48 protein-coding genes are annotated in these 48,372 nt (G+C 75.2%); 34 read left to right on the top strand and 14 right to left on the bottom strand.

Translation table 11 applies throughout. The features are described 5' to 3' along the window. Positions 1 to 142: 142 nt before the first annotated feature. Genes grpE through ACI79O_RS19430 form a run of 4 tightly spaced genes read left to right on the top strand, consistent with a single transcriptional unit; the run spans position 143 to position 2,983 of the window. The gene (gene grpE / locus ACI79O_RS19445) at positions 143 to 727 is read left to right on the top strand and encodes a nucleotide exchange factor GrpE (RefSeq protein ID WP_456878071.1); all 585 of its coding nucleotides are present in this window, start codon (positions 143 to 145) and stop codon (positions 725 to 727) included. A gap of 44 nt (positions 728 to 771) precedes the next feature. Next, positions 772 to 1,995 (top strand): molecular chaperone DnaJ, encoded by a 1,224-nt coding sequence (gene dnaJ / locus ACI79O_RS19440; protein ID WP_456893485.1) that lies wholly within the window; start codon positions 772 to 774, stop codon positions 1,993 to 1,995. Further along, on the top strand, positions 1,992 to 2,465 hold the full coding sequence (locus ACI79O_RS19435) for a heat shock protein transcriptional repressor HspR (protein ID WP_456893487.1): 474 nt from the start codon (positions 1,992 to 1,994) through the stop codon (positions 2,463 to 2,465). The genes dnaJ and ACI79O_RS19435 overlap by 4 nt, the downstream gene beginning before the upstream one ends. Continuing rightward, on the top strand, positions 2,462 to 2,983 hold the full coding sequence (locus ACI79O_RS19430; RefSeq protein ID WP_456893489.1) for a MarR family winged helix-turn-helix transcriptional regulator: 522 nt from the start codon (positions 2,462 to 2,464) through the stop codon (positions 2,981 to 2,983). The genes ACI79O_RS19435 and ACI79O_RS19430 overlap by 4 nt, the downstream gene beginning before the upstream one ends. Before the next feature lie 68 nt (positions 2,984 to 3,051). Here ACI79O_RS19430 and ACI79O_RS19425 read toward each other — a convergent pair whose 3' ends face one another. Then, entirely contained in the window at positions 3,052 to 3,492 is a 441-nt protein-coding gene (locus ACI79O_RS19425) for an OsmC family peroxiredoxin (protein ID WP_456893249.1), read from the bottom strand. 92 nt (positions 3,493 to 3,584) lie between these two features. Then, positions 3,585 to 4,058, bottom strand: a complete 474-nt coding sequence (locus ACI79O_RS19420; protein ID WP_456893251.1) for a MarR family winged helix-turn-helix transcriptional regulator — start codon at positions 4,056 to 4,058, stop codon at positions 3,585 to 3,587. A gap of 189 nt (positions 4,059 to 4,247) precedes the next feature. Here ACI79O_RS19420 and clpB point away from each other — a divergent pair, with 189 nt between their 5' ends. The 9 genes from clpB (at position 4,248) to ACI79O_RS19375 (ending at position 14,332) form a co-directional block, all read left to right on the top strand. Next, positions 4,248 to 6,845 carry an ATP-dependent chaperone ClpB gene (clpB, locus tag ACI79O_RS19415; RefSeq protein WP_456893253.1) on the top strand — a complete coding sequence of 866 codons (2,598 nt, stop codon included), beginning with the start codon at positions 4,248 to 4,250 and terminating at the stop codon, positions 6,843 to 6,845. A 139-nt stretch (positions 6,846 to 6,984) separates the two neighbouring features. Continuing rightward, positions 6,985 to 7,638 (top strand): hypothetical protein, encoded by a 654-nt coding sequence (locus ACI79O_RS19410; RefSeq protein ID WP_456893255.1) that lies wholly within the window; start codon positions 6,985 to 6,987, stop codon positions 7,636 to 7,638. Positions 7,639 to 7,806: 168 nt separating this feature from the next. Next, positions 7,807 to 9,459, top strand: coding sequence for a molybdopterin-dependent oxidoreductase (locus ACI79O_RS19405; RefSeq protein WP_456893257.1), 1,653 nt, complete (start codon positions 7,807 to 7,809; stop codon positions 9,457 to 9,459). 170 nt (positions 9,460 to 9,629) lie between these two features. Beyond that, positions 9,630 to 10,319 carry a fasciclin domain-containing protein gene (locus ACI79O_RS19400; RefSeq protein ID WP_456893259.1) on the top strand — a complete coding sequence of 230 codons (690 nt, stop codon included), beginning with the start codon at positions 9,630 to 9,632 and terminating at the stop codon, positions 10,317 to 10,319. Between the two features lie 84 nt (positions 10,320 to 10,403). Continuing rightward, positions 10,404 to 10,958 carry an orotate phosphoribosyltransferase gene (pyrE, locus tag ACI79O_RS19395; RefSeq protein ID WP_456893261.1) on the top strand — a complete coding sequence of 185 codons (555 nt, stop codon included), beginning with the start codon at positions 10,404 to 10,406 and terminating at the stop codon, positions 10,956 to 10,958. Positions 10,959 to 11,124: 166 nt separating this feature from the next. Continuing rightward, positions 11,125 to 12,519 carry an FAD-binding oxidoreductase gene (locus tag ACI79O_RS19390; protein ID WP_456893263.1) on the top strand — a complete coding sequence of 465 codons (1,395 nt, stop codon included), beginning with the start codon at positions 11,125 to 11,127 and terminating at the stop codon, positions 12,517 to 12,519. Positions 12,520 to 12,600: 81 nt separating this feature from the next. Then, positions 12,601 to 13,635: a class II fructose-bisphosphate aldolase gene (fbaA, locus tag ACI79O_RS19385; protein WP_456893265.1), complete on the top strand. Its 1,035-nt coding sequence runs from the start codon at positions 12,601 to 12,603 to the stop codon at positions 13,633 to 13,635. Between the two features lie 2 nt (positions 13,636 to 13,637). Continuing rightward, entirely contained in the window at positions 13,638 to 14,045 is a 408-nt protein-coding gene (locus ACI79O_RS19380; protein ID WP_456893267.1) for a DUF3151 domain-containing protein, read from the top strand. A gap of 143 nt (positions 14,046 to 14,188) precedes the next feature. Further along, the gene (locus ACI79O_RS19375) at positions 14,189 to 14,332 is read left to right on the top strand and encodes a GPGG-motif small membrane protein (protein ID WP_456877858.1); all 144 of its coding nucleotides are present in this window, start codon (positions 14,189 to 14,191) and stop codon (positions 14,330 to 14,332) included. Between the two features lie 27 nt (positions 14,333 to 14,359). Here ACI79O_RS19375 and ACI79O_RS19370 read toward each other — a convergent pair whose 3' ends face one another. The 3 genes from ACI79O_RS19370 to ACI79O_RS19360 form a co-directional block, all read right to left on the bottom strand. After that, complete coding sequence (locus tag ACI79O_RS19370; protein WP_456893269.1) at positions 14,360 to 15,160, bottom strand: ATP-binding cassette domain-containing protein; 801 nt, start codon at positions 15,158 to 15,160, stop codon at positions 14,360 to 14,362. Further along, on the bottom strand, positions 15,157 to 16,203 hold the full coding sequence (locus ACI79O_RS19365; protein WP_456893271.1) for an ABC transporter permease: 1,047 nt from the start codon (positions 16,201 to 16,203) through the stop codon (positions 15,157 to 15,159). The genes ACI79O_RS19370 and ACI79O_RS19365 overlap by 4 nt, the downstream gene beginning before the upstream one ends. A 100-nt stretch (positions 16,204 to 16,303) precedes the next feature. Continuing rightward, positions 16,304 to 16,918, bottom strand: coding sequence for a hypothetical protein (locus ACI79O_RS19360; RefSeq protein WP_456893273.1), 615 nt, complete (start codon positions 16,916 to 16,918; stop codon positions 16,304 to 16,306). 66 nt (positions 16,919 to 16,984) lie between these two features. Between ACI79O_RS19360 and ACI79O_RS19355 the strand changes: the two genes are divergently transcribed. Beyond that, complete coding sequence (locus tag ACI79O_RS19355) at positions 16,985 to 18,274, top strand: adenylosuccinate synthase (protein ID WP_456893275.1); 1,290 nt, start codon at positions 16,985 to 16,987, stop codon at positions 18,272 to 18,274. A 132-nt stretch (positions 18,275 to 18,406) separates the two neighbouring features. Here ACI79O_RS19355 and ACI79O_RS19350 read toward each other — a convergent pair whose 3' ends face one another. Then, complete coding sequence (locus tag ACI79O_RS19350; RefSeq protein ID WP_456914949.1) at positions 18,407 to 19,381, bottom strand: glycerophosphodiester phosphodiesterase family protein; 975 nt, start codon at positions 19,379 to 19,381, stop codon at positions 18,407 to 18,409. Between the two features lie 165 nt (positions 19,382 to 19,546). Here ACI79O_RS19350 and rsgA point away from each other — a divergent pair, with 165 nt between their 5' ends. Both rsgA and purD read left to right on the top strand, forming a co-directional pair. Further along, entirely contained in the window at positions 19,547 to 20,578 is a 1,032-nt protein-coding gene (gene rsgA / locus ACI79O_RS19345) for a ribosome small subunit-dependent GTPase A (protein WP_456914948.1), read from the top strand. A gap of 25 nt (positions 20,579 to 20,603) precedes the next feature. Continuing rightward, on the top strand, positions 20,604 to 21,860 hold the full coding sequence (gene purD / locus ACI79O_RS19340) for a phosphoribosylamine--glycine ligase (protein WP_456914947.1): 1,257 nt from the start codon (positions 20,604 to 20,606) through the stop codon (positions 21,858 to 21,860). Between the two features lie 118 nt (positions 21,861 to 21,978). Here purD and ACI79O_RS19335 read toward each other — a convergent pair whose 3' ends face one another. Further along, entirely contained in the window at positions 21,979 to 23,418 is a 1,440-nt protein-coding gene (locus tag ACI79O_RS19335) for an AI-2E family transporter (protein WP_456892780.1), read from the bottom strand. Positions 23,419 to 23,521: 103 nt separating this feature from the next. Here ACI79O_RS19335 and purB point away from each other — a divergent pair, with 103 nt between their 5' ends. The 8 genes from purB (at position 23,522) to ACI79O_RS19295 (ending at position 31,207) form a co-directional block, all read left to right on the top strand. Next, positions 23,522 to 24,829 (top strand): adenylosuccinate lyase, encoded by a 1,308-nt coding sequence (gene purB / locus ACI79O_RS19330; RefSeq protein ID WP_456892782.1) that lies wholly within the window; start codon positions 23,522 to 23,524, stop codon positions 24,827 to 24,829. Continuing rightward, positions 24,826 to 25,689 (top strand): phosphoribosylaminoimidazolesuccinocarboxamide synthase, encoded by an 864-nt coding sequence (locus tag ACI79O_RS19325; RefSeq protein ID WP_456892784.1) that lies wholly within the window; start codon positions 24,826 to 24,828, stop codon positions 25,687 to 25,689. The genes purB and ACI79O_RS19325 overlap by 4 nt, the downstream gene beginning before the upstream one ends. A gap of 1 nt (position 25,690) precedes the next feature. After that, complete coding sequence (locus ACI79O_RS19320; protein ID WP_456914946.1) at positions 25,691 to 26,455, top strand: alpha/beta fold hydrolase; 765 nt, start codon at positions 25,691 to 25,693, stop codon at positions 26,453 to 26,455. Between the two features lie 129 nt (positions 26,456 to 26,584). Then, positions 26,585 to 27,463: a DUF559 domain-containing protein gene (locus tag ACI79O_RS19315; protein ID WP_456892787.1), complete on the top strand. Its 879-nt coding sequence runs from the start codon at positions 26,585 to 26,587 to the stop codon at positions 27,461 to 27,463. 90 nt (positions 27,464 to 27,553) lie between these two features. Then, positions 27,554 to 27,793, top strand: a complete 240-nt coding sequence (gene purS / locus ACI79O_RS19310) for a phosphoribosylformylglycinamidine synthase subunit PurS (protein WP_456892788.1) — start codon at positions 27,554 to 27,556, stop codon at positions 27,791 to 27,793. 11 nt (positions 27,794 to 27,804) lie between these two features. After that, on the top strand, positions 27,805 to 28,476 hold the full coding sequence (gene purQ / locus ACI79O_RS19305) for a phosphoribosylformylglycinamidine synthase subunit PurQ (RefSeq protein WP_456873791.1): 672 nt from the start codon (positions 27,805 to 27,807) through the stop codon (positions 28,474 to 28,476). After that, positions 28,473 to 30,818, top strand: a complete 2,346-nt coding sequence (purL, locus tag ACI79O_RS19300) for a phosphoribosylformylglycinamidine synthase subunit PurL (protein WP_456892790.1) — start codon at positions 28,473 to 28,475, stop codon at positions 30,816 to 30,818. Before purQ ends, purL begins: the two co-directional genes overlap by 4 nt. Further along, entirely contained in the window at positions 30,818 to 31,207 is a 390-nt protein-coding gene (locus ACI79O_RS19295) for a sterol carrier family protein (RefSeq protein ID WP_456892792.1), read from the top strand. Before purL ends, ACI79O_RS19295 begins: the two co-directional genes overlap by 1 nt. 34 nt (positions 31,208 to 31,241) lie before the next feature. Here ACI79O_RS19295 and ACI79O_RS19290 read toward each other — a convergent pair whose 3' ends face one another. Further along, positions 31,242 to 31,400 (bottom strand): MFS transporter small subunit, encoded by a 159-nt coding sequence (locus ACI79O_RS19290; RefSeq protein ID WP_456873794.1) that lies wholly within the window; start codon positions 31,398 to 31,400, stop codon positions 31,242 to 31,244. Continuing rightward, positions 31,397 to 32,815, bottom strand: coding sequence for an L-lactate MFS transporter (locus ACI79O_RS19285; protein WP_456892794.1), 1,419 nt, complete (start codon positions 32,813 to 32,815; stop codon positions 31,397 to 31,399). The genes ACI79O_RS19290 and ACI79O_RS19285 overlap by 4 nt, the downstream gene beginning before the upstream one ends. A 144-nt stretch (positions 32,816 to 32,959) precedes the next feature. Here ACI79O_RS19285 and ACI79O_RS19280 point away from each other — a divergent pair, with 144 nt between their 5' ends. Both ACI79O_RS19280 and ACI79O_RS19275 read left to right on the top strand, forming a co-directional pair. Next, positions 32,960 to 34,045, top strand: a complete 1,086-nt coding sequence (locus ACI79O_RS19280) for an S-(hydroxymethyl)mycothiol dehydrogenase (protein ID WP_456914945.1) — start codon at positions 32,960 to 32,962, stop codon at positions 34,043 to 34,045. Then, a complete protein-coding gene (locus ACI79O_RS19275) occupies positions 34,045 to 34,653 on the top strand; it encodes an MBL fold metallo-hydrolase (RefSeq protein ID WP_456914944.1) in 609 nt (202 codons plus the stop codon). The genes ACI79O_RS19280 and ACI79O_RS19275 overlap by 1 nt, the downstream gene beginning before the upstream one ends. An 18-nt stretch (positions 34,654 to 34,671) precedes the next feature. Here ACI79O_RS19275 and ACI79O_RS19270 read toward each other — a convergent pair whose 3' ends face one another. After that, positions 34,672 to 34,995, bottom strand: a complete 324-nt coding sequence (locus tag ACI79O_RS19270; protein ID WP_456914943.1) for a hypothetical protein — start codon at positions 34,993 to 34,995, stop codon at positions 34,672 to 34,674. A gap of 170 nt (positions 34,996 to 35,165) precedes the next feature. Between ACI79O_RS19270 and purF the strand changes: the two genes are divergently transcribed. Together purF and purM are read left to right on the top strand one after the other, a co-directional pair. Next, complete coding sequence (gene purF / locus ACI79O_RS19265; protein ID WP_456873799.1) at positions 35,166 to 36,698, top strand: amidophosphoribosyltransferase; 1,533 nt, start codon at positions 35,166 to 35,168, stop codon at positions 36,696 to 36,698. Beyond that, positions 36,695 to 37,747: a phosphoribosylformylglycinamidine cyclo-ligase gene (gene purM / locus ACI79O_RS19260; RefSeq protein ID WP_456914942.1), complete on the top strand. Its 1,053-nt coding sequence runs from the start codon at positions 36,695 to 36,697 to the stop codon at positions 37,745 to 37,747. The genes purF and purM overlap by 4 nt, the downstream gene beginning before the upstream one ends. An 89-nt stretch (positions 37,748 to 37,836) precedes the next feature. Here purM and ACI79O_RS19255 read toward each other — a convergent pair whose 3' ends face one another. Both ACI79O_RS19255 and ACI79O_RS19250 read right to left on the bottom strand, forming a co-directional pair. After that, positions 37,837 to 38,055 carry a DUF3073 domain-containing protein gene (locus ACI79O_RS19255; protein WP_456873801.1) on the bottom strand — a complete coding sequence of 73 codons (219 nt, stop codon included), beginning with the start codon at positions 38,053 to 38,055 and terminating at the stop codon, positions 37,837 to 37,839. 195 nt (positions 38,056 to 38,250) lie between these two features. Then, positions 38,251 to 39,315: a Glu/Leu/Phe/Val family dehydrogenase gene (locus ACI79O_RS19250; protein ID WP_456892802.1), complete on the bottom strand. Its 1,065-nt coding sequence runs from the start codon at positions 39,313 to 39,315 to the stop codon at positions 38,251 to 38,253. A gap of 220 nt (positions 39,316 to 39,535) precedes the next feature. On the opposite strand from ACI79O_RS19250, the gene ACI79O_RS19245 reads away from it, so the two are divergent. Then, positions 39,536 to 40,921 carry a M23 family metallopeptidase gene (locus tag ACI79O_RS19245; protein ID WP_456892804.1) on the top strand — a complete coding sequence of 462 codons (1,386 nt, stop codon included), beginning with the start codon at positions 39,536 to 39,538 and terminating at the stop codon, positions 40,919 to 40,921. A gap of 83 nt (positions 40,922 to 41,004) precedes the next feature. Here the strand turns inward: ACI79O_RS19245 and ACI79O_RS19240 are convergent, their stop codons facing one another. Then, entirely contained in the window at positions 41,005 to 41,550 is a 546-nt protein-coding gene (locus ACI79O_RS19240) for a hypothetical protein (RefSeq protein ID WP_456873804.1), read from the bottom strand. 59 nt (positions 41,551 to 41,609) lie between these two features. On the opposite strand from ACI79O_RS19240, the gene ACI79O_RS19235 reads away from it, so the two are divergent. The 5 genes from ACI79O_RS19235 to ACI79O_RS19215 all read left to right on the top strand — a co-directional run bounded on the left by ACI79O_RS19235 (position 41,610) and on the right by ACI79O_RS19215 (position 47,892). Then, complete coding sequence (locus ACI79O_RS19235; protein ID WP_456914941.1) at positions 41,610 to 42,476, top strand: MBL fold metallo-hydrolase; 867 nt, start codon at positions 41,610 to 41,612, stop codon at positions 42,474 to 42,476. Continuing rightward, positions 42,473 to 43,783 (top strand): class I adenylate-forming enzyme family protein, encoded by a 1,311-nt coding sequence (locus ACI79O_RS19230; protein WP_456892808.1) that lies wholly within the window; start codon positions 42,473 to 42,475, stop codon positions 43,781 to 43,783. The genes ACI79O_RS19235 and ACI79O_RS19230 overlap by 4 nt, the downstream gene beginning before the upstream one ends. Beyond that, positions 43,780 to 45,309, top strand: a complete 1,530-nt coding sequence (mftG, locus tag ACI79O_RS19225) for a mycofactocin dehydrogenase MftG (RefSeq protein ID WP_456914940.1) — start codon at positions 43,780 to 43,782, stop codon at positions 45,307 to 45,309. Before ACI79O_RS19230 ends, mftG begins: the two co-directional genes overlap by 4 nt. 97 nt (positions 45,310 to 45,406) lie before the next feature. After that, positions 45,407 to 46,384 (top strand): phosphotriesterase family protein, encoded by a 978-nt coding sequence (locus ACI79O_RS19220; protein ID WP_456914950.1) that lies wholly within the window; start codon positions 45,407 to 45,409, stop codon positions 46,382 to 46,384. Next, entirely contained in the window at positions 46,384 to 47,892 is a 1,509-nt protein-coding gene (locus tag ACI79O_RS19215) for a class I adenylate-forming enzyme family protein (RefSeq protein WP_456892812.1), read from the top strand. Before ACI79O_RS19220 ends, ACI79O_RS19215 begins: the two co-directional genes overlap by 1 nt. A gap of 66 nt (positions 47,893 to 47,958) precedes the next feature. Here the strand turns inward: ACI79O_RS19215 and ACI79O_RS19210 are convergent, their stop codons facing one another. Further along, positions 47,959 to 48,159, bottom strand: a complete 201-nt coding sequence (locus ACI79O_RS19210) for a hypothetical protein (protein ID WP_456892814.1) — start codon at positions 48,157 to 48,159, stop codon at positions 47,959 to 47,961. Positions 48,160 to 48,372: the final 213 nt, after the last annotated feature.

The raw sequence follows: 48,372 nt of genomic DNA, 5'->3' as shown, positions 1-48,372 counted from the left end.
GGTGTTTTGGTTTGTGTTTGTTTTTTTTTTTTTGGTGGGGGGGCGAGGGCGGGGGGGGGGGGGGGGGCCCCCCCCCCCCCCCCCCCCCCCCCCCCCCCCCCCCCCACCGGGCCCGCCCACCCACGCATCGCCAGGGGAGCGCATGAGCGAGAACGAGACGGCCACCGGGGTCCCGGTGCAGGAGGTCGCGGCCGGCACCACGGCCGGCGACAGGGTCGGCGACGGCGACCTGTCGCGGCAGCTGGCCGAGCGGACCGAGGACCTGCAGCGGGTCACGGCCGAGTACGCCAACTACCGGCGGCGGGTCGACCGCGACCGCGCGCTGGTGGTCGACCAGGCGGCCGAGCGGTTCGCCGCCCAGCTGTTCCCGATCGTCGACGACATCGAGCGGGCCCGGGACCACGGCGACCTGACCGGCGCCTTCAAGGTCGTGGCCGACCGCGTCCTGGGGCTGCTCGACGGCCTGGGCGTCGAGGCCTTCGGCGTCGCCGGCGACCCGTTCGACCCGGCGCTGCACGAGGCCGTCCTGCACGACACGTCCGACGACGTGAGCGTGCCGACGGCGACGACGGTCCTGCGGCAGGGTTTCCGCCGCGGCGACCGGGTGCTGCGCACGGCGATGGTCGCGGTGAGCGACCCGTCCGGCGCCGCGGCCGCTCCCGCGGACCCGGCCACCGTGGACGCGGCCGCCGACGGTGCGCCGGGGGAGACCCCGGCCGCCGGGTGAGGGCTGCCGGCCGGTAGCGGAGACGCGAGGAGAGGAGGCGCCCGATGAGCACTCGGGACTTCATCGAGAAGGACTACTACAAGGCGCTGGGCGTCTCCCAGAACGCCGACGCCGCGGAGATCAAGAAGGCCTACCGGAAGCTGGCCCGCGACCTGCACCCGGACAAGAACCCCGGCAACGCCGACGCCGAGGCCCGGTTCAAGGACGTCTCCGAGGCCTACGACGTGCTCTCCGACCCCAAGCGGCGGAGCGAGTACGACGAGGCCCGGCGGTTGTTCGGGTCCGGCGGTGCCGGTGCCCGGGCCGGCTTCCCCGGTGGCTTCCCCGGCGCCGGAGGCGGCCAGCCCTTCGACCTCGGCGACCTGTTCGGGGCCGCGGGCAACGCCGGGCGGGCCGGGGCCGGAGGGCTCGGCGACCTGTTCGGCAACCTCTTCGGCGGCGGCGGGACGGCGGCCGGCTCGGCCCGGGCGCGCTCGCAGGCGGCGTCCGGGCCGGCCCGCGGCCAGGACGTCGAGACCGAGGCGACGCTGTCGTTCGACGAGGCCGTCCTCGGCGTGACCGTGCCGCTGCGGATGCAGAGCCCGGGCACCTGCCCCACCTGCGCCGGCAGCGGCGCGAAGCCGGGTACCAGCCCGCACACCTGCGAGGTCTGCGGCGGCGCCGGCGTCACCAGCCGCAGCCAGGGCGCGTTCGCCTTCTCCGAGCCGTGCCGGAACTGCCGCGGCACCGGCCAGGTGGTCGATGACCCGTGCCCCACCTGCGCGGGCAACGGCGTCACCACCCAGACCCGCACGATCACCGTGCGGATCCCGGCCGGCGTCCGGGACGGTCAGCGCATCCGGCTCGCCGGCAAGGGCGCACCCGGACGGCGCGGCGGCCCGGCCGGCGACCTGTTCGTCGTGGTGCACGTCAGCGAGCACGAGCTGTTCGGCCGGAAGGGCGACGACCTCACCCTGACCGTGCCGATCACCTTCCCCGAGGCGGTGCTCGGTACGACGCTCACCGTGCCCACCCTGGAGGGCAACGTCACCCTCAAGGTGCCCGCCGGCACCGCGAGCGGGCGCACGCTGCGGGTCCGGGGCCGGGGCGTCCCGGGGCGCGGCCGGTCCGGTGACCTGCTGGTCACCGTCGAGGTGGCCGTGCCGCAGCGGCTCTCGGGCGAGGCCGAGCGGGCGGTGAAGACCCTCGACGCCGAGCTCGGCGACCCGCGCCCGCAGATCACCGCGGCCGCGCAGGCCCGCAGTGCCGAGCGGGGGAGCACCCGGTGAGCGCGCCGCACGCCGAGGAGCGCGAGCGCCGCGACGGCGCCCGCGCCGTCGCCGACGACGCGCCGGTCTTCGTGATCTCCGTGGCCGCCCAGCTGGCCGGCATGCACGCCCAGACGCTGCGCCAGTACGACCGGCTGGGTCTGGTGACCCCCGGCCGCACGCCCGGCGGCGGGCGGCGCTACAGCCCCCGCGACGTCGCGCTGCTGCGGGAGGTCCAGCGCCTGTCCCAGGAGGACGGCGTCAACCTCGCCGGCATCAAGCGGATCATCGACCTGGAGTCCCAGGTCGAGGCCCTGCAGCAGCGGGTGCACGAGCTGATCGGCGAGCTCGAGGAGGCCGAGCGCCGCCGGGCGGCCGCCGAGGCCGCGGTGCACGGTTCCTTCGCCGGCTCCTACACCCGGGCCGACCTCGTCCCGATCCGGCAGGCCACCTCCGCGCTGGTCGTCTGGCGGCCCCGGGAGACCCGGTGAGCGGGAACCCCGCGCGGGGCGCCGTCGTCGAGGGGGACGTGGGCGACACCGGCGCGGCGCAGCACGAGTCCTTCGTGCGGCTGGAACGCGAGATCGGCCTGCTCCTGCGCCGCTCCCGCGCCATCTCCGCCCGGCTGGCCCGCGAGCTGCACTCCGACCTGGACGGCGCGGCCTACGGCCTGCTGGCCCTGCTCGCCGACACCGGCCCGCTGCGCGCGAGCGACCTGGTCGCCCGGCTCGGCCTGGACAAGAGCACGGTGAGCCGGCAGGTGGCGTCGCTGGTGGCGCTCGGGATGGTCGACCGCGAGCCCGACCCGGGCGACGGCCGGGCCCAGGTGCTGCGCCCGTCGGCCGAGGGCGCCGAGCGGCTGTCCCGCATCCGCGATGCGCGCCGCGCGCGCTGGGAGGCCGACCTCTCCGGCTGGCCCGCCGACGACGTCGCCACCCTCGCCGAGCTGCTGGCCCGGCTCAACCGGCTGGGCGAGGCCCGCGAGGAGCAGAGCGCGACCGGCCTCTGACCCCGGCCCGACGACCCGCCCGACGGCGCCCGGACCACACGGTCCGGGCGCCGTCGGCTCGGTGCAGCTCAGGACTCCAGCGCGGCGTCCAGGGTGATCTCGTCGACGCCCGCGAGGGCCTTGCTCACCGGGCAGCCGACCTTGGCCGCCTGGGCCGCATTCTCGAAGCCGTCGGCGTCGAGGCCGTCGACCTCACCGCGGACGGTCAGCGCGATCCGCGTGATGTGCGGCGCGCCGTCCTTCTGGCCCAGCGTCACGTCGGCGCTGATCTCCAGGGACTGCGGGGTGCCCCCCGCCTTGCCGATCTCGTTGGACAGCGCCATCGCGAAGCAGGCCGAGTGCGCCGCGGCGACGAGCTCCTCCGGGCTGGTCGTGCCGCCGGCGTCGTCGGCCGCGCGCTTGGGGAAGTTGACCTCGAAGGTGCCGACCTTCGAACTGGACAGCTCGACCTGACCCGAGCCCTGCTGGAGGGTGCCGTTCCAGGCGGTGCGTGCGGTACGGGTGGGCATGACGGCCTTCCGGGACGGGGGTGCCGGCGGCTCTGGCCGGCGTCGGACCCAGCGCCCCTACCCCGGCGGACGGCGAGCGACCCGCCGGACCGTCAGCTCCCGCGGGGCGCCTCGGTGACCCGGCTGGTGAGCACGTTGAGCGTCTGCTTGAGGTCGGAGAACTGGTCGGCGTCGAGCCGGAGCGCGCAGATCATGTCCTGCGAGATGGCGTACGCCCGGTCGCGCAGCGCCCGGCCGGCGTCGGTGAGGGCGATGGCCACCGAGCGCTCGTCCTCCACGCGACGGTGACGGGTGACCAGGCCGGCCGCGGTCAGCCGCTTGAGCAGCGGGGACAGCGTGCCGCTGTCGAGAGCCAGCCGCTGGCCGAGCTGGCCGACGGTCTGCTGGTCCTCCTCCCAGAGCAGCATCATGACCAGGTACTGCGGATAGGTGAGGCCGAGTTCCTCGAGCATCGGCCGGTACCGGGCCGTCATCGCTCGCGACGCCGCGTAGAGCGCGAAGCACAGCTGGTCGTCCAGAGCGACGCTCGGGGACGGGAGGCGGTCCCCCACGCTCGTCTGTTCCATGCTCCGAGTGTAGGGACACATAGGTCGCGCGGCATGAGGTTGTGACCGGTCCGCGGCTCTCCGGCACGACGACCCGGACACCGGACTTGAGCGGAACAGACTCAACCTCTCGGCCGTTGCACAGCTCGACACGCCGATCCGCCGGGAGCCGTCCCGGCGACTCCGCCGAGAGGACGATCCGCAGCCACCATGGAGAGCAAGCTGACCACCCGTTCGCAGGAGGCGTTCGCGGCCGCCCAGCGGCTGGCGGTCGACCGCGGGCAGGCCGCCCTCGAGCCCCTGCACCTGCTCGTCGCCCTGCTGCAGCAGACCGACGGCATCGCCGGCCCCCTGCTGTCCGCGGTCGGGGCCGACCCGTCCGAGGTGCGCGCCAAGGCCGAGGCCGCGCTGCGCCGCTTGCCGAGTGTCAGCGGCGCCACCGTCGCGGCTCCCTCGCCCTCGCGCGAGCTGCTGCGGGTGGTCAACGCCGCGGGGGAGCAGGCCAGCGCGCTGGGCGACGAGTACGTCTCCACCGAGCACCTGCTGGTCGGCCTGGCCGGCTCCGAGGGCGAGGCCGGATCGGTGCTCACCAGCGCCGGTGCCACCCGCGACGCGTTGCTGGCGGCGTTCCGGACCGTCCGCGGCAACCGCAAGGTCACCACCGCCGACCCGGAGAGCACGTTCCAGGCGCTGGAGAAGTACGCCGTCGACCTCACCGAGCGCGCGCGGGACGGCAAGATCGACCCGGTCATCGGCCGTGACACCGAGATCCGCCGTGTCGTCCAGGTGCTCTCGCGGCGCACCAAGAACAACCCGGTCCTCATCGGCGAGCCCGGCGTCGGCAAGACCGCGATCGTCGAGGGCCTGGCCCAGCGGATCGTGGCCGGCGACGTCCCGGAGAGCCTCAAGGGCAAGCGGCTGATGGCGCTGGACCTGGCCAGCATGGTCGCCGGCGCCAAGTACCGCGGCGAGTTCGAGGAGCGGCTCAAGGCCGTCCTGCACGAGATCGCCGAGTCCGAGGGCGAGGTCGTCACCTTCATCGACGAGCTGCACACCATCGTCGGCGCCGGGGCCACCGGCGACTCGGCCATGGACGCCGGCAACATGATCAAGCCGATGCTCGCCCGCGGTGAGCTGCGCATGGTCGGCGCCACGACCCTCGACGAGTACCGCGAGCACATCGAGAAGGACCCCGCCCTGGAGCGCCGCTTCCAGCAGGTGTTCGTCGGCGAACCCTCGGTCGAGGACACCATCGGCATCCTGCGCGGCCTCAAGGAGCGCTACGAGGTCCACCACGGTGTGCGCATCACCGACGGCGCGATCGTCGCCGCCGCCACGTTGTCGGACCGGTATGTCACGGCCCGCTTCCTGCCGGACAAGGCCATCGACCTGGTCGACGAGGCCGCCAGCCGGCTGCGCATGGAGATCGACAGCCGGCCGGTCGAGGTCGACGAGGTCGAGCGCGCCGTGCGCCGCATGGAGATCGAGGAGATGGCGCTGGCCAAGGAGGAGGACCCCTCCTCGCAGGACCGGCTGGCCGCCCTCCGGGCCGACCTGGCCGACCGGCGCCAGCAGCTCGACGAGCTGACCGCCCGGTGGCAGCAGGACAAGTCGGCGATCGAGCGGATCCAGCGGATCAAGGAGGAGCTGGAGACGGTCCGCACCGAGGCCGAGCGCGCCGAGCGCGACGGCGCCCTCGCCCGCGCCGCGGAGCTGCGCTACGGCCGGCTGCCGGAGCTGGAGCGCTCGCTGGCCGCGGCCGAGGAGTCGGTGCAGACCGGTGAGTCGATGCTCAAGGAGGAGGTCGGCCCCGACGACATCGCCGAGGTCGTGCAGGCCTGGACCGGCATCCCCGCCGGCCGGCTGCTCGAGGGCGAGACGGCGAAGCTGCTGCGGATGGAGGAGGAGCTCGGCCGGCGGGTCGTCGGTCAGCCCGACGCCGTCCGGGCGGTGTCCGACGCCGTCCGCCGCGCCCGGTCGGGCATCGCCGACCCCGACCGGCCCACCGGGTCCTTCCTCTTCCTCGGTCCCACCGGCGTCGGCAAGACCGAGCTGGCCAAGGCGCTGGCGGAGTTCCTGTTCGACGACGAGCGGGCGATGGTCCGCATCGACATGAGCGAGTACTCCGAGAAGCACTCGGTGGCCCGGCTCGTCGGTGCCCCTCCGGGCTACGTCGGCTACGAGGCCGGCGGCCAGCTCACCGAGGCGGTCCGGCGGCGGCCCTACACCGTCGTGCTGCTCGACGAGGTCGAGAAGGCCCACCCCGACGTCTTCGACGTGCTGCTGCAGGTGCTCGACGACGGCCGGCTCACCGACGGGCAGGGGCGGACGGTCGACTTCCGCAACACCATCCTGATCCTGACGTCGAACCTCGGCTCCCAGGTCATCGCCGACCAGTCGCTGCCCGAGGAGGCGCGGCGCGCGGCGGTCATGGACGTCGTCCGGTCGCACTTCAAGCCGGAGTTCCTCAACCGCCTCGACGACGTCGTGGTGTTCCGGGCGCTGGGCAGCGAGGAGCTGGCCGGGATCGTCGACATCCAGGTGGGCGTGCTCGCCCGCCGGCTGGCTGCGCGCCGGCTGACGCTGACCGTCACCGACGCCGCCCGCGAGTGGCTGGCGCTCAACGGGTTCGACCCCGTCTACGGCGCCCGCCCGCTGCGGCGGCTGGTGCAGTCGGCGATCGGTGACCCGCTGGCCCGGGCGCTGCTGTCCGGCGAGATCCGCGACGGCGACGGCGTCGTCGTCGACTGGGCGGTCGACCTGGCCGGGGCCGAGGCCGACACCGGGCTGACCGTCGCCCGCGCCTGACGACGGACGGAGCCGTGTCACCGGGCCCGCCGTCCTCCCTCCGGGGAGGGCGGCGGGCCTGTCGCGTCCCGGGTGCTGGTCCGGCGTCGGCCGGTCGACCATCATGCCGCGAGCACCGACACAGAGGAGACGCACCGCGATGACCGCAGGACAGGGCCCGGGACCGCAGGGCTGGGAGCCACCCCCGGGCCAGCCGCCGCACGGCCAGACCCCCTACGGCCAGACTCCCTACGGCCAGGCGCCGTACGGGCAGGATCCCTACGGCGGCTACGGCTCGGCACCGGCCGCGCCGGACTCGTGGGGCGCCCCGGCGCCGGTCGAGCGACCCCAGGCGGTCAAGCTGGGCATCGGCGCGTGGCTGACCAGCACCCTGCTGGGCGTCCTCGGCGCGATCGTGACCTTCGCCCAGTTCGACCAGCTCGTCGACCAGGCCCTGATCGACCAGGGGCTCGACCCGGCCGACTACAGCGACCTCGGCGACGCCACCACCGCCGGGGTGGTGACCCTCGGCATCGTCTTCACGCTGGTCTTCGTGGGGCTGCAGCTGCTGTTCATCTGGTTCGCCTGGCAGGGCCGCAACTGGGCCCGGATCGTGCTGTGGGTCCTCGGCGGGCTCGCAGTCCTCTCGGGCCTGGTCGGGCTGGCCGGCGGGGCGGTCGGCACCAGCGGCCTGCTCACCACGCTGTCGCTGATCCAGACCGTGCTCATCGTCGTGGGGATCGTCGCGCTGGCGGCCAGGCCGGCCAACGAGTGGTACCGCTACCGCCGCTGGGCCCGCGCGAGCGGCCGCTGACCTCCGGCGCCGGGCCCGTCCGCTCCCCCGGCCGGGGAGCGGACGGGTCCGGCGACGTGCACACCCGACGGACGGAGGCCGGCGCGTGACCGCAGCGCACGGGCGACCCGTCACCCGATCGTGACCGGCCCGGCTGAACCGCCGGCCGGCTCTCCCCGAACCCCGGGCGTGACCACCACCGAGCGGGCCCCCGCGCCGGCCGCCGGACCGCACGGGGCCCCGGCCCCGGCCGGCCGCGGTCCGCGCCGCCTGCTCGCCGCGCTCGCCGGCCTGCTGGCGGCAGCCGTGGCGCTCGGCGCCGCCGAGCTGGTCGCGGGGCTCGTCGGACCGGGGTCCTCACCCGTCGTCGCGGTCGGCGACACGGTCATCACGCTCGCCCCTGAACCGGTCAAGCGGTTCGCCGTCACGACCTTCGGCGAGCACGACAAGGTCGCGCTCGTCGTCGGCACGCTGGTGGTCGTCGCGCTGTGGGCGCTGCTCGTCGGGCGGGTCTCGCTCCGGTCGCGCCGGGCCGGGGTCGCCGGGATCGCGCTGTTCGGCGTCCTGGGTGCGGTGGCCGCCGTCAGCCGCCCGTCCGGTGGCGGGCTCGACGCCCTGCCCTCGCTGGCGGGCGCCCTCGCCGGTACCGCCGCCCTCCTGCTGCTGGTCGCCCCGTTGAGCGGGTCGGCCGGTGGACGGTCCGCCGACGACGACGTCGTCGAGCGCCTGCGCGGGGCGCTCGCCATGGCCGACCGCAAGGGCGCCGGCATGGACCGCCGCCGCTTCGTCGTCGCCGGTGGCGTCGCGCTCGGGGCGGCCGCGGTCACCGGAGGCGGTGGCCGGCTGCTGCAGCGCCGCTTCGACGTGAGCGACGACCGCGGTGGGCTCAGCCTGCCGGCGCCGTCGTCCCCCGCACCGGAGCTGCCCCGGGGCGCGGATCTCGCCGAGCGGGTCGGGGGCCTCACCCCGCTGTTCACGCCCGTCCGCGACTTCTACCGGGTCGACACCGCGATCACCGTCCCGCAGATCCGCCCGGCCGGCTACCGGCTGACCCTCTCCGGGATGGTCGACGCGCCGCGCAGCTACACCCTGGCCGACCTGTTCGACCGCGACGACGTCATCGAGCGCGACGTCACGCTCACCTGCGTCTCCAACGAGGTCGGCGGCGGGCTGGCCGGCACCGCCCGCTGGACCGGCGTCCCGCTGGGCGCCCTGCTCCGCGAGAACGGCGTCTCCGCCGGCTCCGACCAGCTCGTGTGCCGGTCGTCGGACGGGATGACGATCGGCGCCCCGACCCGTGCGGCCCTCGAGGTGGAGAACGCGATGCTCGCCTTCGGGATGAACGGCGAGCCGCTGCCGGTGGAGCACGGCTTCCCCCTGCGGATGCTCATCCCGGGCCTCTACGGCTACGTCTCGGCGTGCAAGTGGTTGACCTCGATCGAGGCGACGACCTTCGGTGCCTTCGACGCCTACTGGGTGCGGCGCGGCTGGGCGGCCGAGGGTCCGGTCAAGGTCGCCTCGCGGATCGACACCCCGGCCCCGCTGCGGCAGTTCCCCGCCGGCCGGCGGCCGATCGCCGGAGTGGCGTGGGCCCAGACCCGCGGCATCGCCCGGGTCGAGGTGCGGATCGACGACGGCGAGTGGCGGGAGGCCGAGCTGGCCCCGCAGGCCGGCGTCGACGTGTGGCGGCAGTGGGTGCTGCCCCACGACTTCGCCCCCGGCTCCTACCAGCTCACCGTCCGCGCCACCACGGCCGACGGCGAGGTGCAGTCCGCGGACCGCGCCCGGCCCTTCCCGAACGGGGCCAGCGGCCTGCACTCCATCCGGGTGATCGCCAGGTAGCGCTCCCCGCCCCGCCGGCCGCCGCCGGCCGGGCACACCACCCCAGAGCCCGTCTCGGCCGCCCGGCCGCAGACGCCTCTCCCGACCCCTCGACCGGGTCGGGAGGGACCACCGTGGGGGCCACCCGGTCCCCCGACGGACGAGCACGACGACCGAGGAGCATCTGACCCGTGACGAAGAACCGCCTGACCCGCGGCCTCCTGCTGGCCACCGCCTCCGCCCTCGCCGTCACCCTGAGCGCGTGCAGCTCGGACGACGCCGGCGCCACCGACAGCTCCGCCTCCGGCGACAGCCCGGCCGCCGAGGAGAGCAGCCCGTCGGCGGAGGGATCGGGGGCGACGGAGAGCAGCCCGGCGGCCGAGCCCGCCGCGGACGAGCCGTTCGGCGCCGGCTGCTCGTCGGTGCCGGCCGACGGCGAGGGCAGCTTCGCCGGCATGACCGACGACCCGGTCGCCGTCGCCGCCAGCAACAACCCGGTGCTGTCGACGCTGGTGCAGGCGGCCGTCCAGGCGAACCTCGTCGACACGCTGAACACGACTCCGGACGTCACCGTCATCGCCCCGGCCAACCCGGCGTTCGAGGCGGTCCCGGCCGACCAGCTGCAGGCGGTGCTGGCCGACAACGCCGCGCTCACCCAGCTCCTCACCCACCACGTCATCCCGGGCCGGCTCGCGCCCGACCAGCTCGCCGGCACCCACACCACCGTCGCCGGCGACGAGGTGACCATCGAGGGCTCGGGCGAGGCGTTCACCATCGCCCAGACCGTCACCGGCACCCCGGCGTCGGTGGTCTGCGGCGACGTGCAGACGGCCAACGCGACCGTCTACGTCGTCGACCAGGTGCTCGCGCCCACCACCTGAGGCCGCCGTCCGGCCACCGTCCCGGTCGGGCGGCCGCCTCGGCGTCCCCGGCGCCCCGGCGGCCGCCCTCCTAGGGTCGCGACCATGAACCGACCGGCCGCCTCCCCCGACCGCGACCGCCTACTCGAGCTGATCGTCGACCTCGCCGTCGTCCGCGGACGGGTCACCCTGTCCTCGGGGCAGGAGGCCGACTGGTACATCGACATGCGCCGGCTCACCCTCCACCACGAGGGCGCCCCGCTGGTCGGCCGCGTGATGCGCCAGCTGACCGGCGACCTGCGCTACGACGTCGTCGGGGGGCTCACCCTGGGCGCCGACCCGGTGGCGACGGCGATGCTGCACGCCGCGGCCGACGGGGAGGGGTTCCTCGACGCGTGCGTGGTGCGCAAGTCCGGGAAGGCGCACGGGATGCAGCGCCGGATCGAGGGCCCCGACGTCGCCGGGCGGGCGGTGCTCGTCGTCGAGGACGTCTCCACCACCGGCAGCAGCCCGCTGGCCGCCGTCGAGGCGCTGCAGGAGGCCGGCGCGGAGGTGATCGCCGTCGCGGTCGTCGTCGACCGGGGCGGGCGGGCAGCCGTGGAGGCCGCGGGCCTGGAGTACCGCGCCGCCTACGAGCTCGCCGACCTCGGGCTGGGCTGAACCGGCGTGGGCTGAGCCGGCGTGGGCTGAGCCGGCGTGGGCTGAACCGGCGTGGAACCGGCGTCCTCCCTCACCGCCGGGCGTCCTCCCTCACCGCCCACCGTGGGGGAGGACGCCCGACGATCAGGTCACCTGATCCCGGCACCGGGCGCCGTACCGTGTGAGGGTGACCACACTCGCCACCGCCTGGGTCGACGAGCTCACCGCCGCGCTGGGGGCCGGCGGCGTCCGCACCGACCCCGACGTCACCGCCGCCTACGCCCGCGACCAGGCGATGCTGGCCGAGGCCGGCACGCCCGCCGCCGTCGTCTTCCCCCGCCGCACCGAGGACGTCGCCGCGGTCATGCGGATCGCCTCCCGGCACGGCGTCCCCGTCGTCCCGCGCGGTGCGGGTTCGGGGCTGGCCGGGGCGAGCAACGCCGTCGACGGCGCGATCACGATGGTCATGACCCGCATGGACGCCGTCCTCGAGGTCTCACCGGCCGACCGCCTGGCCGTCGTGCAGCCCGGCGTGGTCAACAAGGCGCTGCGCGACGCCGTCGCCGGGTCCGGGCTGTTCTACCCGCCCGACCCGTCGAGCTACGACTGGTGCACGATCGGCGGCAACCTCTCCACCAACTCCGGCGGCCTGTGCTGCGTCAAGTACGGCGTCACCACCGACTACGTGCTCGGCCTGGAGGTCGTGCTCGCCGACGGGCAGGTGCTGCGCACCGGACGGCGCACGGTGAAGGGCGTGGCCGGCTACGACTTGGCCCGGCTGTTCGTCGGGTCGGAGGGCACCCTCGGCGTCATCACCGAGGCCACGCTGGCGCTGCGCCCGGCGCCGCAGCGGCCGGTGACGCTGGTGGCCACCTTCGCCACCACCGCGCAGACCGGCGAGGTGGTCGAGCGCGTGGTCACCTCCGGGTTGGTGCCCAGCCTGCTCGAGGTCATGGACAACACCTGCATCTGCGCGGTCGACGACCTGCTGCGCGCCGACCTCGACCGCGACGCGCACGCCCTGCTCGTGGCGCAGTCGGACTCCGGGGGAGCGGCCGCGGTCGCCGAGATCGAGGCGCTGGCGGAGGTGTGCCGGGAGGCCGGAGCGCAGCTGGTGCACACCACCGACGACCCCGCCGAGGGCGACCTGCTGCTCGCCGCCCGGCGCATGGCGCTGCCCGCGCTCGAGCAGCTGGGCACCACCCTCATCGACGACGTCGCCGTCCCCCGCTCGCGGATCGCGGCCTTCCTCGACGGGTGCGACGGGATCGCCGTGCGGCGCGGGCTGACCATCGGCGTCGTCGGGCACGCCGGCGACGGCAACATGCACCCGACCATCTGCTTCGACCCGGCCGACCCCGACCAGCGCGCGCGGGCCTTCGCCGCCTTCGACGACATCCTCGACCTCGGACTGTCCCTGGGCGGCACGGTGACCGGCGAGCACGGCATCGGCTCGCTCAAGGTCGAGTGGCTCGAGCGGGAGGTCGGCGCGGTCTCCCTCGACGTGCACCGGCGCATCAAGGACGCCCTCGACCCGGCCGGCCTGCTCAACCCCGGCAAGGTGCTGCGCCGCCGCGGCTGAGGAGCCCGCCCGCTGTCGGCGCACCGGACGCGGGCGCGATACTGACCGCCGACCGACGCCCGTTCGACGAGGAGTGCCCGGATGCCCATCGCGACCCCCGAGGTCTACGCCGACATGATCAGCCGGGCGAAGGAGGGCGGCTTCGCCTACCCGGCGATCAACTGCACCTCGTCCGAGACGATCAACGCCGCGCTGCGCGGGTTCGCCGACGCCGGCAGCGACGGGATCATCCAGTTCTCCACCGGCGGCGCCGAGTTCGGCTCGGGCACCCGGGTCAAGGACATGGTCACCGGCGCGGTGGCGCTGGCCGAGTTCGCGCACGTCGTCGCCGAGAAGTACCCGGTCAACGTCGCGCTGCACACCGACCACTGCCCCAAGGACAAGCTCGACGCCTACGTCCGGCCGCTGGTCGCGCTGTCGAAGGACCGGGTCGACGCCGGCCAGGCGCCGCTGTTCCAGTCGCACATGTGGGACGGCTCGGCGATCGACCTCGAGGAGAACCTCCACATCGCCGAGGAGCTCATCGACAAGTGCGCCGCGGCGAAGATCGTCCTCGAGCTGGAGATCGGCGTCGTCGGCGGCGAGGAGGACGGCGTCGCGCACGACATCAACGAGAAGCTCTACACCGCCCCCGGCGACTTCGTGTCCACCGCCAAGGCCCTCGGCCTCGGCGAGCGCGGCGTCTACCTGCTCGCGGCCACCTTCGGCAACGTGCACGGCGTCTACAAGCCCGGCAACGTCAAGCTGCGGCCGGAGATCCTCGAGCAGGGCCAGGAGGTCGTCTCGCAGGAGCTCGGCCTGCCCGAGGGCAGCAAGCCGTTCAACTTCGTCTTCCACGGCGGCTCGGGCTCGCTGCAGTCGGAGATCCGCGAGGCGCTGTCCTACGGCGTGGTGAAGATGAACGTCGACACCGACACCCAGTACGCCTTCACCCGGCCGATCGCCGGGCACGTGTTCAGCAACTACGACGGCGTGCTCAAGATCGACGGCGAGGTGGGCAACAAGAAGGCCTACGACCCGCGGTCCTACATGAAGCTCGCCGAGACGGGCATGGCCGCCCGCGTGGTCACCGCGTGCGAGGACCTGCTGTCGGCCGGCCAGTCCCAGGGCGCCTGACCGTGACGCACTCCCACCAGAACCTGCTCGGCGAGCCGCCGGCCACGCTGCTGCCCGGCGACCCCGACGCCGAGGCCGCACTGGCGGCCGGCACCGACCCCGCCGAGGTGGCCGCCGGTCACCCGCGGGCCAGCGCGGCGTGGGCCGCGCTGGCCGAGGCGGCGCTCGACGGCGGCCGCACCATCGAGGCCTACGCCTACGCCCGCACCGGCTACCACCGCGGCCTCGACGCGCTGCGCAAGAACGGCTGGAGGGGCCACGGCCCGGTGCCGTGGTCGCACGAGCCCAACCGGGGGTTCCTGCGCTGCGTCACGGTGCTGGCCCGGGCGGCCGAGGCGATCGGCGAGGTCGACGAGCAGGAGCGCTGCACCCAGCTGCTGCGCGACTGCGACCCGAGCCTCGCCCCCTGACGCCCCCGCCGCCGCGCTGACCGACGGTCACCGCGGCTCACCCGTCCGGACGGTCCCGGGCGCTCACCAGGCGGAACGCCCGGTCCGGGAGCACACTGCGTCACCACGCGTCCATCGGGGACGCGCACACGTGGAGGTGCTCCGTGGCGACACTGCTCTGGATCCTCGCCGTCGTCCTCGTCATCGCCGGCGTCCTCGCGATCATCCGAGGACAGCTGCTGTGGGGGATCGTGCTCATCGTCGTCGGGCTGCTGGTGGGCCCCGGCGGGGTGAGCGTCTTCGCCTGACCGACCCCGGGCTCGGGGGCCGCGGGGTCAGCGGTCCCCGAGCTCGGGGTGCAGTTCCTGCAGGCGGGCGGTGAGGGCGGTCAGCTCCTCGCCGCCGGCCATCAGCCGGGTGAGGTCGTCGGCGTCGACGTCGGCGTGGGTGAGGTCGCCGGCCACCTGGCCGCGGGCCAGCAGCAGGAAGCGGTCGCCCACGAGGTGCGCGTAGCGCGGGTTGTGCGTCACCAGCACGACGGCCAGCCCCCGCGCCCGGGCGCCGAGCACCGCCTGCCCGACCAGCGTGTGCTGCGCGGTGGTCATCGGCTCGGTGGGCTCGTCGAGCACCAGCGCCCGGGAGCCGTGGTGCACCGCGCGGGCGATGGCGAGGCTCTGCCGGGCGCCGGCCTGCAGCGAGTTGACCGGCTGGTCGGGGTCGATGCCGGTGACCCCGATGCGCTCGAACGCCCGCACGGCGGTCTCGCGCGCGGCGTCGACGTCGAGACGGCGCAGCGGCCACCGCCCGCGGGTCGGCTCGGCGCCCAGGCACAGGTTGCGCCACACCGACAGCAGCGGCGCGACCGCGAGGTCCTGCCACACCGTGGCGATGCCGGCCTCCCGCGCCGCCCGCGGGCTGCCGAAGCGCACCGGGACGCCGTCGAGGAGCAGCTCGCCGTCGTCGTGCCGGCGCAGCCCGGACAGCACCGCCACCAGCGTCGACTTCCCGGAGCCGTTCTCCCCGAGGACGCAGGTGATCCGGCCGCCTTCGAGCGCCACGTCCACCCGGTCGAGCGCGGGCACGCCGCCGTAGCGGACCGACAGCCGGCGCAGCTCCAGGACCGGGGGCGTGGTCACGACCGCGGCGCGGCCCGCAGCCGGCCGCGCACCACCCCTCCGACGACGAGGGCGACGAGCAGCAGCACACCGAGCAGGACCTGCGACCAGCGCGGGTCCCAGCCCGACAGCTCCACCCCGCGCCGGGCGACGGCGTAGACCAGCGCGCCGACCGCCGCGCCGGCCATCGAGCCGTAGCCGCCGGTGAGCAGGCACCCGCCGATCACGGCCACCACCACGAAGTCGATGGCGGTGACCAGCGCCGGGGTCGCCGCGACGCTGGCGACCGGGACGAGGGCGAGCGTGCCCAGCAACCAGCCCGCGCCCGCGGTGAGGAGGTAGAGCACCAGCGTCGTCCGCCGGACCGGGACGCCGAGCTCGCGCGCCGCCCGGCGGGAGCCGCCCATCGCCAGCACGTCGTTGCCGAAGCGGGTGCGCCACAGCAGCCAGCCGGCGAGGGCGGTCACGCCCAGCCACCAGAGGAGCGAGACGGGGAACACCCCGCCGCCGACCTCCACGGTCGACCCGAACAGCGCCGACGCCGAGGACCACCCCGGCGCCTCGTCCAGGCCGGTGATCCGCGGGCCGCCGACGACCAGGGGCAGGGCCGACACCGTCGTCCCCTGCAGCACCAGCGCCGTCGCCAGGGTGACCAGGAAGCTCGGCAGCCCGGTGGCCACCACCAGCCAGCCGTTGACCAGCCCGACGCCGAGCGCCGCGGCCAGCGACGCGGTCAGCGCGGACCAGATGCCCCACTCCATCGGGCCGGCGAGCACCCCGGTGAGGACGGCGCTGCCGACCGTGACCGTGCCGATCGACACGTCGAAGTGCCCGCCGACCAGGAGCAGCCCCACCGTCACCCCGCCGATGCCCAGCAGCGCGGCGGCGTCGAGGACGCCGGCCAGGCCCTCCGGGGTCAGCAGGTCGGGCACGCACAGCCCGAAGACGACGACGACGGCCACGAGGCCGAGCACCGCGGCGATGCTCGGCCGGGCCAGCACGCGCTCGGCCACCGGACGGCGCGGCGGAGCGACGCGGGTGAACGGCAGGCGGTCGACGGTCACCGGGTCACCGGGCAAGGGCGCAGCGGGGCCTCCTCGGGCTGGGGCCTCCCCAGTGTCCACGACGACGCCGCGGAGGGCCGCCCGCAACGGGACCTGCTCGCTAGGGGTGCAGCCGCCAGCGCACCCGGTCGTCGGCGTACCAGGTCCAGCGGGTGACCGGCCGCGGGAAGGGCACGCCGTCGCGGGTGACCAGGGCGGGGTCGCTGGCCAGCTGCAGCGCCCGGCCGGTGCTGCGCCGCGGCGGGCGCATCAGCTGGGGGGAGACGACGACGCGGATCGTGTCGACCGCGCGCCAGTCGGGCCGGACGTCGATGCGCGCCACCATCCCGTCGGCCACCCGCGCGTCGTCGTGGTGGGCCTGCACGCCCAGCCGCGCGGACAGCGGCAGGCGCCCCCTCTCCGCCGGCTCATAGCGCCCGTGCTGCAGCAGCACCCCGCCGTGGTCGTCGCGCACCAGCGACAGCTCCCGTTCCCCGCCGGAGCCGACGCCCAGGTCGCGCGCCAGCCCCCGGGACGCGGGGTCGTCGGCCGGCTCCCACGACACCGGCGCCTCGGCGGTGCGGCCCGCCCGGTGCAGCGCGGCCAGCACCGCCGACAGCGCCGCGACCGGCCCGCGCACCAGCAGCGCGCCGGCCTCGGCCGCGCCGGCGACGGCGGCGCGCTCCGGGGCCTGCCCGGGGCCGAGACCGCGCAGGTCGAACTCGACGAGGGACATGCCGATACCCTGCCACCTGCCAGCCGGTCGACCGCCGGTGACGAGTCCCAGGGAGACGACAGCGAGATGCCGGCAGTCGTGCTGATCGGTGCCCAGTGGGGCGACGAGGGCAAGGGCAAGGCCACCGACCTCCTCGGCGGGCGCGTGCCCTACGTGGTGCGCTACCAGGGCGGCAACAACGCCGGCCACACCGTCATCACCCCCGACGGCGAGCGCTACGCGCTGCACCTGATCCCGTCGGGCATCCTCACGCCCGGCTGCACCCCGGTGATCGGCAACGGCGTCGTCGTCGACCCGCAGGTGCTCATCGGCGAGCTGGCCGGGCTCGAGCAGCGCGGCGTCAACACCTCGCGGCTGGTCATCTCGGCCGACGCGCACCTGATCATGCCGCACCACCGGGCGCTGGACCGGGTCACCGAGCGGTTCCTCGGCAAGCGCAAGATCGGCACCACCGGCCGCGGCATCGGCCCGGCCTACGGCGACAAGGTGGCCCGCACCGGCATCCGGGTGGCCGACCTGCTCGACCTGTCGATCCTGCGACAGAAGCTCGAGGGCACCCTGGTCGAGAAGAACCAGGTGCTGGTCAAGGTCTACAACCGCAAGGCCATCGACGTCGACGAGGTGGTCGAGGAGTACGCCGGCTACGCCGAGCAGCTGCGCGAGCGCATCGCCGACACCCGGCTGATGCTGGCCGACGCCCTCGACGCCGGGCAGTGGGTGCTGCTGGAGGGCTCGCAGGGCACGCTGCTCGACGTCGACCACGGCACATATCCGTTCGTCACGTCGTCGAACCCGACTGCAGGCGGGGCGGCCACCGGCAGCGGGATCGGCCCCACCCGCATCTCCCGGGTGGTCGGCATCCTCAAGGCCTACACGACGCGGGTGGGCTCGGGCCCGTTCCCGACCGAGCTGTTCGACGCCAACGGCGACCACCTGCGCACGGTCGGCGGCGAGGTGGGCGTCACCACCGGCCGCGACCGCCGCTGCGGCTGGTTCGACGCCGTCGTCGCCCGGTACGCCAGCCGGGTCAACGGCATCACCGACTACTTCCTCACCAAGCTCGACGTGCTCTCGGGGCTGCCGACGGTGCCCATCTGCGTCGCCTACGACGTCGACGGCGTCCGGCACGAGGAGATGCCGATGACCCAGACCGGCTTCCACCACGCGCAGCCGGTCTACGAGGAGATGCCGGGCTGGACCGAGGACCTCCGGCACTGCCGCACCTTCGACGAGCTGCCGGCCAATGCGCAGACCTACGTGCGCCGGCTCGAGGAGCTCTCCGGCGCGCGGATCAGCGTCATCGGCGTGGGGCCCGGCCGCGACGAGAACGTCGTCGTCCACGACCTGCTCGACTGAGCCGCCACGATCAGGTGACCTGATCGTCGGGCGTCCTACCCGACGTCCCACCGTGAGGGAGGACGCCGCACGGCGAGGGAGGACGCCGCACGATCAGGTGACCTGATCATCGGCGAGCCGCCTGACGTCCCGCTACGCGGCGGGGACGGCGGACCGCTCGAGCTCGGCGCGGGCGGCGACGACGACGTCGGGGTTGTCGGTGATGACGCCGTCGACACCGAGCGCCAGCAGCAGGCGGGCGGCCGACAGCGCGTCGCCCGCGGCGGCGGGGTCCTCGCCGCTGCGCAGCTGGCGGGGGAGGAAGGCGTTCTCCGCGGCCAGCGTCCACGGCACCACCCGCAGCCCGGCCGAGTGCGCCCGGCCCACCAGGTCGGAGACGCCGGTCAGCGACCCCTGCTCGTCACGCAGCAGCAGCCGGTCGATGCACGGCGCGATGCCCTGGGCGTAGGTGGAGACCGCCCGCAGGCCGGCGTTGGTGACCAGGTGGTCGTCGCAGGCGGCGTCGTCGACCAGCTGGAACATCGTCGGGCCGTCGTCGCCGAGGTCGGCCCGCAGCCGCCGCAGCGCGCCGGCGTCGAAGGACTGCAGGACCACCGGCCCGTCCGGGGAGGCGGCGTCCAGGCGGCGCAGCTCGGCGGCGACCAGCTCGGCCATCGGCTGGCCGTGCTCGGCCGACCAGGTGGGCTTCTTCAGCTCGGCGAGCACGCGCACCTGCCGCTGCGGGGTGGACCGGCGGCGGACCAGCTCGACGATCTCCTCGAGCGTCACGATGCCGAACCGGCCGTCGTAGGCGGTGTTGAGCGGGCGCAGGTCCGGCCGCCGCTCGACGGCGCGCAGGGTGCGCAGCTCCTCCAGCGTGAAGTCCTCGGCGAACCAGCCGGTGCGCCGCTTGCGGCCGACCCGCCGGGTGGTGCGGCGGTCGGCGAACTCCGGCCGGGTGGCGACGTCGGTGGTGCGCGAGAGCTCGTTCTCGTGCCGCGCGACCAGCGCGCCGTCCCTCGAGACGACGATGTCGGGCTCGATGTAGTCGGCGCCCATGTCGATGGCCAGCTCGTAGCTGGCGAGGGTGTGCTCCGGGCGGTACGCACAGGCACCGCGGTGTCCCACGACGACGGGACGGGGGGACCGGGCCGCTGCGGGAGTCGCGAGCGACTCGGTCGCGTGCATGCCATCCACAACACCGGATCGAGGTGTCGGGATGGCGAACACCGGCTGGCGAGTCGCTGAGAAATCGGAAGACGCCGCGCTGACCTGCGCGGGACCATCCGCTGCGTGACGCATCTCTCAGGGATCGGCTGGTCCCCCGCGCTCCTCGAGCACCTCCCCGAGGGGACCTCCCCCGGTCGGGTGAGTCGGGTCGACCGGGGCCGGCTCTCCGTCCTGACCGCCGACGGCGAGCGGCGGGTGCACCTCGCCGCCGCGCTGCACGACCCCGACGGCGTCGCCTCGCCGGCGGTGGGCGACTGGGTGGCGCTGCGCGGCGAGCTCGCCGTCGCCGTGCTGCCGCGCCGGTCGGCGTTCACCCGCACCGTCGCGGGTCGCACGTCCGCGGCGCAGGTCGTGGCGGCCAACCTCGACCTGGTGCTCGTGGTCGACGCCCTGGCCGGGCCGACCCGCGCGCGGCGGGTGGAGCGCTACCTCGCCGTCGCGTGGGGGAGCGGCGCGACGCCGGTCGTCGTCCTCACCAAGGCCGACCTGTGCGACGACGTCCCGGCCGCGGTGGCCGCGGTGGCCGAGGACGCCGTCGGAGTCGAGGTGCTCGCCGTCAGCGCGCGCACCGGCGAGGGGCTCGACGCGGTGCGCGCGCTGCTCGCGGACGGACGGACGGCGGCCATGGTCGGCCCGTCGGGGGTCGGGAAGTCCTCGCTGGCCAACGCGCTGGCCGGCCGCGAGGTGGCGCCGACGCAGGACGTGCGGGAGGCCGACGGCCGCGGCCGGCACACCACCACCTCCCGCGAGCTGCACCTGCTGCCCGGCGGCGGGCTGCTCGTCGACACCCCCGGCATGCGGGAGCTGGGCCTCTACGACGACGAGGGCGTCGACACCGCCTACGCCGACGTCGCCGAGCTGGCGCTGCACTGCCGGTTCCGCGACTGCGCGCACCGCACCGAGCCCGGCTGCGCGGTCGCGGCGGCCATCGACGACGGCCGGCTCGACCCCGCCCGGCTGCTCGGCTGGCGCAAGCTCCAAGCGGAGGCCCGCCGTCAGGAGCTGCGGGCCGACGCCCGCGCCCGGGCCGCCGAGCACGCCCGAGTCAAGGCACTGCACCGCGCGTACCGCGCGCAGCCGAACCGGGTGCGATGACCCCGCCTGGGTAGGGTCGCCGTCCGTGCGCGTGCTCGTCGTCGGCTCCGGAGCCCGGGAGCACGCCCTGTGCGTCGCTCTGTCGTCCGATCCCGCGGTCACCGCGCTGGCCTGCGCGCCGGGCAACGCCGGCACGGCGCGGATCGCCGAGCCGGCGCCCCTCGACGTCGCCGACCCCGTCGCGGTCGCGGCGCTGGCCACCGGGTGGGGCGCCGACCTCGTCGTCGTCGGTCCCGAGGTGCCGCTGGTGGCCGGTGCCGCCGACGCCGTCCGCGAGGCGGGGATCGCCTGCTTCGGCCCGTCGGCGCAGGCCGCGCAGATCGAGGGCAGCAAGTCCTTCGCCAAGCACGTCATGGCCGCCGCCGGCGTGCCGACCGCCCGGGCGTGGCCGGTGGGCGGGCCGGCCGAGCTGGAGACCGCGCTGGACGAGGCCGGCCCGCCGTACGTGGTGAAGGACGACGGGCTGGCCGCCGGCAAGGGCGTCGTCGTCACCGCCGACCGCGACGCCGCCGTCGCCCACGGGCGCCGCGTGCTCGATGCCGGGGGTGCGGTGCTGGTCGAGGAGTACCTCGACGGCCCGGAGGTGTCGCTGTTCGCGGTGACCGACGGGACGACCGTCGTGCCGCTCGTCCCGGCCCAGGACCACAAGCGCCGCGACGACGGCGACGCCGGCCCCAACACCGGCGGGATGGGCGCCTACGCACCGCTGCCCTGGGCGCCGGCCGGGCTGGTCGACGGGGTGCTGGCCACCGTGCTGCAGCCGACGGTCGACGAGATGCGCCGCCGGGGCGAGCCGTTCAGCGGGCTGCTCTACGCCGGGCTGGCGCTGACCTCCCGCGGCGTGCGGGTGGTCGAGTTCAACGCCCGCTTCGGCGACCCGGAGACCCAGGTGGTGCTGCCGCTGCTGGAGACGCCGCTGGGCGGGCTGCTGCACGCCGCGGCCACCGGCACGCTCGCCGACCACCCGCCGCTGCGCTGGCGTCCCGGTGCCGCGGTCACCGTCGTCGTCGCCGCGCCCGGCTATCCGGAGGCGCCGCGTACCGGCGACCCGGTCACGGGCGCCGACGGCGAGGGCGTGCTGCACGCCGGCACCGCCGTGGACGCCGGGGGGACGGTCCGCTCGGCCGGCGGTCGGGTGCTCGCGGTGACCGCGACCGGGCCCGACCTGGCTGCGGCGCGGCAGGCGGCCTACGAGCGCGTGGCCGCCGTCCGCCTGGCCGGCGCGCACTGGCGCACCGACATCGCGCTGGCTGCCGTCGAGGGCTGGATCACCCTCCCGTAGCCGCCGGGCGTCCTCCCGCACCGCAGGTCGTCCTCCCTCACCATGCGGCGTCCCCCCTCACCGCCCACCGTGAGGGAGGACGCCCGACGATCAGGTCACCTGATCCTGGCGCCGACCGTCAGCCCCGGACCCCCACCGCCGGGCGGGCGCGCTCGGGGCGCGGCTCGGGCGGCCGCGGGCCCTCGTGCCGGCGGGACAGGTAGGTGCCGGCCACGTTGGCGCAGGCCACCACGGGGACCGCGATGAGCGCGCCGAAGATGCCCGCGAGGAGCACTCCGGCCGCGATCGCCAGCACGACGGCCAGCGGGTGCACGTGCACGGCCCTGCCCAGCAGCAGCGGCTGCAGCAGGTGCGCCTCGATCTGCATGACCAGGACGACGATCGCCAGGGCGATCAGGGCCTTCACCAGGCCGACGGAGACCAGCGCCACGAGCACCGCGATCGTGCCGGCCAGGAACGACCCGATGAGCGGGATGAACGCCCCGAGGAAGACCAGCGCGGCCAGCGGGACCACCAGCGGGACGCCCAGGATCGCCAGGCCGATGCCGATGCCGACGGCGTCGAAGGCCGCGACGACGACGGTGGCGCGGACGTAGGAGATCAGCGTGCGCCAGGAGCGGCGGGCGGCCTCGTCGATGTACGCGCGTGAGTCGCGGGGGAACAGGCCGACCAGCCACAGCCAGATGGACCGGCCGTCCTTGAGGAAGAAGAACAGCGTGAACAGCGTCAGGACGATCCCGGTGAACACCTCACCGACCGTGGCGGCCGTGGTGAGCGCGCCGCTGGCGAGCGTCTCCTGGTTGGCGGTGAAGAAGTCCTGCACCTGGGTGAGCGCCTCGTCGATCTGCCGCTGGCTGACCGGGAAGGTCTCGACGACGAAGTCGCGGATCTGGTCGAGCCCCTCGGTGACCTGGTCGGCGAGGTCGGTGAAGCCGGCGGTCACCTGCTGGACGACCATCGTGATGATCCCGGCCACCACCGACAGCCCGACCAGGAGCATCACGGTGGCAGCCAGGGATCGGGGCCAGCCGTGCCGGATCAGAGCAGCCGCACCGGGCTGGAACAGGGCCGCCAGCAGCAGCCCGACCATCACCGGGACGAGGACCACGGCGACGTGGGAGGCCACGTACAGCAGCACGTAGAGGCCGGCCAGGACGGCGATCAGCCGCCACGACCACGCGGCCGCCGTCCGCAGGCCGCTGGGCACCGACGCGTCGCCGCTGGGCGCCTCCCGGCCGGGGCCGAGCAGCCGTCGGCCACGCTCGGAGCGGCGGTGCGCGCGGCCGCCGTCGGGTGGCCCGCTGACCCCGCCGGGCGCGAGCGGGCCGTCGAGGTCGGGCGCCCCCGGCTCGGGGCTGCCCAGGGGCGGGTCGCCGTTGGCGGGGAGGTCGTCGGGGACGGCGCCGTTCCCGGCGTCGGTCCCGGCGTCGGTCCCGGCGTCGTGGACGAGGATCGCGCGGTCGTCGTCGCGCTCCGGCCACGCGTAGGGATCGCGCTCGCTCGCGGCCCGGATGCGCTCGCGCGCCCGGGCGACCAGGTGGTTGGCCCGTCGCAGCATGGGGGTCCTTCCGCGGGAGTGGGCCGCCGTTCTCGATCACGCTAGCCCTGCGAGAGGATGGCCCCGTGCCTCGACGAGCTGACCGGGTGCGGGCGGTACCCGCGTGATCGACCGCTACACGCTCCCCGAGATGGGCCGGGTCTGGAGCGACGAGCACAAGTACGAGCTCTGGTGCCGGGTCGAGACGCTGGTGCTCGAGGCGCACGCGGCCGCGGGACGGGTGCCGGCCGACGTCGTCGAGCCGGTGCGCGCCGCGCCACCACCCACGCCGCAGCGCGTGGCGGAGATCGAGGAGACGACGCAGCACGACGTCATCGCCTTCCTCACCGCGTGGGCCGACAACACCGAGCCCCGGTCCGCCGCGGCGTACGTGCACCACGGCATGACGTCGTCGGACCTGCTCGACACCGCGCTGGCCGTACAGCTCACGGAGGCCACCGACGTGCTGCTGACCAAGGCCGACCGGTTGGTGGCCGCGCTGCGCGACCACGGGCTGGCGCACCGCGACACCCTCCGCGTCGGGCGCACGCACGGCGTGCACGCCGAGCCGGTGGTGTGGGGGCACCGGGTGGCCGACCTGGCCTTCGCCATGGCCCGGTCCCGCGACCGGCTGCGCGCGGCCCGCGAGCGCGTGGGCGTCGTCGCCATCTCCGGCGCCGTCGGCACCTACTCGCTGATCGACCCCTCGGTGGAGGTGGTGGTCGCCGAGGCGCTGGACCTGCGGCCGGCCGACGCGTCCACCCAGGTGGTCCTCCGCGACTCGATCAGCGAGTGGGTGGCCGCGCTGGCGGTGATCGCGACGGTGTGCGAGGCGATCGCCCTGGAGGTCCGGCACGGGCAGCGCACCGAGGTGCGGGAGCTGTCGGAGGCGTTCGGCTCGGGCCAGAAGGGCTCCAGCGCGATGCCGCACAAGAAGAACCCCATCCGCTCCGAGCGGATCGCCGGACTCGCGCGGGTGGTGCGCGCCGCCGTCGTGCCGGTGATGGAGGGCATCCCGCTGTGGCACGAGCGCGACATCTCGCACTCCTCCACCGAGCGGGTCTTCCTGCCCGACGCCGCCATCACCACCGACTACCTGCTGCACCTCACCACCGGCCTGGTGGAGAACCTGGTGGTCGACGTCGACCGGATGCGGGCCAACCTCGACCTCACCGGCGGGCTGATCTACACCTCCGCCGTCCTGCTGGAGCTGGTCGAGTCCGGGTCATCACGGGAGGACGCGTACGCGCTGGTCCAGGGCGCGGCGATGGAGACGTGGAACACCGGGACCCCGTTCCGGTCGACGCTGCGGGACCGCGCGGCCGCCGCCGGCGTGGCGCTCGACGAGGCACGGCTGGACGACGTCTGCCGGCCCGAGGGCTACGTGCGCAACCTCGGCCCGCTGTTCGACCGGCTGGCCCGGCTGACGTGAGCCTCGGGCTGCCCCTCGTCGCGCGGGGCAAGGTGCGCGAGGTCTACGACGCCGGGGACGACCGGCTGCTGCTGGTCGCCTCCGACCGGATCTCGGCCTACGACCACGTGCTGCCCACGCCGATCCCCGACAAGGGGCGGGTGCTCACCGCGCTGTCGGTGTGGTGGTTCGAGCAGCTGACACCGGTGCTCTCCTCGTTCGGCGCCACCCACCACCTGCTGTCGGCGTCCGACGTGCCCGCCGCCGTGGCCGGCCGGGCGATGCTGGTGCGGCGGCTGGAGATGCTGCCGGTGGAGTGCGTCGCCCGCGGCTACCTGTCGGGCTCGGGGACGGCGGAGTACTCGCGCACGGGCTCGATCCGCGACGTGCCGCTGCCTGCGGGGCTGGTCGAGGGGTCGCGACTGCCCGAGCCGGTGTTCACGCCGTCGACGAAGGCCGCCGCCGGCGCGCACGACGAGGCGATCGACTTCGCGCGCGTCGAGTCGCTGGTGGGCGCGGCCCGGGCCGCGGAGCTGCGCGAGCTGACGCTGGCGCTGTACCGGCGCGGGGCCGAGATCGCCGCCGGCGCGGGCATCCTGCTGGCCGACACCAAGGTCGAGTTCGGGCTGTCCGCCGACGGGGGGCTGGTGCTCGGCGACGAGGTGCTCACGCCCGACTCGTCCCGCTTCTGGCCCGCGGCGTCGTGGTACCCGGGCACGGCGCAGCCCTCGTTCGACAAGCAGTACGTCCGCGACTGGCTGACCGCCTCGGGCTGGGACCGCGTCTCGCCGCCGCCCGAGCTGCCCGACGACGTCGTGGCCGCCACGCGCGAGCGGTACGTCGCCGCCTACGAGCAGCTGACGGGCACTACGTTCCGCTGACGTGCCGTCGACGCGTACCGGTCTGTCCGCCCGCACCGGCGGGTCCGGCGGGGACCTGCTGCTCCTGCTCCACGGGCTCGGTGCGACCGGCGCCGTCTGGAACCGGCTGCTGCCGCTGGTCGAGCGCTCCTGGCCGGGCTCCTGGGCGGTGCCCGACCTGCGCGGGCACGGGGCGTCCCTCACCGAGCCGCCCTACGGGTACGCGGTGCACGCCGCGGACGTGGCGTCGCTCGCGGCCGAGTCCGGTGCCACCCGGGTGACGGTGCTCGGGCACTCGTTCGGCGGGGTGGTCGGCGCGGTGCTCGCCGGTGGCTGGTACGGCGTCGAGGTGGCGCGGGTCGTGGCGGTCGGCGTCAAGATCGACTGGACCGACGACGAGGTCGCGCGGGCCCGTGCGCTGGCCGCCCGCCCGGCACAGGTGTTCCCCACCGCCGCCGAGGCCGCCGAGCGGCACCTGCGGCTGGCCGGGCTGACCGGACTCGTGGACCCCTCGTCCGAGGTGGCCGCCGCGGGGGTCCGGGAGACCGCCGGCGGCTTCACCCCGGCCCTGGACCCGCGGGTGTTCGGCGCCGTCGGCCCGTCGGTGGAGGAGGTCCTGTCCCGCGCGCAGGCGCCGCTGCGCCTGGCGGCCGGCTCGGCCGACCCGATGGTGGGGCTTCCCGCGATGCGGCGGGTCGACCCCGACGCGGTGCTGCTCGAGGGCGCCGGGCACAACGCCCACTGGGAGGACCCCGACGCGGTCTGGCGCCTCGTCGTCGACTCCTGACCCGCTTCGTCTACGCGAGATCGGCGGTCTCGTGGCCATCAGTCGCTGACCGCCACGAGATCGCCGATCTCGGGCAGGGCCTGTGGACGACGGGAGCGGGACGCCTGTCGTTCGCGACAGAGTGCGCGGGTGCCGACCCGTCGTGTCCGATCCCGTCTCACCGGTCCGGCGACCCGGGCTCAGGCGCTCGACGCCGGCGTCCGCGACTGGCAGCTGCGACATGCCGACGTCGAGCGCCTCTCCCGTGACACCTACCTGCCGCGTGCGCTGTCCGGGGAGGTGCGCTCCCGGCTCGCCGCCGTCCTGCTGACCGCGCCGCCCGGCGCCGTGGCCAGCCATGCGACCGCCGCGGTCCTCTGGGACGTCGAGATCCCGCTGCAGGACCGCTCGGACCGGCGGGTCGACGTGACGGTCCCGATGGACTCCCGGTCCGGGAGCCGCCGTGACCGCCGGGTGCACCGCACGCCGCTTCCGGCCGAGGACGTGACCCGGTGTGGCTCGATGCCGGTCACCACGCCGGAGCGGACGTGGCGCGACCTCGCCGGGGTCCTGCAGCCGCCAGCCCTGCTCGCCGTGACCGACCAGCTCCTCGATCGTCGGGTGTCGCGGGCCGACCTCGAGCGCCAGCTGGAACGACGGCCGACCGGACGTGGGTCGGCCCGCGCCCGCGCCGTCCTGCCGGTCGCCGACCCGCGCGCGGAGTCCCCGATGGAGTCGGTGCTGCGATGGCTGGTGCACGCCGCCGGTCTGCCCGACCCGGTCCTGCAGCACGTCGTCCGCGACGACGCCGGGCGACAGCTCGGCCGCGCGGACCTGGCGTGGCCCGACCGGCGGGTGATCGTCGAGTTCGACGGCGACGTCCACCGTGAGCGGGACGTCTTCGTCAGCGACCTGCGTCGGCAGAACCGCCTGGTCGCCGCTGGGTGGACGGTCCTGCGCTTCACCTCCGCCGACGTCCTCGGCCGGCCCGACGAGGTCATCGCGGAGATCCGCCGGGCCCTGCGCTGACGAGATCGGCGGTCTCGTGGCCATCGCCGGCTCATCGCCACGAGACCGCCGATCTCGGGGCGACAGGGCGTCCCGGTACGCTCGGGAGCCGTGCCGCAGGTGGTCGTCGACATCGTCCTCAAGCCGGAGATCTCCGACCCCCAGGGCCAGGCGGTGCTCGGCGCACTGGGCCGGCTGGGGCACACCCGGGTGACCGGCGTCCGCCAGGGCAAGCACTTCGTCCTCGACGTCGAGGGCACGCCCGACCGGGCCGAGCTGGAGCAGATCGCCGAGACGCTGCTGGCCAACCCGGTCATCGAGGACGTCGAGCTGCACCTGCCCACCGACTGACGAGGACCCCCGTGCGCATCGGTGTCATCACCTTCCCGGGCTCCCTGGACGACGTCGACGCCGCCCGCGCGGTGCGCCTCGCCGGAGCCGAGCCGGTCTCCCTCTGGCACGCCGACCACGACCTGAGGGACGTCGACGCCGTCGTCCTCCCCGGCGGGTTCTCCTACGGCGACTACCTGCGCGCCGGCGCGATCGCCGCCCGGTCGCCGCTGGTGCAGGACGTCGTGCAGGCCGCGAGGAGCGGCCTCCCGGTGCTCGGCATATGCAACGGCTTCCAGGTGCTGTGCGAGGCGGGCCTGCTGCCGGGCGCGCTCACCCGCAACAGCCACCTGCACTTCCGCAACCGGGACCAGCGGCTGCGCATCGAGCGGGCCGACACCGCGTGGACCTCGGACTACGCGTCCGGCCAGGAGATCGTGGTGCCGGTCAAGAACGGTGAGGGCCGCTACGTCGCCGCCCCGGCCGACCTCGAGCGACTGGAGGGCGAGGGCCGGGTCGCGGTGCGCTACGTCGGCGGCAACCCCAACGGCAGCCTGCGCGACATCGCCGGTGTCACCAGTGACGACGGCCGGGTGGTCGGGCTGATGCCCCACCCCGAGCACGCCGTCGAGGAGCTCACCGGGCCGTCGACCGACGGGCTCGGCTTCTTCACCAGCGTCCTGAAGGCGGTCGTCGGCGCATGACCGAGTCGGCCACCGCGGGCCTCTCCGACCTCGACACCGGCCCCGGGCCGCTGTCGCACCGGCTCGACACCGTCGCGCTCGCGCAGAGCTCGCCCGACCTCGAGCAGCCCTACGCCGAGCTGGGACTGAAGAGCGACGAGTACGCCCGCATCCGCGACATCCTCGGCCGCCGCCCCACCACCGCCGAGCTGGCCATGTACTCGGTCATGTGGAGCGAGCACTGCTCCTACAAGAGCTCGAAGGTGCACCTGCGCCGCTTCGGCGACCTGCCCCGCGGCGAGCACCTGCTCGTCGGCATCGGCGAGAACGCCGGCGTGGTCGACGTCGGCGACGGTTACGCGGTCACCTTCAAGGTCGAGAGCCACAACCACCCCAGCTACGTCGAGCCCTACCAGGGCGCGGCCACCGGCGTCGGCGGGATCGTCCGCGACATCCTCACCATGGGCGCGCGGCCGGTGGCGGTCATGGACTCGCTGCGGTTCGGCCCGGCCGACGCACCCGACACCGCCCGCGTGCTGCCCGGCGTCGTCGCCGGCGTCGGCGGCTACGGCAACTGCCTCGGGCTGCCCAACATCGGCGGCGAGCTGCTCTTCGACGACTGCTACGCCGGGAATCCGCTGGTCAACGCCCTGTGCGTCGGCGTCATGCGGCACGAGGACGTGCGGCTGGCCAAGGCCGAGGGCGTCGGCAACAAGGTCGTCCTGTTCGGCGCCCGCACCGGCGGTGACGGCATCGGCGGCGTCAGCGTGCTGGCCAGCGAGACCTTCGACGAGGAGGGCCCCGCCAAGCGCCCGAGCGTGCAGGTCGGCGACCCGTTCACCGAGAAGCTGCTCATCGAGGCGTGCCTGGAGATCTTCGCGGCCGACCTGGTCACCGGGATCCAGGACCTCGGCGGCGCCGGACTGTCCTGCGCGACGTCGGAGCTGGCCAGCGCCGGCACCGGCGGCATGCACGTCGACCTCGACCGCGTCCCGCTGCGCGACAGCACCCTGACGCCGGCCGAGATCCTGATGAGCGAGTCGCAGGAGCGCATGTGCGCGATCGTCGAGCCGGCGAAGGTCGCCGACTTCCTCGCCGTCTGCGAGCGGTGGGACGTGCTCGCCACCGTCATCGGTGAGGTCACCGACGGCGACCGGCTCACCGTCGACTGGCACGGCGAGCGCATCGTCGACGTCCCGCCGCGCACCGTCGCCCACGAGGGCCCGGTCTACGAGCGGCCGATGCGGCGCCCCGCCGACCTCGACGACCTGCACGCCGACGACCCCGGCGCGCTGCCCCGGCCGGCCACGCCGGAGGAGCTGGCCGCGCACTGGCTGGCGCTCGTCGCCCGTCCCGACGGCGCGGACAAGACGTGGGTCACCGAGCAGTACGACCGCTACGTGCGCGGCAACACCGTGCTGGCCCAGCCCGACGACGCCGGCGTCGTCCGGATCGACGAGGACACCCACCGCGGCATCGCGCTGAGCCTCGACGGCAACGCCCGCTTCGCCCGCCTCGACCCCTACACCGGCGCGCAGCTCAACCTCGCCGAGGCCTACCGCAACGTCGCCGTCACCGGCGCCCGCCCGCTGGCGGTCACCAACTGCCTGAACTTCGGCTCCCCGGAGGAGCCCGAGGTCATGTGGCAGTTCGCCGAGGCCGTCCGCGGCCTCGCCGACGCCTGCCGCGACCTGGGCCTGCCGGTCACCGGCGGCAACGTCAGCCTCTACAACCAGACCGGCGACGTCGCCATCGACCCGACGCCGGTCATCGGGGTGCTCGGCGTGCACGACGACGTCCGCCACCGCGTGCCCACCGGCTGGCGGGCCGACGGCGAGACCGTGCTGCTGCTGGGCCGGACCCGGCCGGAGTTCGGCGGGTCGGCCTGGGCGTCCGTGGCCCACGGCCACCTCGGCGGCCGCCCGCCCGCGGTCGACCTCGAGGCCGAGCGGACGCTGGGTGAGGTGCTCGGGGCGCTGGGCCGGGAGGGCCTGGTCGGCTCCGCGCACGACCTCGCCGACGGCGGCCTGGCGCAGGCGCTGGCCGAGTCGGCGCTGCGGTACGGCGTGGGCGCCCGGCTGGCGCTCGGCGACGACCCGTTCACCGCCCTGTTCAGCGAGTCCGGCGCCCGGGCCGTCGTCACCACGACCGACCCCGAGGCGGTGCGCGCCACCGCCGAGTGGGCCGGGGTGACCGTGACCGAGCTCGGCACCACCGGCGGGGACGCGCTCACCGTCGACGGCGTCGCCGAGCTGCCGCTGGCCGAGCTGCGCGCCGCCTGGACGGCCACCCTGCCCGCGCTGTTCGGCACGCCCGAGGCCACCGTGGGCACCGTGCCGGCGGGCACCGTCCCCACGAGCTGATGCCCGGCCGGCAGCCGATCCCCGCCGACGAGCTGCGCGCCGCCGTCGACGCCGTCCGCCCGTGGCTGGTCGGCGAGGCCGACCAGCCGGCCCGGCCGGTGCTCGGCGCGGCGGTGAAGACCAGCGCGCGCTGGCTGGCCCAGCAGGTGCCGGGCCGGTCGGTGGAACTGCGGGTGCCGCCGCACGTCGCCGTCCAGCTCGTGCCGGGACCGCGGCACACCCGCGGGACGCCGCCCAACGTCGTCGAGACCGACGCGGCGACCTGGCTGCGGCTGGCCACGGGGGAGACGACCTGGGCCGACGCCGTGGACAGCGGCGCGGTCAGCGCCAGCGGCAACCGCGCCGACCTGTCGGCGCACCTGCCGCTGCCGCCCCTGCGCCGGTCCTGAGCCCGTGCCCTTCCGCGGAAGTGCACGGAGGGCCTCAGCCGGTGAAGAGCGTGAGCGCGGTCTTCACGGTCTGGAACAGGCCGTAGGCGAGCGGGACGCCGACCAGCGTCCAGGCGAACGCGATCAGCCCGACCGGGGTGTGCACCGGCCGCTGGTCACCGGCGGACTGCTCGCTCGAGATCGACGTGCTCATCGGACGGTGCTCCGTTCGCGGGTCGAGGCAGTGGCGGGGCTGTCGGCGTGCCGGGGCTCGTGCCACTTGCTGGCCACCGGGCGCACCAGCAGGTTGGCGACGAACCCGATGGCGAGCAGGCCGACCATGATGAACAGCGCCGGCCGGTAGTTGGCGGCGACCAGGCTGCCCGGCTCGCCCTGGGTGTCGAGGACGCTGTTGACGATGAGCGGCCCGGCGACGCCGGCGGCCGACCACGCGGTGAGCAGCCGGCCGTGGATGGCACCCACCTGGTAGGTGCCGAACAGGTCGCGCAGGTACGCCGGGATGGTGGCGAAACCGCCGCCGTAGAACGAGATGATCACCGCGGCGAGCAGCACGAACACCCAGGTGGCGCTGCTGCCGATGGTGGCCAGCGCGACGTAGAGCACCAGGCCGACGCCGAGGTAGACCATGTAGATCGGCTTGCGGCCGATGTAGTCCGACGTCGAGGACCACACGAACCGGCCGGCCATGTTGAACAGCGACAGGACGCCGACGAAGCCGGCCGCGGCGGTCGCGGCGACCGTCGAGGTGTCGCCGGTGCGGAAGAAGTCCTGGATCATCGGGGCGGCCTGCTCGAGGATCCCGATGCCCGCGGTGACGTTGCAGAACAGCACCGTCCACAGCAGCCAGAACTGCGGCGTCTTGACCGCGTTCCTCGCCGACACGCTCTCGGTGGTGACCAGCGCCTTCTGCTTGATCGTCGACGGGTCGAAACCGGCCGGCTTCCAGCCCTCGGCGGGCACCCGCACCAGGAAGGCGCCGAACATCATGAAGACCAGGTAGACGGCGGCGAAGGTGAAGAACAGCGCGGCCACCGCGCCCCCGTTGGGCACCGAGCCCTGCGTGCTGGGGTCGTAGGAGGGGTCGTACCAGCTCATCAGCTGCCGGGACAGCGGCGAGGCGACGAGCGCGCCACCGCCGAAGCCCATGATCGCCATGCCGGTGGCCAGGCCCGGGCGGTCGGGGAACCACTTGATCAGCGTGGAGACCGGCGAGATGTAGCCGATGCCCAGGCCGATGCCGCCGATGACGCCGTAGCCCAGGTAGAGCAGCCACAGCTGGCGGGTCTCGATGCCCAGCCCGCCCACGAGGAAGCCGGTGACCCAGAGGCAGGCCGCGGTGAACATCGCCGCCCGCGGGCCGTTGCGGTCCACCCACGTCCCGAACAGCGCGGCCGACAGGCCCAGCATCACGATGGCGATCGAGAAGACGATCCCGATCGCGGTCTGCGTGGTCTGGAAGTCCTCGACCAGGGCGGTCTTGTAGACGCTCGTGGCGTACGCCTGGCCGATGCACAGGTGCACCGCCAGCGCCGCCGGCGGGATGAGCCAGCGGTTGAAGCCGGGGCGGGCGACGATCCGCTCACGCCGCAGGAAGCCGGGTAGCGCCACGGTGACCTCCGCTCGGTCGGGACGGCCGGCCCCGCACGGGTCCTGACCAGTCGAGAACGCTACGTCGGTGTCCCGGAACCCGCGCGTCGAGCAGGTCCTGACCAGCGGGAGCGGGGCCGACGGCGGCGCCCGTAGGGTCAGCGCATGGCCTACGAGGTGAGGGGCGTGGTCGCCCGCAGCAAGGGTGCTCCGGTGAGCGTCGAGACGGTCGTCGTGCCCGATCCCGGGCCCGGGGAGGCGGTGGTCGACGTGCAGGCCTGCGGGGTGTGCCACACCGACCTGCACTACCGCGAGGGCGGCATCAACGACGAGTACCCGTTCCTGCTCGGCCACGAGGCCGCCGGGACCGTGGCGGCCGTCGGCGAGGGCGTCACCAACGTCGCGGTCGGCGACTTCGTGGTCCTGAACTGGCGCGCGGTGTGCGGGCAGTGCCGCGCCTGCCTCAAGGGCCAGGTGCACTACTGCTTCGACACGCACAACGCGGCGCAGAAGATGACCCTGACCGACGGCACCGAGCTGTCGCCGGCGCTGGGCATCGGCGCGTTCGTGGAGAAGACGCTGGTCCACTCCGGGCAGTGCACGAAGGTCGACCCCGGGACCCCCGCCACCGCCGCGGGGCTGCTCGGCTGCGGCGTGATGGCCGGCGTCGGCGCCGCGATCAACACCGGCGGCGTGCAGCGCGGCGAGTCCGTCGCCGTCTTCGGCTGCGGCGGCGTCGGCGACGCCGCCATCGCCGGGGCGAGGCTGGCCGGGGCGACGACGATCGTCGCCGTCGACGTCGACGACCGGAAGCTGGAGTGGGCGAAGCAGTTCGGCGCCACCCACACCGTCAACTCGCGGTCCACCGACGCCGTCGAGGCGATCAAGGGGTACACCGGCGGGTTCGGCGTCGACGTCGCCATCGACGCCGTCGGCCGTCCGGAGGTGTTCGAGCAGGCCTTCTACGCCCGCGACCTCGCCGGCCGCGTCGTCCTCGTCGGGGTCCCGACGCCGGACATGCAGCTGACCCTGCCGATGATCGAGCTGTTCGGCCGCGGTGGGGCGCTGAAGTCCTCCTGGTACGGCGACTGCCTGCCCAGCCGCGACTTCCCGATGCTGGCCGACCTGCACCGGCAGGGCCGCTTCCCGCTGGCCGACTTCGTCACCGAGACCATCGGCCTCGACGACGTCGAGGCCGCCTTCGAGAAGATGCACAAGGGCGAGGTGCTGCGCAGCGTGGTGGTGCTCTGATGACCGCCCGCATCGAGAAGGCCGTGGTCAGCGGGGTGTTCAGCCTCGACGGGCAGGACTTCGACGTCGACAACAACGTCTGGCTGGTCGGCGACGACGACGAGGTGCTCGTGATCGACGCGCCGCACCGGGTCGAGCCGATCGTCGAGGCGGTCGGCGGGCGGCGGGTGACCGCGATCGTGCTCACGCACGGGCACAACGACCACATCACGGCGGCGGTCGACCTCCGGGCGGCCACCGGCGCGCCGATCTGGTTCCACCCCGCCGACCGGATGCTGTGGGAGATGGTGCACCCCGACGCCACCCCCGACGAGGACCTCGCCGAGGGCACCCGGTTCCGGGTGGCCGGCACGTCGCTGACCGCGCTGCACACCCCCGGTCACTCGCCGGGCAGCACCTGCCTGCACGCACCCGACCTGGCCGCCGTCTTCACCGGCGACACGCTCTTCTCCGGCGGGCCGGGCGCGACGGGGCGCAGCTTCAGCGACCACCCGACCATCGTGCGGTCGATCCGCAGCAAGCTGCTGACCCTGCACGGCGACACCGTGGTGCACACCGGCCACGGCGAGGACACCCGCATCTCCGCCGAGCTCGGCACCGTCCGGTAGGACGGCGCCGGACGGCGGTCACGCGGGGTCGGCGTCCCGCGTCGCGCTCTCCTCGCCGGGCCGGTCGTCCGGGGCCGACGACCGCTCCAGCCGCTGGCGGATCGCCGCCACGTTCAAGGCGAGGTCCTCGAGCGCCTCGACGGCGCGGGTGGCCAGCGCGAACGTGAGGTTCTCGCGCCGCTCCTCGGCGGTGGGCTCACGGCGGCGCTCCCACGAGGACGGGCCCCGCTCGGTGGCCCGCGCCCAGGGGTCGTCGTCGCCGCGGGACTGCTCGAACAGCCCGCGCAGCATCCGCTGGGCCATCTCGAGGAACTCAGCCGGGTCGGGCCGGTCGCTGCTCATGTCTGATCCTCTCTGGTGCGTGCCGAGGGTCAACGCGCCGAAACGGGCTCGGGTTCCACCGGCGGGCCGACCTGGGCGGACCCCGCGGGGGTGGTCACGGTCACGGCGCGATCGGCGGGTGCCCCTGGGGTCGCGCGTAGGCTCATGGGGTGCCTCGCGGTGACGGACGCTTGACGCAGGCCCTCGACCCCCACGCCCCCGGACCCCAGGACGCCTGCGGTGTCTTCGGCGTCTGGGCGCCGGGGGAGGAGGTCGCCAAGCTGACCTACTTCGGTCTCTACGCGCTCCAGCACCGCGGTCAGGAGGCGGCGGGCATCGCGGTCTCCGACGGCGCGTCGGTCGTCGTCTACAAGGACCTCGGGCTGGTCAGCCAGGTGTTCGACGAGTCGACGCTGGGCAGCCTGCGCGGCCACCTCGCCGTCGGCCACACCCGGTACTCCACCACCGGCTCCTCCACCTGGGAGAACGCCCAGCCGACGTTCCGCACCACCGACGCCGGCACCGGCCTGGCGCTGTGCCACAACGGCAACCTGGTCAACACCGCCGAGCTGGCGAGCAGGGCGGCCGACGCCGGCGTCCCCGGCGCCTTCACCGCCAGCACCGACTCCGACCTGGTCACCTCGCTCATCGCCGCCCGACCCGACATGAGCGTCGAGGCAGCGGCCATGGAGGTGCTCCCACAGCTGCGCGGCGCCTTCAGCCTCACCTTCATGGACGAGGACACCCTCTACGCCGCCCGTGACCCGCAGGGCGTCCGCCCGCTGGTGCTCGGCCGGCTCGAGCGTGGCTGGGTGGTCGCCAGCGAGACCGCGGCCCTCGACATCGTGGGTGCCTCCGTCGTCCGCGAGGTCGAGCCCGGCGAGCTGCTCGCCATCGACGAGAACGGGCTGCGCAGCCAGCACTTCGCCGTCGCCGAGCCCAAGGGCTGCGTGTTCGAGTACGTCTACCTCGCCCGCCCCGACACCACGATCGGCGGCCGCAGCGTGCACGCCGCCCGGGTCGAGATCGGCCGCCGGCTGGCGAAGGAGCACCCGGCCGACGCCGACCTGGTGATCCCGGTCCCGGAGTCCGGCACCCCGGCCGCCGTCGGGTACGCCGAGGCCAGCGGCATCCCCTACGGGCTGGGCCTGGTCAAGAACTCCTACGTCGGGCGCACGTTCATCCAGCCCAGCCAGACCATCCGGCAGCTGGGCATCCGCCTGAAGCTCAACCCGCTGCGCGACGTCATCCGCGGCAAGCGGCTGGTCGTCGTCGACGACTCGATCGTGCGCGGGAACACCCAGCGCGCGCTGATCCGCATGCTCCGCGAGGCCGGCGCGGTCGAGGTGCACGTCCGGATCTCCAGCCCGCCGGTGAAGTGGCCCTGTTTCTACGGCATCGACTTCGCCAGCCGCGCCGAGCTGGTCGCCAACGGCCTCGACGTCGACGGCGTGCGCGCCTCGATCAACGCCGACTCCCTCGGCTACGTCTCCGAGCAGGGGCTGATCACCGCGACCGAGCAGCCGGCCACCCGGCTGTGCACCGCCTGCTTCACCGGCGAGTACCCGATCCCGCTGGCCGAGACGGGCGGGCTGGGCAAGCACGTGCTCGAGGGGATCGAGCGCCGGGTCGACGACCAGCGCGCGGTCAGCGGGTGGACCGGCCGGCAGGCCGGCAGCCCCACGGTGGCCGGCGGCGCCGACGAGGCCCTGCGCCGTCCGTGAGCGGGGGCGAGTTCACCTACGCCGCGTCCGGCGTCGACATCGACGCGGGTGAGCGCGCCGTCACCCTCATGCGGACGGCGGTCGAGCGGACCCGGCGTCCCGAGGTCGTGGGCGGCCTCGGTGGCTTCGCCGGGCTGTTCGCGCTCGACACCGCCCGCTACCGGCGGCCGCTGCTGGCCTCCTCCACCGACGGCGTCGGCACGAAGATCGCGCTGGCGCGGCAGTTGGACCGGCACGACACCGTGGGCATCGACCTGGTCGCGATGGTCGTCGACGACCTGGTGGCCTGCGGCGCCGAGCCGCTGTTCCTGCAGGACTACGTGGCCTGCGGGAAGGTCGTCCCCGAGCGCATCGCCGCGATCGTCACCGGCATCGCGGCCGGCTGCGAGCAGGCCGGCGCCTCGCTGGTGGGCGGGGAGACCGCCGAGCACGGCGACCTCATGGACCCCGACGAGTACGACCTGGCCGCCACCGCGGTCGGCGTCGTCGAGGCCGACGCGGTGCTGGGTCCCGAGCGGGTCGGCGACGGCGACGCCGTGGTGGCGATGGCCGCCAGCGGCTTCCACTCCAACGGCTACTCGCTGGTCCGCCGCGTGGTCGCCGCCGCCGGTCTCGACCTCGGCGCCACCCCGGCCGGCCTGGACCGCCCGCTGGGCGACGTGCTGCTCGAGCCCACCCGCATCTACGCGCTCGACTGCCTGGCGCTCGTGGCCGAGCTCGGTGTCGACGGCGTGCACGCCCTCGCGCACGTCACCGGCGGAGGCCTGGCCGGCAACACCGCGCGGGTCGTACCTGACGGGCTGGAGGCCGTGCTCGACCGCGGCACCTGGGCGCTGCCCGCGGCCGTGTCGCTGCTCGAGGAGCACGGCGTGCCGCGGACGGAGTCCGAGCGCGCGTTCAACTGCGGCGTGGGCATGGTCGCCGTCGTCGCGGCCAGGGCCGCCGACCGCGCCGTCGCCCTGCTCACCGAGCGCGGCGTGCCGGCGTGGGTGGCCGGGACCGTGCGCACCGGAGGCACCGGCACACGCCTGGTGGGCCGCTACCAGTGAGGACGGCACGCACCGCCGTCCCTCGCAGGACGACGGTGCGTGGCGCTCAGCGGTGCGGCGTGCTCAGGGGACCGGCGGTCAGCCGACCGTCAGCGACTGGCCGCCCAGTCGTCGTCGGCGTCGTCGTCCGCCCAGCGGTCGGTGTACTCGTCGTCGTCCTCGTCGTCGTCCTTGGCCGCCGGAGCGGTGTACGTCGACGGAGAACCGGCCAGCTCGCGCTGCAGCGCGGAGAGGTCGGTGTTCGGTGAGCTGTACTTGAGCTCACGGGCCACGCGTGTCTGCTTGGCCTTCGCTCGGCCGCGCCCCATCGGCTCGACCCCCTCATAACGGAGAACGGGAGCCCAGCTCACGGGCTGGACGGCCCGCGTGGCGACCCCGACTGAGTGACTGTGTCTTGACCAAGACTACGACACGAGACGGGCGCGGGCACGGGTCCTCCCCCCGCCGTCCCCCGACCGGGGCGTGGTGATGGCCACGCCCCGGTCGCAGCGGGTCCGCCGCGGTCAGCGGGGGAGGCGGATGGTGGCCAGCCGGCCCACCGCACGGATGCGCTCCTCGGCCAGCCGGTCGGCGGCCACGGCCGGGGAGACGCCCTCGGCCTCGGCGGTCTCGAAGACCCGCAGGGCGACGTCGAAGATGCCGGCCGCCTTGGCCTCGGCGCGCGCGAAGGAGAAGCCGTGCCGCTCGTCCTCGACCTGGATGACGCCGCCGGCGTTCACCAGGTAGTCGGGGGCGTAGAGGATCCCGCGCTTGGTCAGCTGGTCGGGGATGCCCTCGTGCGCCAGCTGGTTGTTGGCGCCGCCGCAGACGATCTCCGCGGCCAGCACGGCCACCGTCTCGTCGTCGAGGGCGCCGCCGAGCGCGCACGGCGCGTACACGTCGGCCGGCGTGCTCACCAGCGTGGCGGTGTCGGAGACGGCGTCGACCCCGGGGTGCCGGGCGAGCACCCGTTCGACGGCGGCGGTGTCGACGTCGGTGACCACGACGTCGGCGCCGTCGTTGACCAGCCGGTCGACCAGCCAGCTGCCCACCTTGCCGACGCCGGCGACGGCGACCGTGCGCCCGGCCAGCGACGCGGTGCCCCAGCGGTGCTGCGCGGCCGCGCGCATGCCCTGGAAGACGCCGAAGGCGGTGAGCACCGAGGAGTCACCGCAGCCCCCGTAGACCTCGGAGCGGCCGTGGGCGAATCGCGTCTCGCGGGCCACCAGGTCGAGGTCGGCGTTGGTGGTGCCGACGTCGCAGGCGGTCAGGTACCGACCGCCCAGGGACTCGACGAACCGGCCGTAGGCGCGCAGCAGCGGCTCAGTCTTGTCGGTGCGGGGGTCTCCGATGACCACGGCCTTGCCCCCGCCGAGGTCGAGCCCGGCGAGGCTGTTCTTGTACGACATCGCCCGGGCCAGCCGCAGCGCGTCGGCGACCGCCTCGTCCTCGCTGGCGTAGGGGTGGAACCGGGTGCCGCCCAGGGCCGGGCCCAGCGCGGTGGAGTGGATCGCGATCACCGCCCGCAGGCCCGAGGCCGGATCGGAGCAGAAGACCACCTGTTCGGTGCCGGAGGCGAGGACGTCCACGTCCGCCGAGCCTAGAGTGCAGCTCCGGCCGGACGTGACGCCGGACTCAGTATCTCAAGGTTCCCCTTCCCGTTGTCGACAAGTCGTGTGACGGAAAGGCGGTGACCCCCCGGCGCGGTCACGGTGTGACTCCCGTGCCGCGTGTTGCCTCCGTGACACGCTGTGGCTGGTGCGACGCTGGCCCGGCCCACCTGCCCCCCTCTGCTCCAGGGAGCGCTCGATGCTGCAGTGCCGACCCGGCCGGCGACCTCCCCGTCGCCCCGCCACGGCCCGCACGCACCGCCGGCCGGCCCGCGCCGTGCTGGCCGCACTGCTCACCGGCGTGGTCCTGCTCGGGACCGCCGGGCCGGCGTCGGCCGTGCCGCCACCGCCGCCCAACCCGACCGACGAGGAGATCACCGGCGCGCAGGCCGCGCAGGACGCCGCCGCGGCCGAGGTCGGCCGGTTGCAGGCCGAGGTCGCCCTCGCCCAGACCGAGCTCGAGCGGCTCGGCGTGCAGGCCGAGGCCGCCGGCACCGCCTACCTGGCCGCCGAGGAGGCCCTGGCGCTGGCACAGGCAGCCGCGGACCAGGCGGCTGCCGACCTCACGGCCGCGGCCGCCGCCGTCGACGCCGCGATCGCCCGCATCGGCGGCTTCGCGCACGACAGCTACATGAACGGGTCCACCCTCACCACCGCGGCCGCGCTGCTGGACTCCGCCGGCCCGGGTGAGCTGATCCAGCGGGCCGCGATGCTCGACTACGTCGCCGACACGCAGGTCGACGTGCTCGAGGAACTCGAGATCGCCCGTGTCCGGCAGGCCAACGCCGAGTCCTCGGCCCGGGTCACCCGCGACCAGATGGCCGCCGCGGAGGAGGAGGCGGCCGCCGCCAAGGCCGCCGCCGACGCGCAGCTGGCCGCGCAGCAGCAGGCGGTCGCGGCCGCCGAGGCGAACAAGGCCGCCCTCGACCAGCAGTTGCAGGACGCCCAGATCCGGCTGCTGGAGCTGCAGGGGGCGCGGGACGCCTACGCCGAGTGGCAGCGGCAGAAGGAGGCCGAGGAGGCCGCGGCCGCCGCGGCTGCGGCCCGTGCCGCGGAGGAGGCCGCTGCCGCGGCCGCGGCCGCCCGCGCCGCCGCGGCCGCCGCGGCCGCCGCTCCGGCGCCGACCTCGTCCTCGTCCTCGTCCTCGGCCTCGGCCGGCAGCAGCGCCCCGGTCAGCGGGTCGGGCTACGTCAAGCCCACCTCCGGGCGCACGTCGAGCTGCTACGGCATGCGCTGGGGCGTGCTGCACGGCGGCGTCGACATCGCCGCCCCGATCGGCACGCCCATCTACGCCGCGACCTCCGGCACCGTGGTCCGCACCGGCCCGGCGACCGGCTTCGGCCTGGCCGTCTACATCCGCGGCTCCGACGGCGCGGTCACCGTGTACGGCCACGTCAACACCGAGTACGTCCAGGCCGGTGAGCGGGTGGTCGCCGGGGAGCTCATCGCCGAGGTCGGCAACCGTGGCCAGTCCACCGGGCCGCACCTGCACTTCGAGGTCCACCCGTCGGGTGCCATGTACGGCGGCCAGGTCGACCCGGTGCCGTGGCTGCGGGCCCGCGGGGTGAGCATCAGCGGCTGCTGACCCGCACGGACGACGACGGCCCGTCCCCCGCGTGTGCGGGGGACGGGCCGTTCGTCGTCCGGGCCTCCTGCGGAGGTCCCCGCCTAGCTCGTGGGGGCGGCCGCGGTGCAGTTGGCCTGCGTGAACTGCTGGACGGCGGTGCCGTCGGGGCCGTTGGCCACGCCGACGAACTCCTGGGCGGCCGTCTGCAGCTGGGCCTGGCCCTCGGGGGTGCTGATGTCGATCGAGCCGGCCTGGTCGGCGAAGGTCTGCACGGCGTCGCCCACGACCTGCCACGACGAGGCGATCTCCGCCGGCGGCTGGACGGCGTCGAACGCGCCGGCGGCCTGCTGCAGCAGGGGCGGCAGCTGCTCGGGCGTGGCGGCGCCGAGCTGGTTGCCCAGCTCGTTGAACTCGGCGGCCTGGGCGCAGAACTCGGCGACGGCGGGGTCGTCGCTCGTGGTCGGGGCCGGGCTGCTGGTCTCGCTCGGGGACGGCGAGGACGACGACGCGCTCGACGAGCTGGTGTCGGCGCTGGTGGACTCCGCGGCCTCCTCGCCCTCGGACCCTCCTCCGCTGCAGGAGGTGAGCAGGACGGCGGCAGCCGCGGCGACCAGCGCGGAGCGGGAGCGGGACGTCAGGGAACGCATGCGGCGAGGCTAGCCGCCGGGCGGGCGGCCCGCCCCGCCGCGCGGCTACCGTGCCGGACGTGCGCGCCCCGGCAGACCCCCGTGTCACGTGGGACCTCCCCCGCCCCGGTTCGCTGCCCCGGACGGCGGAGCTGGAGCCGCTGGTCACCCGGGTGCTGGCGCCCAACCCCTCGGGGATGACCCTCGACGGCACCAACACCTACGTCGTCGGCGCACCCGGCAGCAGGCAGGCGGTCCTGGTCGACCCCGGGCCCGACGACCCCGCCCACCTGGCCGCGGTGGAGGCGGCGCTGGCCGCCCGCGACGCCCGCTGCGTGGCCGTCCTCGTCACCCACCACCACGTCGACCACGCCGAGGCCGCGCAGCCGTGGGGCGCCCGGCTCGGCGCGCAGGTGGGCGCGGCCGACCCGGCCGTGGCCGGACCCCGCGGTCGGGTGCTCGAGGCGGGCGAGCGGCTGCGCCTGGCCGGCACCGTCCTCGGGGTCGTGCCCACGCCCGGGCACACCGCCGACCACCTGGCCTTCCGGCTGGAGTCCGGCGCGGTGCTGGTCGGCGACCACGTGCTCGGCCGCGGCACCTCGGTGGTCACCCACCCCGAGGGGGACGTGGTGGCCTACCTGGAGTCGCTGCGCCGGGTGCACGACCTCGGCCCCAGCGCGCTGTACTGCGGGCACGGCCCCGAGCTGACCGAGGACCCGGGCGCCGTCCTCGACTACTACCGCGCCCACCGCGCGTTCCGGGAGGCGCAGCTGCTCGCGGCGCTGGTGCGCGGCGCCGGCACGGTCGACGCGCTCGTGGCCGACGTCTACGCGGGGGTGCCGCGGGAGCTGTGGCCGGCGGCGGCACAGTCGACCCGCGCCACGCTGGCCAAGCTCGCCGCGGACGGGCACGTCGTCGTCGACGGCGACCGCGTCACGCTGCCGTGACCGCGGGCGTCGCGGTCGTCCGGGCCGCCGACAGCGAGCGTGACCAGCGGCGCGCCGCGGCGGCGCTGCGCTCGGCCGGCCTGCGCGCCGGTGACCGGCTCCTGGTGTCGGCCGCGTCGTCGCCGGCCCTGCTCGCCGTCGTCCTGGGGGCGCTGCGGACCGGGATCGTGCCCGTGGTGCTCGACCCGGCGCTGCCGCAGGCCGAGCGGGCGGCGCTGGCCGCCGACGCCGACCCGGCCCTCGACGTCGGGGACGAGCCCGGCCGGCTGCTCGCCGGCCGGGACGGTGCGGACCTCGCCGACGTGCCGCTGGCCCGGCCGATGCACTACACGTCGGGGACCACCGGGCGGCGCAAGGGCGTGTGGTCCGGCGTCCTGGACGACGCCGACGCGCGCGCCCTGGCCGCCGAGGAGATCGACCTGTGGGGCTTTGCCCTCACCGACCGGCACCTGGTCCTCTCGCCGCTGCACCACTCCGCGCCGCTGCGCTTCGCCGTCTCCACCCTGTTGGCCGGCGGCGAGGTGCTGCTGCCCGGACCGTTCGACGCCGCCCGGGTCGCCGCGGCGATCGGCCGCCACGCCCCGACGACGACGTTCTGCGTGCCCACGCACCTGCGCCGGCTGCTGGCCCGCGACGACGTCGACTGGTCCTCGTTCCGCCGGCTCGTGCACGCCGGTGCGCCCTGCCCCGAGCCGCTGAAGCGGGTGGTGCTCGGCGCGCTCCCGGCGGGCTCCGTGTGGGAGTTCTACGGCTCCACGGAGGCGCAGTTCACCGTCTGCTCCCCGGAGGACTGGCTCGCGCACCCCGGCAGCGTGGGCCGGGCCCGCCCGGGCCGGCGGCTGGAGACCGACGACCGCGGGCAGCTGTGGTGCGCCGTCCCGCGCTGGGCGCGGTTCGAGTACTGGCGGGCACCGGAGAAGACGGCGGCGGCCTGGCGGGGCGACCGGGTGACCGTCGGCGACCTCGGACGCGTCGATCCCGACGGCACCGTGTGGCTCGACGGCCGCCGCGAGGACCTGGTCATCTCCGGCGGGGTGAACGTCTACCCGGCCGAGGTGGAGGCGGTCCTCGACGCGCACCCGGACGTGGTGGAGAGCGCGGTGGTCGGCGTCGCCGACGAGGAGTGGGGCCAACGGGTGGTCGCGGCCTACGTGGGCAGCGCCGAGCCGGCCGAAGTCGGCGCCTGGGCGCGGGAGCGGTTGGCCCCGGCCAAGCGGCCCAAGAGCCTGCACCGGGTGGGGGAGCTCCCGCGCACCTCCACCGGCAAGGTGCGCCGGCTGGACCTGCCGGGGGTCCTGGGCCTGTGACCGGGGAGGCCGACGTCGTCGTGGTCGGCGCGGGCTCGGCCGGCTGCGCGCTGGCCGCCCGCCTCGCCGACGCCGGCCGGTCGGTCCTGCTGCTCGAGGCGGGCGCCGACCACGCCCGGCCCGCCGACTTCCCGCCGGACCTGCGCGACGCCGCCACGCTGCGCGCCGCCGTCCCCGGGCACCCGGCCAGCTGGTCGCTGACCACCGAGCTGACCCCCGGCGTGCGCGCCCCGCTGCCCCGCGGGCGGGTGGTCGGCGGGTCCAGCGCCGTCAACGGCGGCTACTTCGTCCGGGCCACGCCCGCCGACCACGCCGGGTGGGCCGCCGCGGGCAACGACCTGTGGAGCCTGGAGGCCACGCTGCCGGCCTGGTGCCGGCTCGAGGACGACCGGCAGTACGGCCACCGGCCCGGGCACGGCAGCGGCGGGCCGGTGCCGGTCACCCGGCCCACCGGCCGGTCGCCGCTGGCCGACGCGTTCGCCGCCGCGGCCGCCGAGCTCGGCGTCCCCGCGGAGCCGGACAAGAACGCCGGCGGCCCGCCCGGGTACGGACCGGTGCCCCTGACCGTCGACGGCGGCACGCGCGTCAACACCGCGATGGCCTACCTCTCCCCCCGGCGCGGCTCCCCGCGGCTGACCGTGCGGGGCGGGGTCCGGGTGCGGCGGGTGCTGGTGGAGCGCAGCCGCGCCGTGGGGGTCGACACCGACGCCGGGCCGGTGCGGGCGGCCGAGGTGGTGCTCGCGGCCGGCGCCGTGGGTTCGCCGCACCTGCTGCTGCTGTCGGGCATCGGGCCGGCCGCCGAGCTGCGGGCGCTTGGGATCGACGTCGTCGCCGACCTGCCGGAGGTGGGCGCCGACCTCAGCGACCACCCGCTGGTCCACCTGCCCTGGGTGCCCGTCACCGGCCTGCCGGCGGGCGACTGGCCGCTGCCGCTGCACGGCGTCCTCAACGCCACCTCGTCGGACTCGCCGGTGCCCGGTGACCTCGAGGTGCTGCCCTGGCTGCGGCCCTGGGGTGTGGTGGTCCCCGGCAGCGGCGGGGACGCCCGCACGCTGTCGCTGAGCGCCGGGCTGTACCGGGAGGAGAGCCGCGGCCGGCTGTCACTGCTCTCGGCCGACCCCGCCGCGGCGCCGCGCATCGAGCACCGCTACCTCGCGACCGCCGCCGACCGGCGGCGGCTGCGCGAGGCGGTGCGCCTGGCCGACGGCCTGCTGCGGACGCCGGCCCTGGCGCCGCTGGTCTCCGATCGCCCCGGGCCGGACGACGACGTCCTCGCCGACGACCGCGCCCTCGACGGCTGGATCGCCGCGCACCTCGCGACGGCGATCCACCTCGCCGGCGGGGCGCGGATGGGCCCCGACGGCGATCCCGGGGCCGTCGTCGACCAGCACCTGCGCGTGCGCGGTGTCGCGGGGCTGCGGGTGGCCGACACGTCCGTGCTGCCCGAGGTGCCGACCCGCGGCCCGGCGGCGACCGCGGTGCTGGTCGGGGAGCGCGCCGCCGAGCTGGTGACGGCGCCGGCTTGACCGCCGTGCGATCCGGGTCACGGCACCGATAGCGTCGCCGTGCCCGCCCGGCACCGGCGCCCGGCGGCCCGACCGGCAGGAGAGCCCGTTGCCCCAGGTGCAGACCGTCCGCGGTCCCGTCGACACCGCCGAGCTCGGCCAGACGCTCATGCACGAGCACGTGTTCGTGCTCGACGCCGAGATCCAGCAGAACTACCCCGACGAGTGGGGCAGCGAGGACGACCGGGTCGCCGACGCGGTGCAGAAGCTGACCAAGCTGACCTCGACGGGGGTGCGGACCATCGTCGACCCGACCGTCATCGGGCTGGGCCGCTACATCCCCCGCATCCAGCGGATCGCCGAGCAGGTCGACCTCAACATCGTCGTGGCCACCGGCTGCTACACCTACGACGACGTCCCGTTCTTCTTCCACCACCGCGGCCCGGCGCTCAACGAGGCCCTGGGCACCGAGGTGCCCGACCCGATGGTCGACATGTTCGTCGGCGACATCACCGAGGGGATCGCGAACACCGGCGTGCGCGCCGGCCTGCTCAAGTGCGCGATCCACCACCAGGGCATGACGTCGGGTGTCGAGCGGGTCATGCGCGCCGTCGCGAAGGCGCACCGCGCCACCGGCACCCCGATCACCGTGCACACCCACCCGGGCAGCCGCACCGGTCTCGCGGTGCAGAAGGTGCTCGACGACGAGGGCGTGGACCCCCGCCGGGTCGTCCTCGGCCACAGCGGCGACACCACCGACGCCGACCACCTCACCGAGCTCGCCGAGGCCGGCTTCGTGCTCGGCATGGACCGGTTCGGGATCAACCTGGACACCACGTTCGAGGCGCGCGCCGACATCGTCGTGGAGATGTGCCGCCGCGGCTTCGCGGGCCAGATGGTGCTCTCGCAGGACGCCTCCTGCTACATCGACTGGCTGGACCCCGGCGTGATGGCCCTGCTGCCGCAGTGGCACTACACGCACATCCACGAGGACGTGCTGCCCTACCTGCGCGAGCACGGCGTGACCGAGGAGCAGATCACCACCATGCTCGTCGACGTCCCGCGGCGGTACTTCGAGGAGACCGGGGTGTACTGATGGCCGCGTCCCCCTTCGACGAGAGCGGGATCGAGCGTGACGCCGCGGGCGTCAAGCACTACACCGGGGTGCCGGACTCTGTCGTGGCGATGCTGCGCGCGTCGGTCGAGCGGGACCCCGACGGCGAGGCCGTCGTCGAGCTCGACGGGCCGCGGCTGACCTTCCGGGAGCTGTGGGACGGCGCCGCGCGGGTCGCCGGCGGGCTGCGCGAGGCCGGCGTCGGCCGCGGCGACCGGGTGGCGATCCGGCTGGGCAACGGCGCCGACTGGGTGCTGGGCTTCTTCGGCACGCTGCTGGCCGGGGGCGTGGCCGTGCCGGTCAACACCCGGTTCACCGAGGACGAGGCGCGCTACGTCGTCGACGACAGCGGCGCCCGCGTCGTCCTGGCGCCCGGCACCCCGCTGCCCGAGGGCGCGCCGTGCGCCGAGGAGGGACTGGACCGCTCGGACCTGGCGGCGATCTTCTACACCTCGGGGACCACCGGCTTCCCCAAGGGCGCCATGACCAGCCACGAGAACTTCCTGACCAACACCGAGAACGCCCGCCGCGTGGTCGGCCTGGCCGGGCACGACCCGTCGCTGCGCAACCTGGTCAGCGTGCCGCTGTTCCACGTCACCGGCTGCAACAGCCAGCTGCTGGTCGCGCTGGAGAGCGGCGCCGCGGCGGTGGTGATGCCGGCCTTCGAGGTCGGCCGGTTCCTGCGGGCCGTGCCCGAGGAGCGGATCGCCGTGCTCACCTCGGTGCCCGCGGTGTACTGGCTCGCCATCAGCTCGGCGGGTTTCGCCGACGTCGACGTGAGCGGTGTCCGGTACACCACCTACGGCGGCGCGCCGATCGCCCCCGACCTGGTGCAGCGGATCAAGCGGGCGTTCCCCGCGGCGCGGGTGGGCAACGGCTTCGGCCTGTCGGAGACCTCGTCGATCTCCACCTTCCTGCCGCACGAGTACGCCGACGCCCACGCCGACTCGGTGGGCTTCCCGGCGCCGGTGGTCGACCTGCGGCTGGCCGATCCCGACCCGGAGACCGGGGTCGGGGAGCTGCTCATCCGCGGGGCGAACGTGGTGCAGGGCTACTGGGGGAAGCCCGAGGCCACCGCGGAGGCGTTCGCGGGCGGCTGGCTGCACTCCGGCGACCTCGCGCGGATCGACGACGAGGGCCTCACCTACGTCGTCGACCGCGCCAAGGACATGATCAACCGGGGCGGCGAGAACGTGTACTGCGTCGAGGTCGAGAACGCCCTCGCGGCCGCGCCGGGGGTCTTCGAGGTGGCGGTGGTGGGCGTCCCCGACCCGGTGATGGGGGAGAAGGTCGGCGCCGTCGTCGTGCCCCTGCCGGGCACCGAACTCGACGTCGGCGCGGTGCTGGCCCACGCCCGGGCGCACCTGGCCGACTTCAAGGTGCCGCAGTTCGTGTCCGTGCGCTCGGCGGTGCTGCCGCGCAACCCGGGCGGCAAGGTGCTCAAGCCGGTGCTGCGCCGGGAGACCTCCTGGGAGCCGGTGCCCCGCTGAACGGGGTGACCGCCGCGTCCCGGCGGCGCGCTGGCCGCAGCCGCCGGGACGGCGGGTCGGGGACGGTCAGCGGACCGTCGGGATCTCCGAGGTGGTCGTACCGGTCAGGGGCGACCACGCGTCGGGGTGCGGCCGGCCGGCGTCGGCGACCCAGCCGGCGGGGCGGTCGCTGCGGGTGGCGGGCCGGGCGCTCAGGCTGACGATCAGGGCGAGCAGGACCAGGAGGCCGAGGAGGACCCCGCCGATGACCAGGAGCGTCGTGAGCACTCACAGACGGTAGGCAGCGGACCGGTCCGGACCACAGGGCAAGGAACGACGGACATGCCGGCGGACTCCGGCAGGTCCTGCCCAACGCGCGTCCCCCGCCGGAGCGTCGGGTCGTGGGGGGGGGGGGGGGGGGGGGGGGGGGGGGGGGGGGGGGGGGGGGGGGGGGGGGGGGGGGGGGGGGGGGGGGGGGGGGGGGGGGGGGGGGGGGGGGGG

Source organism: Geodermatophilus sp. SYSU D00696 (assembly GCF_054050235.1).
The sequence above is the reverse complement of the archived record's forward strand: the minus strand, read 5'-3'. Positions and strand labels throughout refer to the sequence as shown.

Coding starts and splice junctions, on each gene's coding strand:
- grpE (WP_456878071.1), top strand. CDS start 143: ATGAGCGAGAACGAGACGGCCACCGGGGTCCCGGTGCAGGAGGTCGCG.
- dnaJ (WP_456893485.1), top strand. CDS start 772: ATGAGCACTCGGGACTTCATCGAGAAGGACTACTACAAGGCGCTGGGC.
- ACI79O_RS19425 (WP_456893249.1), bottom strand. CDS start 3,492: ATGCCCACCCGTACCGCACGCACCGCCTGGAACGGCACCCTCCAGCAG.
- ACI79O_RS19420 (WP_456893251.1), bottom strand. CDS start 4,058: ATGGAACAGACGAGCGTGGGGGACCGCCTCCCGTCCCCGAGCGTCGCT.
- clpB (WP_456893253.1), top strand. CDS start 4,248: ATGGAGAGCAAGCTGACCACCCGTTCGCAGGAGGCGTTCGCGGCCGCC.
- ACI79O_RS19410 (WP_456893255.1), top strand. CDS start 6,985: ATGACCGCAGGACAGGGCCCGGGACCGCAGGGCTGGGAGCCACCCCCG.
- pyrE (WP_456893261.1), top strand. CDS start 10,404: ATGAACCGACCGGCCGCCTCCCCCGACCGCGACCGCCTACTCGAGCTG.
- fbaA (WP_456893265.1), top strand. CDS start 12,601: ATGCCCATCGCGACCCCCGAGGTCTACGCCGACATGATCAGCCGGGCG.
- ACI79O_RS19360 (WP_456893273.1), bottom strand. CDS start 16,918: ATGTCCCTCGTCGAGTTCGACCTGCGCGGTCTCGGCCCCGGGCAGGCC.
- ACI79O_RS19355 (WP_456893275.1), top strand. CDS start 16,985: ATGCCGGCAGTCGTGCTGATCGGTGCCCAGTGGGGCGACGAGGGCAAG.
- ACI79O_RS19335 (WP_456892780.1), bottom strand. CDS start 23,418: ATGCTGCGACGGGCCAACCACCTGGTCGCCCGGGCGCGCGAGCGCATC.
- purL (WP_456892790.1), top strand. CDS start 28,473: ATGACCGAGTCGGCCACCGCGGGCCTCTCCGACCTCGACACCGGCCCC.
- ACI79O_RS19295 (WP_456892792.1), top strand. CDS start 30,818: ATGCCCGGCCGGCAGCCGATCCCCGCCGACGAGCTGCGCGCCGCCGTC.
- ACI79O_RS19290 (WP_456873794.1), bottom strand. CDS start 31,400: ATGAGCACGTCGATCTCGAGCGAGCAGTCCGCCGGTGACCAGCGGCCG.
- ACI79O_RS19280 (WP_456914945.1), top strand. CDS start 32,960: ATGGCCTACGAGGTGAGGGGCGTGGTCGCCCGCAGCAAGGGTGCTCCG.
- ACI79O_RS19275 (WP_456914944.1), top strand. CDS start 34,045: ATGACCGCCCGCATCGAGAAGGCCGTGGTCAGCGGGGTGTTCAGCCTC.
- ACI79O_RS19270 (WP_456914943.1), bottom strand. CDS start 34,995: ATGAGCAGCGACCGGCCCGACCCGGCTGAGTTCCTCGAGATGGCCCAG.
- ACI79O_RS19255 (WP_456873801.1), bottom strand. CDS start 38,055: ATGGGGCGCGGCCGAGCGAAGGCCAAGCAGACACGCGTGGCCCGTGAG.
- ACI79O_RS19245 (WP_456892804.1), top strand. CDS start 39,536: ATGCTGCAGTGCCGACCCGGCCGGCGACCTCCCCGTCGCCCCGCCACG.
- ACI79O_RS19240 (WP_456873804.1), bottom strand. CDS start 41,550: ATGCGTTCCCTGACGTCCCGCTCCCGCTCCGCGCTGGTCGCCGCGGCT.
- ACI79O_RS19215 (WP_456892812.1), top strand. CDS start 46,384: ATGGCCGCGTCCCCCTTCGACGAGAGCGGGATCGAGCGTGACGCCGCG.